This window comes from Catenulispora sp. EB89 (assembly GCF_041261445.1).
Lineage (GTDB): Bacteria > Actinomycetota > Actinomycetes > Streptomycetales > Catenulisporaceae > Catenulispora.
This window is the reverse complement of record NZ_JBGCCU010000020.1, coordinates 1-57,064: the sequence shown is the minus strand read 5'-3', so window position 1 is coordinate 57,064 and position 57,064 is coordinate 1. Positions and strand designations below refer to the sequence as shown.

The window sequence follows — 57,064 nt, the reverse complement described above, 5'->3', positions numbered from 1 at the left end:
CGGGTCTCGTCCGCCAGGTGAGGTCCCGTATGTCTTGGGGGAGTTCGAGGCATGTCATAGGCCTCGGTCGAACTCGGACAAGTCCACCGACAGTACTCGAAGTCCAGAGGTGAACAGGCGTGGCTCTTCCGCCCCTCACTCCAGAACAGCGTGCGGCCGCACTTCAGAAGGCAGCCGAAGCGCGGCGTGAGCGCGCCGCCCTGAAGCTCCGTCTCAAGGCGGGCGGCGTGACGTTGTCCGATGTCGTGCGCGAAGGCCAGAAGAACGAGATCATCGGCAAGATGAAGGTCTCGGCTCTTCTGGAATCGATGCCCGGCATCGGAAAGGTCCGGGCCAAGCAGATCATGGAGCGTCTCGATATTTCCGAGACGCGCCGTATCCGTGGGCTCGGCGCCAATCAGATCGCATCGCTGGAGCGTGAATTCGGCGCGTGACGTCAACCGAACCCCGGCGCTTCTCTGAGACGCCGAGGTGAGGTGACGCGGTACAACCGTCGGAATCGCGGCCCTGCGGCCCGGTACGATCTTCTCTCATGAGCGATCGCGCCGGAACGGACGGCCACGGTTCCGACACCACCGCCCCCGCACTGTTGACAGTGCTGTCGGGCCCGTCGGGCGTCGGCAAGACAACCCTTGCCAAGCACGTCCGCGAGGTTCACCCCGAGGTGTGGCTGTCAGTCTCGGCCACCACCCGCGCGCCCCGGCCCGGAGAGGTCGACGGGGTGCACTATTTCTTCTACGACCGGCCTACTTTCGAGGACCTGATCGCCAAGGGCGAGTTCCTGGAGTACGCCGAGTACGCCGGCAACATGTACGGAACCCCGCGCCACGCCGTCGAGCAGCGCCTGGACGCCGGCCAGCCGGTCCTGCTGGAAATCGAGCTGCAGGGCGCGCGCCAGATCCGGGCCGCGATGCCCGCCGCCCGCCTGGTCTTCCTGGCCCCGCCCACCTGGGAGGTGCTGGAGCAGCGGCTGCGCGGCCGCGGCACCGAGCCGGAGGACGTCATCGAGCGGCGGCTGGCGACCGGCCGCGTGGAGCTGGCCGCGGAGAGCGAGTTCGACGTGACGATCGTGAACACCACGGTCGAGGCCGCCGCCGCTGAGCTGGTCGAGCTGGTCACCACCGGTACGAACGTCTGATCTGTACTTATCGAAAGGCGGATCAGGAGGTCGGGGCTCGGCAAACTGGTATCCTTGGCGGTCTGGGCCGTGCAGACCCAGAAATGATCTTGCTGCGACAGGAGTCCTCACGCGTGTCCGCCACTGAGCCCGAAGGCATCATCAACCCGCCGATCGACGAGCTGCTCGACGCCGCCGGCTCCAAGTACAGCCTGGTGATCTACGCGGCCAAGCGCGCTCGGCAGATCAACGCCTACTACTCCCAGCTCTCCGAGGGCCTGCTGGAGTACGTCGGCCCGCTGGTGGACACCCACGTCCACGAGAAGCCGCTGTCGATCGCGCTGCGCGAGATCAACGCCGGCCTGCTGACCGCCGAGCCGATCGAGGCCGGCGCGCCCGGCTCGGTCATCCAGTAGCGGCTTCATTCCGGCGCCGACCCCAGGTCGGCCGTCGCGCACTGATCCCATTAGGGTCGAAGCGTGACTGAAGAATCTTCGATGCCGTCGCCCACCGTCGTTCTCGGCGTGGGCGGCGGCATCGCCGCGTACAAGGCCTGCGAGCTCCTGCGGCTGTTCACCGAGTCCGGGCACGCGGTCACCGTGGTCCCGACCGCCGCCGCGCTGCACTTCGTCGGCGAGCCGACCTGGGCCGCGCTGTCCGGGCGGCCGGTGGCCACCGAGGTGTGGGAGCACGTGCACGAGGTGCCGCACGTGCGCATCGGCCGGCACGCGGATTTGGTCGTCGTCGCCCCGGCCACCGCCGACCTGCTGGCCAAGGCGGCCCACGGTCTGGCCGACGACCTGCTCACCAACACCCTGCTGACCGCCACCTGCCCGGTGGTCTTCGCGCCGGCCATGCACACCGAGATGTGGGAGAACGCCGCCACCGTCGAGAACGTCGCGACCCTGCGCCGCCGCGGTCTGCACGTCATCGAGCCCGCCGTCGGCCGGCTCACCGGCGCCGACGCCGGCAAGGGCCGGCTGCCGGACCCCTCGGCGATCTTCGAGTACTGCCGCTCGCTGCTGGCCCGCGGCACCGCCGAGGCCGATCTGACCGGGCTGCACGTCGTGGTCTCGGCCGGCGGCACGCGCGAGCCGGTCGACCCGGTGCGCTACCTCGGCAACCGCTCCTCGGGCAAGCAGGGCTACGCGCTGGCGAGCACGGCGGCCGCGCGGGGCGCGCGCGTCACCCTCGTCGCGGCCAACACCGCGCTGCCGGACCCCGCCGGGGTCGATGTGGTGCGGGTGTCGACGACTTCGGAATTGCGCAATGCGGTGCGCGCCGCGGCCCGGGACGCGGACATCGTGGTGATGGCCGCGGCCGTCGCGGACTTCCGGCCCGCCGAGCCGGCCGATTCGAAGATCAAGAAGGCCGACGACCTCTCAGCCCCTGAGATTCGCCTGGTCCAGAACCCGCACGTGCTCCGTGAGCTCGGTCACGAGCGGATACGGACGGGGCAGACGGTGGTCGGGTTCGCTGCCGAGACCGGTGATGCGCACGGGACGTGGCTCGAACACGGCCGCGCCAAACTCGCGAAATACGGCGTCGACCTGCTGGTCGTCAACGAGGTCGGGGTGGACCTGACCTTCGGCGCGGACCACAGCGCGGCGGTCGTGATCGGCGCGGACGGCTCGGAGGACCCGATTCCGGACGGTCCGAAGGAACGGCTCGCGGACGTCATCTGGGACCGGGTACTTAAGCTGCGGACCCCTACCGACTAAACTGGTGCCGCGGTCGTTTCGATCTTCGTGACAAAGCACGCGCCGACCAGGCGCGTGCGTGTCGTTCCGGGACCGGGGCGTCGCGTCGACCTGTAGTCAGCAGCCGCTGCGAACTGAGGAGTACCCATGTCCGGTACCGTCCGCCGCCTGTTCACCTCCGAATCGGTGACCGAGGGGCACCCCGACAAGATCGCCGACCAGATCAGCGACGCGATCCTCGACTCGCTGCTCAAGGACGACCCGAAGTCCCGGGTCGCCGTCGAGACCATGCTCACCACCGGCCAGGTGCACATCGCCGGCGAGGTCACCACCACCGCGTACGCCGACATCGCGCACCTGGTCCGCGAGACGATCCTGGCCATCGGCTACGACTCGTCCAAGAAGGGCTTCGACGGCGCCTCCTGCGGCGTGTCGGTGTCCATCGGCTCGCAGTCCCCGGACATCGCCCAGGGCGTCGACGACGCCTATGAGGCGCGGGTCGAGGGTGACACCGACGAGCTCGACCGCCAGGGCGCCGGCGACCAGGGCCTGATGTTCGGCTACGCCTGCACCGACACCCCGGAGCTGATGCCGCTACCGATCGCGCTGGCGCACCGCCTGTCGAGCCGGCTGGCCGCGGTCCGCAAGGACGGTACCGTGCCGTACCTGCGCCCGGACGGCAAGACCCAGGTGACCATCGAGTACGACGGGCACAAGGCGGTCCGGCTGGACACCGTGGTCCTGTCGACCCAGCACGCCTCCGACATCGACCTGGACAACCTGCTCACCCCGGACATCCGCGAGCAGGTGGTGGCGCCGGAGATCGCCGCCCTGGAGCTGGACACGTCGGACTACCGGCTGCTGGTGAACCCGACCGGGCGGTTCGAGATCGGCGGCCCGATGGGCGACGCGGGCCTGACCGGCCGGAAGATCATCGTGGACACCTACGGCGGGATGGCCCGGCACGGCGGCGGGGCGTTCTCCGGCAAGGACCCGTCGAAGGTGGACCGCTCGGCGGCCTACGCGATGCGGTGGGTGGCGAAGAACGTGGTCGCCGCCGGGCTGGCGGAGCGGTGCGAGGTGCAGGTCGCTTACGCGATCGGCAAGGCGGAGCCGGTGGGGCTGTTCGTGGAGACGTTCGGTACCGGGCTGGTCGAGGACGTGAAGATCCAGGAGGCGGTGCTGCAGGTGTTCGACCTGCGGCCGGCCGCGATCATCCGGGACCTGGACCTGCTGCGGCCGATCTACCAGCAGACCGCGGCTTACGGGCACTTCGGCCGGGATCTGCCGGACTTCACGTGGGAGCGGACCGACCGTGCCGAGGCGCTGAAGAAGGCTGTCGCGTAGCGGGTTTGGTTTCTTGGGCCCCGGCTTCCCGTTTTGGGGGGCCGGGGCTTTTGCGTGGGCTGACGCCGGGGGCGCCGGGCGGTGTGCGATCGGCACCGATCGGTACCGTCTGATGTCAACGCATTGCGTTCAATACGGTACCGTTCGATTCCGTTCCACACTTCAGCGCTGGCGCTCCCGCGGAACCGATCGATACCATTGACGGTCATGGCGGTACAGGCGCGCGAGCGATTGCTGACGGCGGCCGAGGACCTGTTCTACGCAGAGGGAATCCGCGCCGTGGGGGTGGAGCGGATCCTGACGGTGTCGCGGGTGGGGCGGGCTTCGTTCTACCGGCACTTCGCGAGCAAGGACGAGCTGGTGATCGCCGTCCTGACCCGGACCGACGAACGCTGGCGCGCGTGGCTGCGGGAGACCATCACCGGCTACGGGCTGCCGGCCGTCGAGCGTCCCATCGCCGTCTTCGACGCGCTGGGGGAGTGGCTCGACGGCGCGGGCTACCGCGGCTGCGCGTTCATCAACGCCATGGTCGAGGCCGCGGACCGCAGCAGCCCCGTCCACGAGGTCGCGGTCGCGCACAAGGACGCCGTCACGGACTACCTGGACCGCCTGCTGGCCGAAGCGGGCCGCGACGACCACGAGAGCCTCGCCCCGGAACTGATGCTGCTGGTCGAGGGCGCGCTGGTGACCTCGCTGCGCGAGGGGACGTCGGAGGGCGCGGCGCGTGCCGGACGGATCGCCCGGGTGCTGCTGGCGCGGCAGCCGGACCCGCGGGACGCGGTGCGGCGGCGGTTGCGGGTAGTGACGGGCGGGATTCGGTAGGCGGGCCGGGTTTTGCCGGGCGGCTGCGCTGGCATTTTGTGGCGCCCTTGCTTGGTGTGTGGGTGTGGGTGTGGGTGTGGGTGGCTGGGGTGTGGTGGGTGCGTCGGGTGCGGTTTGGTGGTGGGTTTTAGGAGCTTTTTACGGCTTCGCAGGGTTTTAAGAAGGATCCGCTGGGTGGCGCAGTTCGGTGGTGCCCCGCAGGTTGCGTTGGCGGCCGGCGGTTGTGCGTGTGCACGACCGCGCACCGGTCCGAGTCACTGCGCATGCGTTGCGTAGGCGGCAATCGTCGAGCGTGGTGGGCACCAACAGTCAAAGACAGGGCCTCCGGCGGCGCCTGCGCGGCGAGCGGCCTCGCTCCGGGGAGGGGGGCCGCGCTGTCTGCCGGCGGACACTGCTTGTGGTTGCCTTTGTCCCGGGTTCCCCGTCGCGTCGTCGCCTGACGGAAGCAGACCGGTCCGGTGGTATCAAGTCGGACCCCTGCTGCTGTGGTGCGGTTTCGTGCGACTTGACACCACCGGCCCGGTCAGCTTGGCTACGCCCGCCGACGCGACGGGGAACCCGGGACAACCCCGGCCTGTGGTGTGGACACGGTCCACTCGGGCGCGCACACCTGCGGGTGGTGACGTGGCGTGCCCGAGACGCGGGAATCCTTCCCACAGGTGGGGTTGTCCCGGATCCCTCGTCGCTGTCGGCGGTGCTTGCACAACCAGCCCGGACTGGCGGTGTCCGGCCGAACGCAGCCCGACCACAGCAGCGTGCGATCCGGCTGGACACCGCCAGGCCGGGATGGTTCCCTTTAGGGCGACGTCAGCGACGAGGGATCCGGGACGCGGCGACCAACACACGGACCGCCGCCGAGGCGGGGGGTTGGGGATCCCTCAGAGTCTCGAGTGCCCCCGCCGGAGGCGCCTGCTTTTGACTGTTGGTGCCCACCACACGCGGCCGCCGCCCGCCCACGTGACGTGTGCGCAGTGACTCGGACCGGTGCGCGGTCGTGCACACGCACAACCGCCGGCCGCCAATGCGTCCCCAGGCACACCACCGAACTGCGCCACCCAGCGGATCCTTCTTAAAGCCGTGCGAAGCCGTCAAAAAAGGCCCTTGACTGTCAACCCGCAAACAAACCGCAGCCGCCACCAGCACCCACACATAGGTCAGCAGCGCCCATTTTGTTAGGGCATAATCGCCCCTTATGTGCATGTATACCGGATGCTGCCGACAACTCGGCGGGCTGGGAGCATGCGCATGGTCCCGACCAACCCGACCGACAACGACCACGCGCCGCCATCGCATGAAGCGAGGCGGCGCGCGTCGAGCCCACGCTCCTAGAGCGTCGCCTCCAGCGGGTCCCAGCCCTCCGGCAGCGTCTCCAGCTTCTCCGTCCAGGCCGGCACGTCCTCGAACGCCGCGCTCTGCGTCGAGGCCGCGATCGCCGCCATCACGTCCAGCACGTGCAGTGCCAGCTCGCCGGATGCCCGGTGGGCGGCGCCGGTGCGCAGGGCTCGGGCCATGTCCAGGACGCCGATGCCGCGGCCGATCGAGGTGCCGGTGGCCGGGATCTCCTCGGTGTCCTTGGAGCCTCGGCGGCGGAGGTGCAGGGTGCCGTCGAAGTTGTTCGGGTCCGGGACCAGGAGGGTGGCTTCGGTGCCGGTGATCTCGATGCTCTGGCGGGGCAGTGGTGAGTCGAAGCTCAGTGTGGTGGTGGCGCCCGCGCCGTCGCGGAACTCCAGGAGGGCCGTGACGTGCGTCGGGACCTCGACCGGGAACTCCGTCCCGGCCTTGGGTCCGGAGCCGATCACGCGGGTCTCGCGCGCCTTGTGCCCGCTGGCGGCCACGGTGCGGACCGGGCCGAGCAGCGCCACCAGCGCCGTCAGGTAGTACGGGCCCATGTCGAACAGCGGGCCCGCGCCGTGGGCGAACAGGAACTCCGGGCTCGGGTGCCAGCTCTCCGGCCCCGGACTCTGGAACGCCGCCGCGCCCGCGACCGGTGTTCCGATCAGGCCGGAGCCGACCGCGCGCAGTGCCGACTGCAGGCCCGCGCCGAGGAAGGTGTCCGGTGCGTTGCCGACGCGGACGCCGTGCGCCGCCGCCTCCGTCAGCACCTGGCGCGCCGCCGCCGGGTCCAGCGCCAGCGGCTTCTCGCCGTAGACGTGCTTGCCGGCGGCGACCGCGGCCAGGGCCACCTCGGCGTGGGCCGCCGGGATGGTCAGGTTCACGGCCAGTTCGACCTCGGGCAGGGCCAGGACGTCCGGGACCGGGCCCGAGATCGGGACGCCGAACTCCTCGGCGGCTGCTGCGGCCCGTGCGACGTCGATGTCGGCGATCGCCACGACCTTCAGGTCCGGGAAGCGGGTCAGGTTGCGCAGATACTGCGAGCTGATGTTGCCGGCGCCGATGACCGCGACGCTGACCGGGCCCGACCGCGCCCCGGCGCCCCCGCCGGCGCTGACCCCGTTCGCGCCGCCCCCGCTGACCTCGCTCACGCCGCCTCCAGACCGTTCACGTAGGCCAGGCTCGCGGCCAGCGCCTCGAAGATGTCCGTGGCGCACTCGTCGAACTCGATGACGCGCCAGGCGTCGCGCGGCGCGGCGGCCAGCACGGCCGGGACCGGCATCGCGCCGGTGCCGACGGCCACGTTCGGCTCGCCCTTGACGGCCGGGCCGTCCTTGACGTGCAGCGCCACCACGCGCTCGCCGAGGCGCTCCAGGACCGCCGGGGTGTCGGCGCCGCCGACCGTGGACCAGTAGGTGTCGATCTCGAACACCACCGCCGGGTCGACCAGGTCGACCAGGATCTCCAGGGCGTGCCGGCCGTCGAGGACGGGCTCGAACTCCCAGTAGTGGTTGTGGTAGCCGAAGCGCAGGCCGGCCTCGGCGGCCTTGGCCGCCAGCGCGTTCAGCGTGTCGGCGGCGTGCTTGAGGCCGTCGTGGGTCTTGAAGTCGTCCTCCGGGATGCCGGCCGGCAGGATCGCCAGGTCGGTGCCGATGGTCGCCAGCGCCTCGAACACCGGCGCCGGGTCCGGCTCGCGCAGCAGCGCCATGGCGTGCGCGCCGGAGACGCTCAGGCCCAGGTCGTCGGCCAGGGCGCGGAAGCCCGCCGGGTCGTTCGTCGGGTCGTAGGGCTCGACGGCGGTGAAGCCGATGTCGGCGAGGCGCTTCAGGGTGCTCTCGCGCTGCGTCGAGTCGGTCAGGTGGTCGCGGACGGAGTAGAGCTGCACGCTCGGGTTGCGGGTCATGGCCTGGCCTCGGTTAGAAGTGTTCGGCGGTTAAGCGGTTCAGCGATGGACGGCGGCGTACGCCGCGGGCGGTGGCGGCCCGGCTATCCGACGATGAGGGGCGACAGCGTGCGGTGGGCGATCTGCAGGCCCTGCTTGACCTTCTCCTCGGTGCCGCCCCACACCGGGTCCTCGTGCTCCACGCTCAGCACCCCGGTGAACCCGCCCTCGTACAGCGCGTCCACCACGCCGCTCCAGTCCACCTGGCCCAGGCCCGGGACGCGGTAGCGCCACCAGCCCTCGTCCCAGGGGTGCTCGCGGCTCAGGGTCTTGCCGAAGAAGCCGTAGCGGTCGCGCGCCAGCGGGTCCAGCTGGGTGTCCTTGGCCTGCGCGTGCGGGATGCGGTCGACGTAGGGCTTCAGCGCGGTCACCGGGTCGATGCCGATCCACAGCAGGTGCGAGGGGTCGTAGTTCAGGTACAGCCCGAGGGAGAACATCCACTCCCACAGCTCGGGGGAGTACGCCAGGTTGCCCGGGTACCCGTCGGGGTGCCAGCCCTCCATGACGCAGTTCTCGATGATGATCTTCACGCCGCGCTCGCCGGCGTAGTCGACCAGCCGCGGGAAGGTCCGGTCGGCGAGCGCGATGTTCTCCTTCACGCTCAGCCCCGGGTGCCGGCCGACGAACGTGCCGACGGTCTCCACGCCGAGCAGCGCCGCGGCGTCGATCGCGTGCAGCACGTGCGCGGCGATCTCCTGCCGGCGCTCCTCGTCGGGGTGCAGGTTGTTCTCGTAGTACGCCAGCGAGGACAGCGTCAGGCCGTGCTTGGCGAACAGCTCGGTGACCTCGCCGGCCTGACCCTCGTCGAAGTGCGCGACGTCGATGTGGCTGGCCTCGAACTCCCGGCCGCCGACCTTCGGCCAGACCGCGACCTCCAGGGCGGCGTAATCGTTTTCGGCGGCCCAGGCGGCGATGTCCGCGAGCGGGACCTGCGGCAGGCAGGCGGTGAGAAAGCCGAGCTTCATGGTCAGGACACCTCGATCCAGGAGCGGTGCGCGGCCGAGGCCAGGACCGCGTCGGTGATGTGGGCGGTGCGGGCGGCGTCGGCGAAGGTCGGGAACGCCGGGACGGCTCGGGCGGCCGTCTCGGCACTCTCGGCGAAAGCCCGAGGGTCCCGGATCGCGGCGTAGACGTCCGCGGTGAAGGCCGCGAAGCAGTCGCGGTAGCCCCAGGGGTGGCCGGCGGGGACCGCGTTGATCCGGTTCGCCGGCTCCGACAGCGCGTCGCGGCGGACGATCTCGGTGCGGTCCCGGCCGCCGAGCAGCAGGGACTCGGGGTCCTCGCCGTCGTAGGACACGCTGCGCTCGGCCCCGTCGATCTCGAACCAGAGCCGGTTCTTGCGGCCCGGCGAGACCTGGGAGACGACCAGGGCGCCGGTGGCGCCGCGGTCGGTGCGGAACAGGACCTGGACGGCGTCTTCGGTGGTGACCGCGATCCGCTCCGTTTCCGCCGGTTCCGGCGGGCTTTCGCCCCCGGATCCGGTGAAAGTCTCGCGGCCGGCCGCCGAGCGCTGCGGGAGCACCGTCTGGGTGGCGGCCGTCAGCTCGCTGATCCGGTGCCCGCTGATCCATTCGACCAGGTCGCACCAGTGCGAGCCGATGTCGGCGAACGCTCGCGAGGCCCCGCCGACGGCCGGGTCCACGCGCCAGTTGTTGTCCTCCGGCCGGGCCAGCCAGTCCTGGAGGTAGTGGCCGTGGATGAGGCGGATCGGGCCGAGTTCGTCGCGCCGGACCCGCTCGCGGGCCTCCACGGTCATCGGGTGGTAGCGGTAGACCAGCGGGACCGCGTTCACCAGTCCGGTGCTCGCGGCCAGCTCGACCAGCGCCTCGGAGTCCGCGCCGGTCAGCGACAGCGGCTTCTCGCAGACCACGTGCTTGCCGGCCGACAGCGCCGCCCGGACCAGGGGGCCGTGCAGGGCGTTCGGGGTGCAGACGTGCAGCACGTCGATCTCGTCGGACACCGCCAGTTCCTCGGCGGAGTCGAAGGCGCGGCCCGCTCCCACTCTGGGGGCCGCCGCCTTCGACCGCTCCGGCGTCGAGGCGGCGACGCCCACGACCGAGGCCCCGGCGCGGCGGATCGCGTCGGCGTGGACCGCCGCGACCATTCCCGCTCCGGCTATGCCCGCCCGCACCGTCATCTGCCCTCCCGAGCGCCGTTTTCCCGCCACAGGGGCCGACCCTCACCGGCCCCGGGATCGACGATATGGCCGCTCTTTACGACTGACAAGAGTCATCATTAGGCTTAGTTCTGTCATAAAGAAGCGGCCGGGGATCATGCGCCGGCGGCGGTCGGGAGGGGTCTGATGAACAGTGCCGCCAGGCGGCGCATGGCGTCGCTCAGCGAGCTCGCCGGGCTGGTCGCGGACGGTGCGGCCACCACGCGCTCGGCGATCGTCGGAGCCACCGGGCTGTCCCGGGCGGCCATAGCGCAGCGCGTGGATCTGCTCATCGAGCGCGGGCTCCTGGTCGAGACCGAACCGGCGGTCGCCGACCGCGGCCGGCCGCCGCTGGCGCTGGACCTGTCGGACGCGCGGATCGTCGTCGCCGGCTGCGATCTGGGGGCCACCCACAGCCGGCTCGCGGTCGCCACGCTGTCCGGCCGCGTGCTCGCCGAGCGGGCCCGCTCGATCGACATCAACGCCGGGCCCGACGCCGTCCTGGCCGGCGTGCGCGCCGATCTGGAGGAACTGCTCGCCGAGGCGGGCCGCCCGGCCGCGCATCTGCGGGCGGTCGGGATCGGCGTCCCGGGCCCGGTGGAGTTCGCCAGCGGCACCGTGGTGCGGCCGCCGATCATGGCCGGCTGGGACGGCTGCCGCGTGCCGGCGTTCTTCGAAGGCCGCTACGCCGCGCCGGTGCTGGTCGACAACGACGTCAACGCGATGGCCCTCGGCGAGTACACGCACCGCCAGGCCAGCCGCCACCTGCTGTACGTGAAGGTCGGCACCGGGATCGGCTGCGGCATCGTCTCCGACGGCGTCCTGCACCGCGGCGCCTCCGGCGCGGCCGGCGACATCGGCCACATCCAGCTGCCGGGACACGAGGACGTGCTCTGCCACTGCGGCAACACCGGCTGCGTGGAGGCGGTGGCCTCCGGCGCGGCGATCGCGGCGGCGCTGCGCACGCAGGGCGCGGACGCGCCGCGCGCCGCCGACGTGGTCCGGCTGGTCTCCGAGGGGCACGCCGCGGCCCGGCGGCAGGTCCGCCTGGCCGGCCAGCGGATCGGGGAGGTACTGGCCTCGCTGGTGTCGTTCCACAACCCGGACACGATCGTGATCGGCGGCATCCTCGCGCAGCTGCACGAGGACCTGCTCGCCGACGTGCGCGCGGTGATCTACCGGCGCGCGCTGCCGCTGGCGACGCGGAGCCTGGCGATCGAGACCTCGGTGCTGGGGGAGCGCGCCGGGATGCTGGGGGCGGTGCGGCTCGCGGCGCGGCATCTGCTGTCGGCGGAGGGGATGGCCGGGATCATCGGGGAGGTGTGAGCGGCTGGTGCCATCAGCCGGCGTGATCGGCTGGTGTGGTCGGCCGGCGTGAGCGGCTGGCGTGATCAGCCGGTGTGAGCGGCGAAAATGATCGGCCTCGGCGATCACTCGTCGGGCATACTGCGGCCATGGCGAGTGAGGGGATGTCGGAGCCGGCGCGACGGGCGGTGGCACACGTGGCGGCGCGGTCGGCGGGACCGGCGCTCGACCCGGCACTGCGGGTCACACTCAACTTCCACCCGGACCGCGGCGAGCCCCCGATCCTGGCGGCGCTGGCGACGGCCGGGGTCTACCGCTCGCAGTTCGTCACCGGCACGAGCAACGGCGGCCTCACCGCCCACCCCGGCGGCGACCGCTGGCGCTGGGAGAGCCGCATCTTCGGCGGTGCGTATGACTCGGCCCCGGCCGAGGAACGGCCGGTCTACGGCGCGCTGGACTTCCGCGGTAAGCACGTCGGGGCCGCGCCGAGGTTCGGATCGGCGCACTTCGTGCTCACCGCGGAGGCGGTGGAGCGCGCGACGTTCTGCTACCCGGACAGCTACCTGGAACCGGAGAACTTCGGCGTCGCGACCGCCATGGACCTGATCGCGCTGGCGCTCGCCGACACCGAGGCTGACGCCCTCGACGACTACATCGAGGCGCAGGTCCACGGCCCGGTGCGGCTCGACCGGGACATGGAGGCGCTGGTGCTCGACCCCTGCTATCAGGGCACGGAGGTCGAGGTACTGGCGATGAAACTGCCCTGCCGCCTGGAGTGGCATCCGGGATTCCGGCTGACGCTGGAGGAGATGGCCCGCCACCCGGACTACCGCGGCCTCGAATTCATCGAGCTGGCCCGGGAGATCGCGCCGGCCGACGGCCTGCTGACGCCGCGCGTGATCGGCGAGGCCGCCGCGACCGGGAAGTACGATCCGCAGGCGCTCAAGCGCGTGTGGCACTACGTCGCGCGCTTCGGGGCACCGACCTCAGCAGCCTGACAGCGCCCCGCACGCCGATCACGCCGAAGCCCGCACCACCAAAGCGTTCGGCAGCACCACCGACTCCGGCGCGTGCTCCCCGCCGATCTGCGTCAGCAGCGAGGCGACCATCGCGCGCGCCATGTCCGGCAGCGGCTGGTGGATCGTGGTCAGCGGCGGCTCGGTGAGCTCGGCGACGTCCAGGTCGTCGTAGCCGACCAGCGCCACGTCCTCCGGGACCCGCCTGCCGGCCGCGCGCAGCGCCCGCAGCGCGCCGGCGGCCATCAGGTCGCTGGCCGCGAACACGCCGTCGAGGTCCGGTTCGCGGCGCAGCAGCTCGGTCATCGCGGCCTCGCCGGAGGCCATGCTGAAGTCGCCGTGCGCGACGATGCCGGGCGCGCCGTTCAGCGCCTCGACGTAGCCCAGCAGCCGGTCCACGCCCGCGCACATGTCCGCGGGGCCGGCGATGGTGGCGATCTTCGTGCGGCCGAGGGCGCGCAGGTGCGCGGTGGCCTGGCGGGCGCCGTCGACGCTGTCGGAGTCCACGTGCGGGATCGGCAGGGGGCTCATCGGCCGGCCCATCAGGACCACCGGGAGCGCGGCCTTCGCCAGCTCCTTCAGCAGCGGCTCGTCGCCGTGCAGGGACATCAGCAGCACGCCGTCGACGTGGCCGCCGAGCAGGTAGCGGGTCAGGCGGCGGCGCGCCGCGTCGGCCGGGGCCATCATCAGGACCAGGTGCAGGTCGGTCTCGGCCAGCGCCTTGCCGATGGCGCGGGTGATGCCGGCCAGCATCGGGTCGCTGAAGACCCGCGCCTCCGGCTCGCTGACCACCAGCGCCACCGAGCCGGTGCGGCGGGTCACCAGGGAGCGCGCGGCGCGGTTGGGGGAGTAGCCGAGCTCGGCGATGGCCGCCTCCACGGCGGCGCGGATCTCCGGGGAGACCCGGGTGCCGCCGTTGACCACCCGGGACACCGTCGCGCGGGACACCCCGGCGGCGGCCGCGACCGTCTCCAGCGTCGGCGAGGACGTGCCCCCGCCGTCGCCCCGGCTCCCGGCGCCGCCCCGGCCCCCCGCGCTCACATGACGCTCCCGACGCTCCCGTTGTCTCCGACGATCCGGCGATCCTAACGCCCACCGGCCTTCGCAGCGTGCTGCTTAGAGCTACTGGAGCTGCGCGAACAGATCCACCCCGCTGCCGTCCGGATCGATGACCGACGCATAACGCTGACCCCACGGCGCGTCCCACGGCCCGCGCAGCCCGTGGTACCCGGCCTCCATCAGCTCGCCGAACTTGGCGTCCACGTCGTGCGGCGTCTCGAACTGGAAGCACACGGTCGTGCGCGGGCTGCCGAACGGCCGGGTCCACGCGGAGGTGAAGGACTGGATGGACTCCTCGGTGTCGAGCAGCAGGCGCAGGCCCGGGCCGAGCTCGGCCTCGGCGTGGCCGTGCGCGGCGTCGGAGTCGGTGAACGTGAGGCCGAAGTGCTCGTAGAAGGCGACGGACACGGGCAGGTCTGCGACGACGATGCCGATCGCGGCTGCATTCGCGCTCATGAGGCCGACGATAGTCGCGGCACGCGAGGCTGTCGCGGTGGCGGGCGGCATGCGGTGGCACGCGCCGTCGTGCTCGATCGCGGTACCGCCGTCGCGCTCGATCGCGGCACCGCTGTGGCGTGTGTTACGTCGGCGCGCGCCGGGGCGAGCCACGCCGGACATCTGCTGATTCCTCCGCATCGATGGATCACCGCGCGGCCACTATCCTGGCCCTCGTGACACACCACACACATGATCTGACCGACCGCCTCGCCCGCGCCCAAAAGGCAGCCGCCGAGTCCGGTATGGACGCCCTCCTGATCAGCCCTGGTGCCGACCTGCGCTACCTGACCGGGTACGAGGCGCTGCCGCTGGAGCGTCTGACCTGCCTGGTCCTGCCCGCGAGCGGCGACCCCCTGATGGTCGTGCCAGCGCTGGAGAAGCCCGCGGCCGAGGCCTCCCCGCTCGGCGGGCTCGGCCTGGACATCGCGGCCTGGGCCGAGACCGACGACCCCTACGCGCTGGTCGCCTCCCGGCTGCCCACCGGCCTGCGGACCGTGGGCCTGGACAACCACATGTGGGCCGAGAAGGTCCTGAACTTCCGCCGGGTGCTGCCCGGCGCCGAGCAGACGCTGGCCGGCCAGGTGCTCGGCGACCTGCGGATGCGCAAGACCGCGGCGGAGGTGGAGTCGCTGCGTGCGGCGGCGGCCGCCATCGACGCCGTGCACCGCGGCGTGCCCGAGTGGCTGCGCCCCGGGCGGATCGAGCGCGAGGTGGGCCAGGACATCGCCGACGCGATCCTGGCCGCCGGGCACGCGACCGTCGACTTCGTCATCGTCGGCTCCGGCCCGAACGGCGCCTCCCCGCACCACGAGCTGTCCGACCGCGTGATCCAGGCCGGCGACCAGGTGGTCGTGGACATCGGCGGCGCCATGCCCGACGGCTACTGCTCGGACTCCACCCGCAACTACAGCCTCGGCGCGCCCTCGGCGGAGTACGCCGAGTACTTCGCGGTGCTGCTGGCCGCGCAGACCGCGCAGTGCGAGGCGATCCGCCCCGGCATCACCGCCGAGGAGCTGGACGCGGTCGGCCGCGACCTGATCACCGCCGCCGGCTACGGCGAGAAGTTCATCCACCGCACCGGTCACGGCATCGGCCTGGAGACGCACGAGGAGCCGTACATCGTCGCCGGCTCCGCGCGGCCCCTGGAGCCCGGCATGGCCTTCTCCGTCGAGCCCGGCATCTACCTCGCGGGCAAGCACGGCGCGCGCATCGAGGACATCGCGGTGTGCACCGCCGACGGCGGCGAGCGCCTGAACCTGACCACCCGCGAGCTCGTGGTGGTGGACATCTGATGGTCGCCGTGGAGCGGACTCTCCCCACCGATGAGTCGAGTGCCCTATTTGAGCTGGTTCAGGATCTTTGCGCGAAGGAGCTCGCGCCGCGCGCGGCCGAGTACGAGGCCGCCGAGCGCTTCCCGCGCGAGGTGTTCCGGACCCTCGGCCAGGCCGGCCTGCTGAGCCTGCCGTACGACGAGCGGTACGGCGGCGGCGGTCAGCCGTACGAGGTCTACCTGCAGGTGGTCGAGGAGCTGGCGCGGCACTGGCTCACCATCGGCCTCGGCGTCTCGGTGCACTCCCTGGCCTGCTACGGCCTGGCGAACTTCGGGACCCAGGAGCAGAAGGAGAAGTGGCTGCCGGGCATGCTCGGCGGCGACCAGCTCGGCGCGTACTGCCTGTCCGAGCCGCAGTCCGGGTCCGACGCCGCGGCGCTGACCACGCGTGCGGTGCGGGACAAGGACGACAGCGGCGAGGCCTACACCGTCACCGGTACCAAGGCCTGGATCACGCACTCCGGCCGCGCCGACTTCTACACCCTGATGGTGCGCACCTCCGACGACGGAGCCAAGGGTGTCAGCGCCCTGCTGGCCGAGGCCGGCACCCCGGGGATGTCCTTCGGCAAGCCCGAGAACAAGATGGGCATGCGGGGCTCGGTCACCGCGCAGGTCCTGCTGGACGGCGCGCGGGTCCCGGCCGAGCGGCTGATCGGCGTGGAGGGCCAGGGCTTCTCCATCGCGCTGTCGGCGCTGGAGGCCGGCCGGCTGGGGATCGCGGCGTGCGCGGTCGGCCTGGCGCAGGCGGCGCTGGACGCGGCGGTGGAGTACGCCAAGTCGCGGCAGCAGTTCGGGCACCCGATCGCCGAGTTCCAGGGCGTCGGGTTCATGCTCGCCGACATGGCCACCTCGGTGGCCGTCGGGCGCGCGGCCTACCTGAACGCGGCGCGGCGCCGGGACGCGGGGCTGCCGTACGGGACCGAGGCGGCGATGGCGAAGCTGTTCTGCACCGACATGGCGATGAAGGTGACCACTGACGCCGTGCAGGTCTTCGGGGGTTACGGTTACACCGCGGACTTCCCCGTCGAGCGTTATATGCGCGAGGCGAAGGTGTTGCAGATCGTCGAGGGAACCAATCAGGTGCAGCGGCTCGTTATCAGTAGGACGCTGACGCGGGCCTGATGACAGGCACCGTACAAGCGAATACGTAAAAAGGCGGGCCCCGAGGAAAATCCCGGCATTCCCAGACCGGGACGAATCGGGGCCAACTGACATCTGGTCGCGGATCGTCTTATCAGTACATCGGCGGACCATGTACCGTGCTGCCCATGACGCAGCAGCCGAATCAGAACTACCCCCAGCCCGGGGGATGGGGACAGCAGCAGCCCGCGCAACAACCGGGTGGCTGGGGACAGCAGCAGCCGGCCCAGCAGGGCGGGCAATGGGGGGGCGCTCAGCAGCCCCAGTACGGGCAGGCGCAGCCGGCCCAGCAGCAGTACGGCGCCGGCGCCTCGTACGCCGGCGGCACCGCCGCCAGCGGTGGCGGCGCGACCTGGGGCAAGGTCTGGGGCTTCTACGCGGCCGGCGGCCTGTCCGTGGTCGCGGCCATCGGCGTGTTCCTGGCGTGGGCCAGCATCAAGCTCACGCTGCCCGCCGCGATCGGCGGCCAGAGTCAGACCACCACGATCAGCGCGATCGCCAAGGTCTCGACCTCCAAGGGCGGCCAGAGCGGTACCGCGAAGGACATCGTCGCGATCTGGGGCTGGCTCCTGCTCGTCACCGCCGTGGTGGCGATCGTCGGCGTGGTGCTGGTGGTCGTGATGAAGACGGCGATCGCCGGCTGGGTGACCGTCGGCGGCTCCGGTGGCGCGCTGCTGTTCGCCGTCATCGCCGCGATCTACTTCAACGGCAAGGCCAGCGACGCCAAGAAGGCGTTCACCGGCCCGGACGCCGGCCTGCCGGCGGGCACCAAGTACTCGATCGGCCTGGGCATCGGCGCCTACCTGGCGCTGGCCGCCGCACTGATCGCCGTGGTGCTGGCGGTGCTGGCGCAGCTGTCGATCAACTCCGGCGGCGCCGCGGCCTCCGCCACGCCGGCCTACAACCAGCCGGGGTACCAGCAGCAGGGCTACCAGCAGCCGGCCGGCTACGCGCAGCCGGGTCAGCCGGGCCAGCAGGCCCAGCAGGGTTACCAGGCGCCGCAGCAGGGTCAGCAGCCCCCGCAGGGCGGCTGGGGTCAGCCGCAGCCGCAGCAGGGCCAGCCGGCGCCCCAGCAGGGGCAGCAGGGGCAGCAGGGGCAGCAGGGGCAGCAGCAGTGGGGCAACCCGCAGCCGCCGCAGCAGGGCCAGCAGCAGTGGGGCGGTTACGACCCGGCGGCCAACCAGCCGACGCAGGCTGTGCAGCCCGGCTACATGCCCGGCCAGCAGCCGCCTCAGCAGCAGTAACCACGCCAGCGCACGGGGTACCTTCAGCAGCGGCTGCTGAATCCTGCGTTTAGCACATAGGGGAGCGGCGGTCCGTGGATTCTTCCACGGGCCGCCGCAGTTTTTGTCTTCAGCTTTCGACGGTCGCGTCGAGGTCGACGTCATCCTCGCGCCGCTGGCGCTCGGTGACGGCCCGCCGCAGCTGCTCGAAGCGCACCGGCAGCGGGATCCACCCCGGGGAGCCGGCCAGGTTCATGTTCGCCTCCACGACCGCGCGGGTGTAGGCGCGCTGCATGCCGCGCGGCATCAGCGGCATGCCCGGGGGCCGGCGGATGGCCTCGCCCTCGACGTTGAGGCGGCCGGCGTGGTTGGGCATGACCGAGACCCACAGCGCCTTCGGGCTGCCGTGCAGCGGCTGGACCAGCGTCTCGCGTACCTCGAGCCAGGCTCTGAGGGCGGCGCGGGTGCCGTCGGAGAGCTTCACCGTGTCGTGGACCGCCTCGCTGACCGTGCGGGCCTGGGGGCGGCGGACCACTCGCAGGGTGCTGAGGTCGTCGGCGAGGTCGGCGAGGGTCAGGGCCGCGAGCTCCCCGACCCGGGCGCCGGTGTCGAGCTCCACGCCGATCAGCGCGAACAGCCGGACCCGCCCGGCCGGCGCCCCGGCGGTCTCCGCGCGGCGCGCGAGGTAGTCGCGCAGCTGGGAGCGGGAGGGGCCGTCCACGGTCTCGCGCAGTTCCGGCAGGCCCGGGCGGTCCGCGACCGCGACCAGGATTCCGCCGTGCTCGCCGAGGATCTTCAGGCAGTCGGCGCGGATGCGCATGGAGGCGGTGGTGGCGTGCGCGTCGCCGGCCTTGGCACGGCGCCGGAGCTCGCCGCGGGCGGCCAGGTCGAGGTAGGCCGTTATCGGGCCGGGCTGGAGCAGGTCGGCGGCGTTGTCGGCGGCGCGGAACGGGAAGTCCTCGTGGTTGCGGACCAGCGCCAGCTCCCCGGCCACCCAGCGGAGCTGGCGGGCGCGGGACTTGCTGACCTCGCGCTCGGTGATGACGCGCTCGGTCCAGGCCTCGATCGAGGCGGCGGCCGCCGGGCTCGCTTGCGGCTTCTGCGGCACGGCAGTGGTCCTCTCGGGGGTTCGGCGATCCGGTGATTGGATGACTTGGTGACTCGGTGATTGGACAGATAACTGGCCCTAGTCCCCAAGCCTGCCACATCGTGCCGCCCGGCGGACCGTGACCCACCGTAGAGCAGGGGTCTGACAGGAACCGGACACACTCGAGTGACTGCCGGGGCGTACGTGGCCTCCGCCGCCTGGCGCACCCGGGCGGACGGTGGCGTGATCCGCCGCTTCGGCTGGCATTCTGAGGACACTGACATACCGTGGTCAGTATGAGCGCGCCGCTGCTGTTCCTGGACGTCGACGGGGTCGTGCTGCCCTTCGGCGCGGAACTTGACGATATCGGGGTCGATCTCGGGGTGCGGCTGGCCGCGCTCCCCGGGGAGCTGGTCTGGGCCACCGCGTGGGAACACGGAGCGAACGACGAGATCGCGCCGCGCCTGGGGCTGCCGCGGCTGCCGGTGGTGGAGTGGCAGGCCACGACGCTGGCCGAGGACGCCGTGGACATGCACTTCAACCTGCACTGGAAGACGCGGCAGATCGTGCAGTGGGCCGGCGGGCGGGATTTCGCGTGGGCCGACGACGAGGTCACGGCCGCCGACCGGGAGTGGGTCGCGGACAACCATCCGGGGCGCGCGCTGGTGCACCACGTGCGGTCGCTGCTCGGGCTGACCGGGGTGGACTTCGACGTGCTGGGGCGGTGGCTGCGGACGGTGCGGGACGGGGACGCGGAGCAGAGCGGTGAGCCGGAGCGGGGCGGTGATCCCGACGACCGCCGCCCCGCCGCGTCCTGAAAACCTGCCGCTTCTGAAAGCTGCCGCTCCTGAAAGTCTGAAAGGAGCGACTACTCCCCGAAGCGCCCCATCCGCGCCCGCAGAGCCCGCAGGAACCAGTCGAACACCGGCCCCAGCGCCTCCGGCTCCGGCCACCGGTTGACGGCCGCCAGCAGCCTCCAGTACCGCTCAACACGCGGGTCGGCGGCGACCTCCAGCCGGCGCCACAACCACTCGCGCAGCGCCGGGTCGTCGGGTTTGCCGAAGGTGGCGGCGTACTGCGCGGCGAGCTCGGCGATGACCGGATCCGCGGCCGGCGACTCCGGCCCGATCCCGTCGGCCACGGCCCGGCCGATGCGCTCGCGCACCAGCGCCGTCAGCCCCTCGTGCAGGCCGGTGGTGTCGCCCGCGGCGCGCTCAGCGGCCTGATACTCGGCCATCCGCCGCACGCTCGCCCGGAAATCCGGGTCCTGCGTCAGCTCGGCCAGCTCGATCCACGCCTCGACCTGCTCCGGCGTGGCGTCGTCGGGCAGGTCCGGAGTGGCCGCGCGCACCAGCTCGACCAGCTCGGGATTGGCGTCGACGCCGCCGAAGCAGCTGTCGACGAAGTCCTCGATCATGCGCTTGCGGTCGGCGTCGGACATGCGGGCGATTCTGTGCATCAGATCCATCTCCTGGTGTGAAGCACCCCGCGCTGCCACCGCGCCCAGCACCGCACGTCGCAGCCGCAGCGTCCGGATCTGCACGTCCAACGCCTCGGCGTGCGCGGCGGCGACCTCGGCCAAGGTCGCCTCCCGCGCCAGCACGCGCCGCACGGTCGGCAGGTCGACGCCGAGCTCGCGCAGCGTCCGCACCAGATCCAGGCGAGCGACGGCGCCGACGTCGTAGACGCGGTAGCCGGCCGGGGTGCGGCCGGTCTCCGGGACGACGCCCGCATCGGCGTAGAACCGGATCGTCTTCACCGGGAGTCCGGTGCGCCGGGCCAGGTCGCCGATGGTGTAGAGGGTGTCGTCCGCGCTCATGCGCCTACCTTCGGGGCTCCAGTAGATGGAGACTCAAGTTGCTGGGGGCTCAAGCGTCTTTCAGCAACGCGTCGATGTCGTGCCAGGAGTCTGCGACGATCCGCGGGTTGGTGCCCAGCCGCGTGTAGTACGGCAGCGCCACGAGCGCGATCGACAGGGCCCAGCCGCGCCCGCGCTCCCAGGTGTCGTCGTCCACGCCGAGCGCCGCACGGAACGCGGCCCGCGCCTCGCCCTCGAACAGGTTCCACGCCGGCAGCAGGTCCACGGCCGGGTCGCCGAGCTCCCCGACCGCGAGCGCCACCGGCACGGCCAGCGGCACCCGCGCCGCGAGCCGCGGCAGCCACCGTTGCTCGCGCCGCAGCGAGTCCACGGCGCCGTCGATGCGCGGCAGCCGCACGCACAGCTCTCCTCCGAGGCGGAACATCGCGTTGTCCGTGCCGGTGGACTCCACGCGCCGGATCGCCAGATCGGCCCACTGCGGGAACTGTTCCGCCAGCAGACGCCCCACCAGGCCGGTATCGGTGTCGGTTTCGGTCAAGGCTGGGGGCGCGCAGCGCCTCCGTGGGGGCGGTGGTCGGGAGACGGGTGGGGGCATCTTCGGATCGGCCACGATCCGCAGGGTATGCCGTGTAGGCGGCCGGGTGCCGCAGGATTTACGGTAAGCGCGTGGACGATATCGACAAGCACATCGTGGCGGCCCTGGTCGCCGACGGCCGGATGAGTTACACCGACCTCGGCAAACTGATCGGGCTGTCGACCTCGGCGGTGCACCAGCGGGTGCAGAAGCTGGAGGAGCGCGGGGTGCTGCGGGGGTTCCGGGCCGTGGTGGACCCCGAGGCGCTGGGGCTGAGCCTGACGGCGTTCATCTCCGTGAAGCCGATCGATCCGGCGGCGCCGGACGACGTGCCGGACCGGCTCAAGGGCCTGGAAGAGGTCGAGGACTGCTACAGCGTGGCCGGGGACGAGAACTACATCCTGAAGGTGCGGGTCGGGACGCCCGGGCAGCTGGAGTCGCTGCTGTCCCGGATCCGGACCGCCGCCGAGGTCTCCACGCGGACCACGGTCGTGCTCTCGACGCCGTTCGAGGCGCGGACGCGCGGGACGACGCCGGCCTGAGCCCGGGGCGGTCCGTCAGCGTGAGCTGATCGTTCAGCGTGAGCTGATCGCCAGGGCGAGGGCTGGTCCGGGCCCCGCCCGGGCATACGAGACACTGTTCCGCATGACGAACACCGCCCTGCCCGACCCCGACCGTCCGCTCCCGGCGCGCGTGCTGCTGCGCGGCGGCGTCATCCACTCGCCGGAGGAGCCCTTCGCGACGGCGATGCTGGTCGAGGACGGCGCGGTGGCCTGGCTCGGCTCGGACAGCGCCGCCGACGTCGCGCACGCCAGCTCCGTCGACGAGATCGTCGAGCTGCGCGGCGCGCTGGTGACCCCGGCGTTCGTGGACGCCCACGTGCACCTGACCTCCACCGGCCTGAACCTGCTCAGCCTCGACCTGCACGGCGCGGAGTCGCTGGCCGACGCGCTGGACCGCATCGCCGCCTTCGCCCGAAGCCTCCCGGCCGGCGCGATGCTGCGCGGCCAGGGCTGGGACGACTCGAAATGGCCCGAGCGGCGCGCGCCGACGCTGGAGGAACTGGATCGTGCGGTCGACGGCCGGCCGGCCTACCTCTCGCGCGTCGACGTGCACAGCGCACTGGCGTCCTCGGCCCTGCTCGCCGCGGTGCCGCAGGCGCGCGGCGCGGTCGGTTTCGACGGGTCGGCGCAGCTGCGGCAGCAGGCGCACCATCTGGTGCGCAAGGCCGCGTTCGACCTGATGGACGCCGCGGAGCGCGGCGCGTACCAGTCGGCGGCGCTGCGGCGGGCCGCGGAGCTGGGCATCGGCGCGGTGCACGAGTGCGGCGGCCCGGACATCAGCGGCGAGGCGGACTTCCTGCAGGCGCTGGCAGCGGGGCTGGAGCTGCGCGGCCCCGAGGTGTTCGGGTACTGGGGCGAGTTCGGCGCGGTGCAGAAGGCCTCGTTCCTCGGCGCGGTCGGGGCCGGCGGCGACCTGTTCCTGGACGGCGCGATCGGCTCGCACACCGCGTGCCTGAGCCACGCCTACGCGGACAAGGACACGCTCGGCGCCTCGTATGCGAGCGCTGAGCAGGTGGCCGCGCACGTGGTGGAGTGCACGCAGGCCGGGACGCAGGCCGGTTTCCACGTGATCGGCGACGCGGCGATGGCGACCCTGCTGGACGGCTTCGACGCGGCGGCGGCGAAGGTCGGGCGCGACGCGCTCTACCGGATCGGGCACCGCGTGGAGCACGCCGAGATGATCCCGGCCGGCGGCATCCAGCGGCTGCTGGACTTCGGAATCGTGGCCAGCGTGCAGCCGGCGTTCGACGCGGCCTGGGGCGGCGCCGACGGTATGTATGTGGAGCGGCTGGGCGCCGAGCGCGCCCGCGCGATGAACCCCTTTGCGGAGCTGCAGAAGGCCGGCGTGCCCCTGGCGTTCGGCTCCGACGCGCCGGTGACGCCGCTGGACCCGTGGGGCACGGTGCGCGCGGCGGCGTTCCACCAGACCCCGGAACAGCGCATCTCGGTGCGCGCGGCGTTCGCGGCGCACACCCGCGGCGGCTGGCGCGCGCTGGGCTCGCGCGCCACGGCGACCGGCGTGCTGCGGGTCGGCGAGCCGGCGACGTACGCGGTATGGGACGTGGCGCCGGAGGACGTGGTCGTGCAGGCCGCGGACGAGCGCCTGTCGGCCTGGTCCACGGACCCGCGCTCGGGCGTGCCGGGGCTGCCGGACCTGACGCCGGGACGGCCGCTGCCGACCGCGGCACGGACGGTGGTGCGGGGACGGACGGTGTTCGACTCGGGGCGGCTGGGGGAGGAGTAGAGGGGTAGAGGGGTAGAGGGGGCTGGGGGGTGCGGGGGCGGGTGCGGCGGGGGTGAGCTGCGGTTGGCTGGGCGGCCTGGTTGCGGTTTGGGTGTGGGTTTACAGGCTTTTTTACGGCTTCGCGTGGGTGTGGCTGGTTCGGGGTGCGGTGGTGGCGGGTCGGGTGGTTGGGTGGCGGTGGTGGTGTTCACGCCCCCGGCACCGGTGGGGCCTCGTTGGCTGCGGTCGGTGACGGGGGAAGGTCGCAACCCACAACCAAAACCACAGGCCACGGGCCACAGGCCACAGGCCACAAGCGTGGTGAAGGGCCGGCGCCTCCGGCGGGGGCCTCGGCTCCCTCGGGGAACTGGCGCGGGTCCCTGGGTGGCCGGGTCGGGCGGGGCGGTGGCGGCTGGTGGGGTGGTGCGGTTCGTTCCCCTCGGTCGCGTCGTCAGCCCTACGGGTACAGCGCCGAACCCCGGGAGTAAAGTCCACGCGCTGCGGTCTGGTGGGCCGGGGGCGGTCGGGTACGGCGCGGACTTGACTCCCGGGAACCGGCACTGTAGGACAAGCCCTGCCGACGCGACCGAGGGGAACGAACCGAAAACCAGCCAGGGCTTTGACAGGTTCGGGGTAGCGCGAGCACAGGTCCCTGAGGCTGGCCGCCGGTCGAGCGATCTCCTGTGCTGTGGCCCCCGGTCAGCGCTCCCGCCTGCGGCCTCGATCACGGCAACGCGGCCGCCGCAGGGCAGCAAGTCAGCCCCGCACCGGCAGGGGCCGCAGATCGGCGGGCACAGATCGGCGGGCACAGATCGGCGGGCACAGATCGGCCGGCACAGTTCGCCGGCCCTCGGTCACCACACGGGCCTGGCCAGCTTGCCGCAGCCAGGAACGAGCCTGCCAACCGCCGCCCGCCCATCGATGGACCACCGACCGACCAACCGGCGGCGATCAGCGAACCCGAGCCCGGTATCTTCGGCGACCGCAGCGGCTCCAGCGCCCGGCCCGCGCCGTCGTGCCCCGAGACCATCCACACCTGTGGCTGGTTTTCGGTTCGTTCCCCTCGGTCGCGTCGGCAGGGCTTGTCCTACAGTGCCGGTTCCCGGGAGTCAAGTCCGCGCCGTACCCGACCGCCACCGGCCCACCAGACCGCAGCGCGTGGACTTTACTCCCGGGGTTCGGCGCTGTACCCGTAGGGCTGACGACGCGACCGAGGGGAACGAACCGCACCACCCCACCAGCCGCCACCGCCCCGCCCGACCCGGCCACCCCAGGGACCCGCGCCAGTTCCCCGAGGGAGCCGAGGCCCCCGCCGGAGGCGCCGGCCCTTCACCACGCCTGTGGCCTGTGGCCCGTGGCCTGTGGTTTTGGTTGTGGGTTGCGACCTTCCCCCGTCACCGACCGCAGCCAACGAGGCCCCACCGGTGCCGGGGGCGTGAACACCACCACCGCCACCCAACCACCCGACCCGCCACCACCGCACCCCGAACCAGCCACACCCACGCGAAGCCGTAAAAAAGCCTGTAAACCCACACCCAAACCGCAACCCGCTTACGAGAATCCCCCAAGCTCACACCCGGAATCACCCTGTCGTCTCGCCCCGCCCCCCGCCGCGTTGAGGTCGTGAGCCGCCGCCCCGGCGACCCCGATCCACCACGCCCCGCCCCGCCGCACCACGCCCGGCGCTTTCGACACGGTTCGATCACAAAAATCCCCCGCGCCCTTCCGAGTGATCGTCACCGGCCCCACCGGCTTTCGCCGTCCCCTGCCTGACCTGCGCCTTTGTTGCGTTCGCGCAGGCCACGACTGGTCGGATCACTGGTTGACAGGAGTCCCTGGAGTCCGGGTAGCGTCGGTGACCACGTCCACCGGCCGCACGCGTCGCACGGTGGTCCTGTCTCGTCGCGGTGCGATCCGGCGCCGGGGCGACTCGACGGGGGCACGGCGGCGGATGCGGCGAAAGATGGTGGGTCTTCACCGGGAACCCGGCGGATCCAGTAGACAACGGCGCGCGGGACTCGCAACCAACGGGTCCGCGGCCGGTCCGAAGGGTGCCGCCGGGTTTTCGCGTGCTCGGGCACCCGCCGGCTGCTGTTTCCGCAGCTGCGCTGGACGCTTCTTGATGCTCACCGCCGAAGATGTCCTCCAGCTTTCAAGCAGGTTACGACTGTTTCCCGAACCCCCCAACCTTGAGACCCTGGACTCAGACACCGCTCGTATAGGGTGCGCACAAGGTGTGTCCGCAGATCTTTTCTAGGGTGGGTCCCGGGTGGCGAACGTGGATGAGGCCGGTGCCCGCCGGCGGCGGTGGTTGCGGCGGCCCGGCCGGCCGAGCGCCGAGGCGGTGCGCCTGGCGGCGCTGGCGCTGTTCGCCGGGGCCGCGCTGAACCTGGCCTTCGCTCCGGTCGGCTGGTGGCCGGTCGCCCCGCTGGCGGTGGCCGCGTTCTCGGCGATGGTGTCCGGGCGTACCGGCCGGCGCGGGATGCTCATCGGCTTCTGGTTCGGGACCGGCTTCTGCTGGGTGATGTTCCAGTGGCTGCGGGTCTTCGGCCCCGGCGCGCAGGAAGCCGTCGGCGTCATCGAGTCGCTCTACTTCATCCCGTTCGGGTGGGGCATGGCGCGGGTGTCGGTGATGCGCTTCGCGCCGCTGTGGCAGGCCTGCCTGTGGGTCACCGAGGAGTTCGGCCGCTCGCGCTGGCCCTTCGGCGGCTTCTCCTGGGGCCGGCTGGCGTTCTCCCAGCCGGACTCGCCGTTCACCCCGCTCGCGGCGGTCGGCGGGGCGCCGCTGGTGACCTTCCTGGTGGCGCTGTCCGGCACGCTGCTGTGGCGCGCCGTGGTGATCCTGCGCCGGGACCGGCAGGCCGCCGCGATCAGATGGGCCGCGCTGATGGTCGTCGGGGCCCTGGCGATCCCCGCCGCGGGCTTCGCGGTGCCGTTGCAGTCCCCGGACACCGGGACGCCGGTGCGCATCGCGCTGATCCAGGGCAACGTGCCGCGCGTCGGCTTCGGCCGCGACCAGCAGGAGGCCGCGGTCCTGGACAACCACGTCAAGGAGACCGAGGTCCTGGCCGCCGACATCCGCTCGGGCAAGGCCGTGAAGCCGGACCTGGTGGTCTGGCCGGAGAACGGCTCGGACATGGACCCCTACTCCGACCCCGGCGTGGCCGCCGAGATCCAGCAGGCGGTCGACGACGTCGGGGTCCCGGTGCTGGTCGGCGCGGTGATCAACGCCAACGCCGCGGGCACCAACGTGCTGAACCGGCTGATCGTCTGGACCCCGGACCCCGGCGGCGGCATGGGTGCCACCTACGACAAGACGCACCTGGTGCCCTTCGGCGAGTACCTGCCCTTCCGCGGCATCCTGACCAAGATGATCACGCGGTTCAACATGATCCCGCGCGACTTCGTGCCCGGCCACGGCAAGGGCGTGCTGACCCTCGGCGGGGTCACCGTGGCCGCCGTGATCTGCTTCGAGGTCGCCTACGACGACGTGGTCCGCAACGCCGTCAACGGCGGCGGCCAGGTCCTGCTGGTCCCCAGCAACAACGCCTCCTACATGGGCACCGGCCAGACCTACCAGCAGCTGGCGATCGCCCGCTTCCGCGCCGTCGAGCACGGCCGCTGGACCATGGAGGCCGCCACCTCCGGCGTCTCGGCGGTCATCGACCCGCACGGCAGGATCCTGGCCCAGACCGGCGAGTACCAGGCCCGCTACCTGGACATGCAGGTCCGCCGCAACACCTCGATCACCCTGGCCGACCGGGTCGGCGCCTGGCCGGAGTACGTGTTCGCGCTGCTCGGGCTGCTCGCCGCGATCGGACTCGGCGGCGCCGCCACGACACTCCGGCGTACTCGTGCCCTGATTCCGGCTTTCAGAACTCCAGCCGATACCCTGCCCGGTACCCCGGACGGCGAGGGGGCCCCGAGCGGACCCGCCAGCGACGCCGACCTCCAGACCGCTGTGAAAGGCCGAGCACGTTGACGAACCTGCGCGTCCTGGTGATCATCCCGACGTACAACGAGGCGGAGAATCTGGCCAAGATCGTCGCCCGCGTGCACGCGTCGAACCCGGACGTGCACGTGCTGGTCGCCGACGACAACTCCCCGGACGGCACCGGCAAGCTCGCCGACGAACTCGCCGAGGGCGACGAGCGGGTCAAGGTCCTGCACCGGGCCGGCAAGGAGGGCCTGGGCAAGGCCTACCTGGCCGGGTTCGCCTGGGGGATCGAGCACGAGTACGACGTCATCTGCGAGATGGACGCCGACGGTTCGCACCGTCCCGAGGACTTCCCGGTGATGCTCAAGGCCCTGGTCGAGCAGAACGCCGACCTGGTCCTGGGCTCGCGCTACGTCCCCGGCGGCAAGACCGTGGGCTGGCCGAAGCACCGCGAGATCCTGTCCAAGGGCGGTAACACCTGGGTCCGGCTGGTCACCGGCATGAAGCTGGCCGACGCCACCGGCGGCTACCGGCTCTTCCGCCGCGAGACGCTGGAGCGCATAGAGCTTTCCACGGTCGCCAGCGCCGGCTACACCTTCCAGGTGGACCTGGCGTGGCGCACGGTGCGGGCCGGGATGAAGGTGGTCGAGGTCCCGATCACCTTCGTCGAACGCGAACTCGGCGCGTCGAAGATGAGCACGAACATCGTCGCCGAGGCGCTGTGGCGCACCACGGTCTGGGGGATGCAGTACCGCCTGCGCCGGCTGCTGGGGCGTCGCTGAAAGCTGAGCTGTGCGGCCGGAGCCGATACCGGAACCGATACCGGAGCCGACACCGGAGCCGGATCCAACACCGAATCCGGCCGCGAATTCAACCGGGGTTGGCCCGCGGTTCAGCTGTGAGTTTGTCAGGCTCGGACTATACTCGCCACAGGCCCGGACCGGTGCCGCGGTGCGAGCTGGGCACAAAAAGGCCCGAGCCGCACTGTCGGGGGGATGCAGTGCGGCTCGGGGATCGTGGGCGAGTCACACCCAAGGGGTGACTGCGCTGTTCCTACTGTAGACGTAACGATGGGTTCTGTGCGCGGATGACGCTCTCGCGCCCTCGCACAGAGCCTCCCGCCCGGTCGGATCAGTCGGACGTGTGCGCGGCGGCCTTGCGCGCGCCGGAGCGCGCGGCGGTGGTCTTCGGCTTGCCGGCCGGGGCGGCCGGGGTCTTGACCGAGGACGCCTTGGCGGCGGCCGCCGACTTCTTGGCCCGGCCGGCGATGGTGCGCGCCGGGGCGGGGCGGATGACCTCGTGGTTGGCGATGCCGCCGTCACGCAGCACGGCCAGCCGCTCGGCCAGCACTTCCTCCAGGTCGGCCACCGTGCGCCGCTCCAGAAGCATGTCCCAGTGGGTCCGCGCCGGCTTGCCGGCCTTTTCCTCCGGCGGGGTGCCGTCCACGATCAGGGCCACGGCCCCGCAGACCTTGCACTCCCACGTCGGCGGCACGTCGGCCTCCACCGAGAACGGCATCACGAAGTGGTGCTCGTTCGGGCACACGTACTCGATGTCCTGGCGGGGGGCGAAGTCGATCCCCGCGTCGCTTTCATAGCTGGTCGCGCCGAGGCGCGTCCCGCGCAGTGCCCGCTCGCTCATTGGTGTTCCCTCCAGATCGTCTCACCCGCTCACAACGCGTCGCGGCGCACGTTTTGTTCCGGGGCCGTGGCCGGTCGGCGCGGGCGGGTGTGCTCCCCGAGCCTCCCACGGAACGGTTCCACCGGGCAAAAACGGGCAAACGTCTTGAGTCAGCTCATAGGAGTAGTGCGACGTGGGGTTTATCACACAGCGTGATGACGACCTGGGGAAAGCCCCGAAAGGGCCGTGCGGCACGGACCGTCCCGGGCGGTCCCGTTCGGCCCGCGGCGGCTACAGACGCTCGGGCACCGGATTTCCGGCGGTGCGGATCGCCGTGCGCAGATCGGTCCGCGCCAGCAGCACCAGCCCCAGCACGAAGAACGCCACCAGCGAGATGATCGCCAGCCGGTAGGACCCGGTGAACTGGATCGCCAGCGCCACGGTCAGCGACCCGATCCAGGCCACGCCGTTCTGGCTGACCTCGTAGAGCCCGAAGTACTCGCTCTCCTGCCCGGCCGGGATGATCTGCGCGAACAGCGAGCGCGACAGCGCCTGCGTGCCGCCGAGCACCAGCCCGATCGCGCAGCCCAGGACGTAGAACTGCCAGGCGGCGTGCTTGGTCATCGCGAACGCCGAGGCCAGCAGCACGATCCAGACCAGCAGCGAGCCGCTGATGGTGCGGCGCGTGCCGTGCCGCGCGGCCAGCCGCCCCATCCACAGCGCCCCGCCGAAGGCCACGAACTGCACCACCAGGATCGCGCTGGCCAGCACCGACTGGCCGAGGTCGAGCTCCTTGGTGCCGTAGGTCGAGGCGAAGGAGATGACCGTCTGCACGCCCTCGTTGTAGGCCATGTACGCCAGCAGGAACAGCAGCGCGTTGCGGTTGCGGGACAGCGCGGCCAGCGTCCGGCCGAGCTGCCGGTAGCCGGTCCCCGACTCCGGCCGCTGCGCCTGCGGCAGCCGGGAGGTGCCGGCGGTCAGCCGCCGCACGCCGGCCGTGCCGAACACCAGCCACCACAGGCCCGCCGAGGCCAGCGCGACCCGCGCGGCGTGCGACTGGCTCAGGCCCAGGGGGCTGTGCGCGGTGTAGATGACCAGGTTGACGGCGAGCAGCACGGCGCCACCGAGGTAGCCGACGGCCCAGCCCTTGGAACTGATCGCGTCGCGCTCGTCGGGGGCGGCCAGCGTCGGCAGGTAGCCGTTGGCCAGCACGTTGGCGGTGGAGTACCCGAGCGAGGCCGCGAGGAACAGCGCGCCGCCCCACAGATACGCGCCGCCGGTCACGGTGTAGAACAGCAGCGTGGCCACCACCCCGAGGCCCATCGCGGCGGCCAGCAGGCCGCGGGTGCGTCCGGAGCGGTCGGCGGCGGCCCCGACCAGCGGCAGGACCGCGGCCTGCAGGAGCGCGGCGGCGGTGACGGCGAAGGGGTAGAAGGACTCGGCGCGCACGCTCAGGCCGGCCAGGTGCAGGTAGTGGTTCTCCCCGCCGGCCGCGTTGCGCGCGATGTCGGTGAGGTAGGGGCCGAGGAAGACCGCGGTGACGGTGGTGGGGAAGGCGTGGGCGCCCCAGGCGTAGCGGTACCAGCCTTTGCGGCGGGAGATCTGGGCCGGGTCGGGGGCCGGGTCGGGAGCGGCGGCCGGGTCGACCGTGCGCTCGGCGGCAGGGTTGGTGAGCGTCGGGACGGTGCCGGCGACGGCCGGCCCGGCGGCGAGCGCCTGGGCACCGCCCGCGGCGGCGCCGTCGGCGGTGAACGCGTCGGCGGTGTCGTCGATCGGCATCAGGGCCAGGTCCCTCGTTTCGTCAGCACGGTTTTGAGCGTGTCCAGCCGGTCGGTCATGATGCCGTCCGCGCCCAGGTCGAGCAACCGTTCCATGTCAGCGGCCTCGTTCACGGTCCAGACGTGCACCGGCAGCCCGGCCGCGTGCGCCGCCGCCAGCAGCCGCTCGTCGACCACCACGATCCGGCCCAGCGCCGGCGGCAGTTGGAGGCACGCGGCGGCCAGGTGCGGCAGTGTAGCGGCGTCAGGTGTCTCCCCGGTTCTCAGCTTGCGGGAGGCGCGCCAGATCCGGAACGCCTCGCGCGGTCCGGCGCTGGTGCACAGCTCGGGCCCGAACGCCTCGCGCATCGCGCCCAGCCGGGTGTCGGAGAAGGAGCTGACGCAGACGCGGTCGACGGCGTCGGCGTCCCGCAGCAGCGCGGTCAGCGGGGCGATCGCGTTGGGCTCCTTGACGTCGATGTTGAACCGCGCCTCCGGGAACGCCTCCAGCAGCTCCGCCATCGTCGGGATCGGCTCGTCGCCGATCCGCGCGGTGGCGACCTCGGCGGCGGTGAGCATGCTGATCCGGCCCCGGGTGTCGGTGACGCGCTGCAGCCGCCGGTCGTGGAAGGCCAGCAGGACGCCGTCGGCCGTGGCGTGCACGTCGGTCTCCAGGTACCGGTAGCCGCTCTCGACAGCGATCTTGAAGGCGGACATCGTGTTCTCGCCGGCCGGACCGTCCGCGCCGCCCCGGTGGGCGAACGGGATGGGCCCGGGGTGGTCGAGGAAGGCGTGGCGGGGATGAGCGGCGGACATGGCGGCAAGTATCCCAATCCGCGGGTCACAACTTCATCAAACTGCGCGTGGCGGGCTGCACAGTCGGCCGGTAGTCCATACTCTGATGCGATCGCAGTCCGGGGGGAGCGCGGTTCATGATCTGCTTCAGGGCGCGAGGGCGCGAGCGAGCGTGGGGAGTGCGGGTTGAAGGCGGCGGGCCGGGCGGCGGACGGTGCTGGGTCGGCCGGAGGTGACGACGCCGAGCCGGGAGCCGGTGAGCCCGAGGGCAACGAGCCGGAGACCGGCGAGACCCGGTCGGGCGAGGCCGGCCGGTTACGCCGCGCTTCCGACATCCTCGGCGAGGTCCTGTTCGGCGGCGGTGCGCGGGCCAGGGCGGAGGAGACGACCCCCGACTCCGGCGTCGAGACTACGGAGCCGGTGACCAGCCCCGTACCCAACGCCCCGACCACCCCCACCCCGCCCCCCGCCCCCACCTGGTCCGCCCCCGCCCCCGGCGACGAAGCCACCCGCTACCTCTGCGCGGCCGTCCACCTCGACGCCGCCCTGACTCGCCGCGCCCTGAAGGAGTTCGTCTTCGACGAAGGCCGCGCCCCGGCCCCCTCCACCGGCGTCGACGAGGTCCTGGTGCTCCGGCACGCGCTGGCCGCGCGGACCCGGCGCCTGCACCGCGACCTGGCGCTCGTGGCGCTGATCGTCGTCGCCCTGCTGGTGTCGGTCTGGACGGTCGGCGCCTGGCTGGTCTGGGGCGCCGGTCTGCGCCTGCTGCTCTCCGGTGCCGGCGGCAGCGCGCGCGGCGGCAGCGGGACCGACGGCACCGGCCCGGAGAGCATCGAGGCGCGGCCCCAGTCGCTGTCCCCGTCCCCTGCCGTCACGCCCGCGTTCGCCCCGCTGGCCCGCTTCGTGGCGCTGGTGTGGGGCGTCGCCGGCGCCGGTGCGATCGCCTCCGCCGCCGGCCTGGCTCGGCCCTTCGGCCTCGCCGTCCCGGCGCGCTTCCACGACGCCGGGCCCGGGAGCCCGTTCGTGGCGTGGATCTTCGCGCCGCTGGCCGGGATCCTCACGGCCTGGCTGATCGTCGTCGCCGAACGCCTGGCGACCCGCCACGTGCTGGTCGACAAGCTGCGCCGGGACCGCTTCGGCACGCACCGCTGGGTCACCACCGAGACCGTCTGGGCCCGCCGCGCGCTGGCCGAACTCGCGGCGCGCGCCGCCTCCGACCGCCAGGTCCTCGCCGACCCCGCGCGCCCCTTCGCCGGCTCCGGACGCCAGGTCCTGCGCCGCCGCTGGCTGCTGGAGACCGGCCCGATCCGCTACGACGTCGAGGACCTGATCGAGCGCGTCACCGAGGCGCTGGCCGCCGGCGTGCCGGGCCTGGGTCCGGAGGGCCTGCTGGACAAGGTGGCCTGGGACGACTTCGTGGTCGCCACCGGCCCGGTGCTGGCCGTCGGCCAGACCACCGACGCCTCCCTGCGCCTGCTGCCCTCCCCGCGCGGCACCGCCAACCCCCGCGTCTTCCGCCGCTTCCGCATCATGGCGAACCCGGCCGAGACCGTGGTCACCGTCTACCTGTCGGCCTCCGCAGCCCCGGGCCTGGCCCTGGTCGAGATCCACGGCCTGGTCCTGGAGCCGGTGGCGGCCGGCTACCGGGGCGTGGACCGCCTGCCGGGCCTCGGCGTCTCCGCGGCCCTCGTCGAGGGCTGGCACGCCGCCGCGGCCGTCCCGCGCCTGCTGTTCGCCGCCCCGCGCGGCGCCGCCGGAGCCACCGCGGACCCCTGGCGCTGGCGCCACCGCCGGGCCACCCTGGACCGCGCCGCGGCCGGCGGTCTCCCGGCCGCCAACGGCGCCCGCACGTCGCTGCGCGAACTCGGCGTTGCCGGCGGCTGGCCCGGCACCCGCGGCCCGCTCGTGGACCGCGAGGGCGCCCCGTTCGCCCGCGAGGACGCGAACCTCGCGCTCGCGGTGGTCGAGCGCCGGGTGCGCGAGGAACTTCGGCCCTTGCTGTAGGCGAGCGTGTAGCCTGCGGGCCATGGAGTTCTTCAAGCGGCTTCGCAGGGCCTTCCGCGCGGCCAAGGCGCCGATCTACACCGACCTCGGCACGACGGTGGCGCAGGCCGCCTCGACCACGTCCATCGCGGCCGGGATCAGCGGCGGGGCGCCGTTGGCGAAGGAGAAGAAGGCCAAGCAGAAGCAGGGCGAGTAGAAGCAGGAAACAGACCGGGGCTGAGCTTCGGACTTCGGCGCGGCGCGGCCCGGCCCGGCTGAAACAGTCTTCTCAGCTTGACGCGTGACCGTGACGCGTAACGCGTAACGAAGCGCGCTACTCCGCCTCGCCCCCGCTCATCTCGGCCCACACGATCTTCCCGCGCTCCGTCGGCCGCACCCCCCACCGCTGCGACAGCTGCGCGACTATCAGCAGCCCCCGGTGCCGCTCGTCCATCGCCTGCGTCACCGCCGGCCGCGGGATCCGGCCGTCGCAGTCGGCGACCTCCACCATCAGCCGCCCCGGATGCGAGCGCAGCGCCAGCTGGCTGGTCGTCGCGGCGTGCTGGGTGGCGTTCGTGACCAGCTCGGTCACCACCGACAGCACGTCGTCGGTCAGGTGCGCCAGGTCCCACTCGGCCAGCGTGGACGTCACGAACCGCCGTGCCGCCCGCGCCGCCATCGGGTCCGGGTCCAGGTCCAGCGCCGCCTTGCGGATGCGCGTGGGCCGGGTCCGGACCATCAGCAGCGCCACGTCGTCGTGCTCGTCGCCGGACAGCATCGCGTGCAGCAGCCGGTCGCAGGTGCGCTGCACCGTCTCGGACCCCAGCGGCGCCGAGGAGAGCGCCAGCGGTCCGTCGTCGGCGCGGACGAGCTCTGTCGAGAGCCGGTTCAGGCGCTCCGTCAGCGGCGCGTTGTGGCACTCCACCAGGCCGTCGGTGTACAGCAGCAGCCTGCTGCCGCCGGCCAGCGGCTGGATCTTCTCGTCGAACACCGCCTCCTCGATGCCCAGCGGCATCCCGAGGTCGTCCTCCAGCAGGCTCGCCGTGCCCTGCGGGGTGATCAGCGCCGGCGGCATGTGCCCGGCGCTGGCCCAGGTCAGCACCTCCTCGGCCGGGTCGTAGACGGCGTAGACGCAGGTCGCGATCTGCTCGGCCACCCCGTCGTCGGCCGGCCCCAGCGCCCCGATCCCGGCCGGGTGCGTCCCGGTCGCGCTCAGCGCGTTCAGCGCCGCCGAACTGCTCGCCGCCGAGGCCGGCATCGTGCAGACCAGCCGGTTCAGCAGGTGCATGATCTGCCCCGGCGGCAGGTCCATCACCGCGTACGCGCGCACCGCCGTCCGCAGCTGCCCCATGATCGCCGCGGCCCGGATCCCGCGCCCCATCACGTCCCCGATGACCAGCGCCACCCGGCCGCCGGACAGCGGGATCACGTCGAACCAGTCGCCGCCGACCTGCGTGCCCTGCGCCCCGGGCAGGTACGTGAACGCGATCTCCAGCTCCGCCAGCTGCGGCGGATAGGCCGGCAGCAGCGAGTTCTGCAGCTCCACCGCGGTCTCGCGCTCCAGCCGGTACAGCCGCGCGTTGTCCATCGCCGAGGCCGCCTGGCCGGCGATGCCCTTCACGATCTGCTCGTCGCGCTCGGTGAACCGGTTCGGCTCGGAGTGCCCGAAGTACATCGAGCCCAGCACCGTGCCGCCGATCGTGGTGATCGGCAGCGCCAGGAACGACTTCACCGGCGGATGCCCCGGCGGCAGGCCGTGGAACGGCGCGCGCTGCCCGTAGCGCGGGTCGGCGGTGACGTCGCCGGAGCGGATCGGCGCCGTCCCCGGGAACGCCGCGCCCACCAGCGAGGTCGGCCGCGGCATCGGCAGGTTCTCGAAGCGCTCGGCCGGGATCGTGCCGGCCAGCGCGAACCGGGTCTGGGCCTGGCCGTTGGTCGAGGTCAGGGTGTAGAAGCAGGTCCCGAACTCGGCGTCGATCGCGGTGGTGGCGGCGTCCGTGGCGAGCTTGGCGATCTTGCGGGTGTCCAGCTCCCGGTGCAGAGACTGCCCGATCATGTAGAGCGTCTCGACGATCCGGGTCTCCTGCGTCAGCCGCCGCTGCGAGGCCCGCAGCTCGGCCTCGGCGGCCAGCGCCGCGGCGCCGCCGTCGCCGGGGGAGGCGGGCACCGAGGAGGACGACGGAGGCGGCGCGGAGGCCTGCTGCGGCACCAGCGTCACCGACGGCCGGTGCCCATTGCCGTTCCCGTTCCCGTTCCCATTGCCGTTCCCCGACGGCCCTGGCCCCGGCCCCGGGACGCCGTTCCCGGCCGGCCCGGCGCTCACGCCGCCCCCGGTGCCGCTCGCGCCGCCGAGGCCGGTACCCGTCCCGTTCCCGTTGCGCGCCCCGAACACCTGGTGTCCGGCCGCCGGGGAAGAGGGCGCGAACAAGGGCACTGCCAGCAGCGGCGTCAGCGCCAGCCGGATCGCCGCGGCCAGCGTCCGGAAAAGCGCCGCGGTCTCGGCCGGGATCCGCACCCGCGAATACAGCAGCGCCGTGTAGAGGGACGTGTTCCGCACCCCCGGCAGATCCGGATGGTCCGGCCCGCCGGAGTCCAGCACCGCGCCCAGTGCGATCGCCGAGCGGATCTGGTAGTCGCGCACGAACTCCGGCGTCGGCACATAAGGGCTGCCCAACGCCTCGGGCACATGGAAGACGTCGAACCGGTCCCGCAGTCGCGCCGAGAGCCCCGAGGCCTCGCCGCCGGCCCCGCCGCCGACGCCGTGCGGCCGCGCCGGCACCGGCTCGGCCGTCGGCTGCAGGCCCAGCAGCCGGTCCAGCAGCGCCAGCGCCAGCGGTGCGCGCCGCACCACGTCCGAGGCGGACAGCGGGATCGCCTGGTGGTCGCGGCTGTTGCGGCGGTCGCCCCAGTGCGGGTGGTCCCCGGAGGTGGCCAGCAGCGTCAGGTAGGGCAGGCCGTCGTCGTTGGCGGCCGCCGCCGGGTCCCGGGTGTTGACGTAGGAGCGCAGGTCGGGGGTGAGGCGGTCCCAGGTGACGGTGTGGAACATGCGGGCCAGGGCGAACGCCGGCCGGCCGGTCGCGGGGTCGGTGAAGGCGTGCCGCAGCCAGTCCACGATGGCCGCGGAGCCCTCCTCCATGGTGGCGGCCCCGGCGGTGGCGGCTCGCAGTTCGCCGGAGGCGACGACCATGTCGGTGACCGAGAAACCGGAGAGGTCGAACGCCGACGCCATTCCCGCCGTCCTGTGGGTGGTCCGTGCGGACCCCGGCGGGGGCCCAGACACAATCATGCCGACACATCCTCACCGTGCGCGGTCGTTTGCCCCATCCGGCGCGGCGCTTCCGCCCGGTCGGGTGGCCGTCCGACCAGCGGCCCAGCCTTGGACGTCATGCCCCGGAGCGGTCGCGGCGATAGCTGGTGCCCCCGATCGTGGCACCGGGACCTGAAGATCAGGGAAATGTCATTCCCGGCGGGGCCGGGGACGGACGACGCCGGGCCGGGCGGGGCAGCACAGCAGCGCCACACCACCGGCTTCACCCGCCGCGTCATCCTCCGCTCCCGTCTCAGCCTCCGCACTCGTGCAGTTCAAGGTAGCCAGTCAACAGCGCGACGGCTATCGCGCCGAGGTGCGGAAACCGAACGTGGTACCAGAACCATGATTCCGCAGCCGGCACGAATGTCAAACCACTGACAAAGATGGGGCTGCGGAGGTTGGCGGGGTTTGACAGGGGCTTATCCGGCCGGATCAGTGCTTTCCGAGTCCGCCGAGCAGCGTGTTGGTCACCGTTCCGAGCGTGCCCAGCACCTCGCCGAGCAGACCGCCCAGACCGCCGTCGCCCCCGCCGCCGGTTCCGTTTCCGCCGTTCCCGCCGCCGGGCTGCGAGGGCGAGGACGTCGGCGTCGAGGTCGGGCCGCCGGGGGTGGTGACCGGACCGCTCGGACCGCTCGGGGTCTGCGTCGGCTGGCTGGGCTGGCCGGGCTGGCTCGGCTCCCCGGTCGGCGGCGTCCAGGGCCGCGAACGGGTCACCGGGGGCGGCGTGGTCGTGCCCTGCGAGGTCGGCAGCGGGTCGTTCGTCCCGTAGGTGCGCGAGGCCGAGGGAGCCGCGTGGGTGGGCTCGTACTGTATGCGCGGATCCGTGCCGCCGGCGTCCGAGGGTGTCACCGAACCGTTCGCGCTGGGCACCGGATCTCCGGGCGCCGCCGTGTCCGCGACCGGCGTGTCGCCGGTCACCGCCACCGCGGGATCGGCGCCCGCGCCGGACGTCGACGCCCCGGGCCGCGCCGGAGCGGAGTGCGCGGACGTGCCGGCCGCGGCGGGGGCGCCCGCGCCGGTGTGCAGCACGGTGGCCACCGCGGTCACCGCCCCGATGCCCGCGGCACCGCCCAGCAGCGTCTCAGCGGTCTTGCGTATCGGACCGGGTTTTCTGTGCCGGGTCGCCACGCGCCCCCCACCTCCCCATCTCGCCGCGCCCCGCTGGGCTGCGGACCTGACGGTCAGTGTGCTGCCAGCAGCGGGGAGTACACGCCGAGCCAACCCCTTGTTCCCTCGAAAGAGCGATCAAAAGACCTCGGAAAGTCCGGCTCCGGCTCTCGCATGCGCCGCAGCGAGGGCCGGAGCCGGGGAGGGGGAGCGCGATGCGCTCAGTTCGAGGTCGGCGTGAGGCCGACGTGAGGCCGGCGTGAGCTCCGATCAAGCTCAACCGGACCTCAGCCGGACCTCAGATCGAGCTCAGTTCGGACTCGGACTCGGACTTGGAGTTGGACTCGGCCGCGGTTCGAGCCCGGTTCGGTGCGAGCTCGGTTCAACCTCGGTTCGGTTCGAGCCCGGTTCGAGCCCGGTTCGAGCCCGGTCCCGGTCGTGGCTCGGAGCCACGTTCCGAGCTCGGCTCAGCCGTTCACGCAGTGGTTGTCCTCGGCACCGGTGCCGAAGCTGCCCACCGACACCGCGTCGCCGCACAGCTGCACCGGCGCGTTCACCGACGCCTGCACCACGTCGCCGGACACCGCGCCGGGGTCGTTGGACGTCGCGGCGACGGCCTTCGAGGAGGTGTCCAGGTCGTCGCAGGAGTTCCCGGCGACCTCGGAGTCCACGCCGGCCGCCGTCCCGGTCAGGCCGCAGCCCTGCACCGGGGTGTTCAGCGCGCCGCCGACGACGTCGCCGGACACCGCGCCCGGGTCGTTCGCGGCCTCGCCGCGGACCGAGGAGCGGTTGTACCAGGTGGTGCAGCGGTTCTCCAGGGCGTTGTCCACGGCCCCGGCCAGGCTCCCGGCGTCCCCGCACACCTGCACCGGCACGTCGCCCGCGGCCTGCGCGACGTTGCCGGCGGCCAGCCCGGGGCTGTCGGCGGCGGCGCCCTCGGTGGTGGCCGAGTCGGCCGCCGCGGCCGCGCCGGCGCTGCCGACCATCAGCGAGCCCGCGGCCAGCGAGAGCAGCAGACCCTTCTTCACGAACCCGTGCATGGATGTCCTTGAGGAGTCGACGAAATCACGAATCGGGGTGAACACAGCACCCCTTTGGTGATCGTCAACGACCGTCCGCGCTCCGGGTTGCGGCACAGCGCGGGCCGACCGTCCGGATGTCAGCCATCCGGGCCAGTCGGCCCACCATCACACCATCCGAACAGCGCCTACCGGGTCAGCTTCGGCAGCACCTCGCGCCCGAAGACCTCGATCCACTCGGCCTGGTTGCGGCCCACGTTGTGCAGGTAGATCCGGTCCACGCCGAGGTCCAGGAAGGCCTGGATGGAGGCGCGGTGCACGTCGGGGTCGGAGGAGATGACCATGCGGCCCTCGAAGTCCTCCGGCCGCACCAGCTTGGCCATCTGCTCGAAGTCGAACGGCGAGCGGATGTCCTGCTTGGGGAACTTCATCCCGCCGTTGGGCCACTCGGTCACGGCGTTGGCCAGCGCCTCCTCGTCGGTCGTCGCCCACGACAGGTGCAGCTGCAGGATCTTCGGCATGGTGTCCGGGTCCTTGCCGGCCTTGCGCGCGCCCTCGGCGAAGTTCCGGAACACGCCCTCCACCTTGGAGTGCGCCGCGCCCGGGGTGATGATGCCGTCGCACAGCTCACCGGTCTTGCGCGAGGTGTAGGGGCCGGCGGCGGCGATGTAGATCGGCGGCGGCGCGGCCGGCAGCGTCCACAGCCGGGTGGTCTCCAGCGTGTAGTACTTGCCGGAGTGCTTCACGTCCTTGCCGGTGAACAGCTTGTTGATCACTTCGATGGCCTCGAACATCATCGCGACCCGGGTCGGCGCCTCGGGCCAGTACCCGCCGATGATGTGCTCGTTCAGGGCCTCCCCGGACCCCAGCCCGAGCCAGTGCCGCCCCGGGTACATCGCCTCCAGCGTCGCCGACGCCTGCGCCACCATCGCCGGATGCATGCGGAAGGAGGGGCACGTCACGCCGGGGCCCATGTCGGTGGTGGTGCGCTCGCCGATGGCGGTCAGCACGTTCCACACGAAGGGGGCGTTCCCCTGCTGCGGCACCCAGGGCTGGAAGTGGTCGGCGGCCATGGTCCCGGTGAAGCCGTGCTGCTCGGCCAGCGCCGAGTACTCCGTGACCTCGATCGGACCGAACTGCTCCAACATGGCGGCGTAACCGATATGCGGTGCACTCACGACTATGGCTCCCTACGAAACTCCGAACATGTTCACTGCTACGTCATAGCCGACCTTAGAGCAGGACCCTGCACCTGTCGTGCGGGGCGGCTGTGGTGTACGGCACCATGGCCGGAACGTTCAAGACGCCCCGGGCGCCCCGGCGTAGCTTCGGCTGCATGACCGCGAACCAGACCGCCCAGATCACCGAGCGCGCCGAGACCTTCCTGTGGACCTCGGGCCGCGTGCTCGAACAACGCCGCTTCGAAGTCCTTTTCGGCCGGGCTCCGGACGGTTCCGGCTTGGCGGCGGCGCTCGCCGCGTACCGGACCGCCGACGGTGCCTACGCGTACGGACTCGAACCGGACATCCGCGGGCCCGAGCCCCAGCCGCTGACCGCAGCCACGGCCCTGATGATCCTGGAGGACGCCGGCCGGCTCGACCCGGCGTCGGTGACGCCGGTGCTGGACTGGCTGAGCACGGTCACCACCGCCGAGGGCGGCGTGCCGGCGGTGCTGCCGACGCTGGGCGCGTACCCGCGTCCGCCGTGGCTCCCGGTCGCCGCCGAGCCCGCCGCCGACGTCCTGTCCACCGGCCAGATCCTCGGCCCGGTCCTGCGCAGCGGGGTCACGCACCCCTGGATCCCCGGCGCGGTGGAGTTCGCGCGCCGGGGAGTGGAGGCGATGGAGCAGACGCACCCTTACGGAGTGGAGTCGGCGCTGATGTTCCTGGCGTCGGCGCCGGACCGGGCCTGGGCCCGCGAGCAGGCCGACCGGCTCGGCAAGCTGCTGCGCGAGCAGCGCATGGTGCTGCTGGACCCCGCGCACCCGGAGGACACGCCGGTCGCCCCGGGCTACGCGCCGGGGGAGTACCACCTGCCGTACGACTACGCGCCGAGCCCTGACAGCCTCGCCCGGGCCTGGTTCAGCGACGAGGAGATGCAGCGGAGCCTGGACCACCTGGCGGCGTCGCAGGACTCGGACGGCGGGTGGCCGATCTCCTGGGCGAAGTGGTCGGCGACCACGGAGGTGGAGGCGCGGCCGGGGGTCACGGTGAAGGCGCTGCGGGTGCTGCGGGCTTACGGGCGGTTGTAGGGCGCAGGCGCAGACCCGCGAGGCGTTTCTCTGCTCGCGGGCTGCTTTGTGTCGCCTCTACCTCTACCTCTACCTCTACTTCGCCGGCGTCAGGACCGCTTCGATCAGGCGCTGGCTGAGCGGGCTCGGCGCGGAGAAGTCCACGCTGAGGTTCGACACCGAGTACACCGCGCGGATCGACAGGTCCCTGGTGGCGAACATGCCGTTGGCGTAGCCGTCGTCGTGCCCGGTCTTGCCCCACAGGACCACGCCGTTGGGCAGCTTCGTGGACATCAGCCCGGCGCCGAAGCAGGCCACCTTCGGGCAGGAGCTGCCGTTGACGAACGGCAGCGGCTGGCCGGTGCTGTCGGTGGGGATCGCGAACAGCTCGTTCTGCTGCGCCGGCGGCAGCAGGCGGCCCTGCATCAGCGCGGTGATGAAGTGGTCCAGGTCGGCGGGGGTGGAGATCAGGTTCGAGGGGTCGCCGCCCTGCTCGCTGACGTCGATCGGCCGGCCTTCGTCGTCGGTCATGTAGCCGTGCAGGTAGGGGCGCGGCATGACCGGGTCGTCCTCGGGGACGGAGGTCTGCGTCAGGTGCAGGGGCCGCAGGACGCGCGCGGTGAGCTCCTGCTTGTAGGAGTGGCCGGTGACGTGCTCGATGAGCGCGCCGCCGATCCGGAAGCCGAGCGAGTTGTACTCCTGCTCGGTGCCGGGCGCGAAGTGCGGCCCGGGCCCCGGCCGGCCGGCGGGGCGCAGCGTCTCCTGGATGATCTGGTCGAACGTCCGGTAGGTGTAGCGCGTGGCGATGACCTGGTCGGTGCTCACCGGAGGCGCGCCCTCGTCGACGTCCGGCAGTCCGCTGGTGAAGTTGATGAGCTGGCGGACGGTGATCGGCGCGAATTTGTGGGGCAGCAGGCCGGGCATGTAGTGCTGAATGGTCTGGTCGAGGTCGATACGGCCCTCCGCGGCGAGCTGCAGGATCACGACGGTCTCGAACGTCTTGGCGATGCTCCCGGCGTGGAAGTGCGCGTCCGGCGGGATCTGCCGACCGGTCTCGGCGTCGACGGTGGATCCCGTCCACAGCACGCCCGGCTCCCCGACGCGGACGATGTCGCCGGCGGCGTCGTCGCCGGGCCGGGTCTGGATCGCGGCTTGGAGCGCGGCGGGGTTCAGCGGCGGGAAGGCGGGCGCCGCGCTCGCTGCCGAGGCGGCTGCGCCGGACACGGCGGTGAGGCCGGCGAGCGTCGAGCAGGCGATGGCGAGGACCGCGGCGCGGCGGACGAGAGGGTTCACGATGGCTCCCCGTAGAAGATCGGTTGGGTGACGCAGAACGCAGAGCAGCAGGGCTTTGCGACGTGATCAATTCTGCGGAGCCACCGCGGTGCGGGAAATGGGGCTAGCCCTACTCGCCCGACCCGAGCAATTCGGTCGGCGTCATCCCAGCCAGCCGCCGCACCTCACGGGTGAAGTGCGCTTGAACAGCCTGACCACCTGCTCGACCGCCGCGTCGGGCTCATAACGCGCCGCGAGCGCACCCACGTACCTCTCCAGCACCCCCGCCACGGCCTCCGGCGAATCGGCCGCAGCCGCCAACTCCTTCAACGCCGCGACATCCGAGGCCACCAACTCCAACGGCACCTGCACATCCCGCACCTCGTCAACCGGCATCCGCCCCACCACCAGCCGCGCCGCCCCAGGCCGCAACCGCACCCCCGCGAACGCCGACCCCGCCGCCAACTCCTCGACCCACGGCCCCCGATCCGGCCCGACGAGCCGCAACGTCCCCTCATGCCAGATCAGGTCAGTGCAGCCGTCAGGCACGACCACCTGCCGATGCGCACCGGCCCCGACAGCCACCTGCGTCCACGTGCACGCCACAAAACGGCCCGGCGCAAACCGTGCCCGCTGCTCCGCATACACCGAGGTCATCACCCCCGACGCTACCCCCGCGCACCGACATGCGCGCCGGTGCGGGAGGCAGCTGGATGGCCGCCGAACCGCCGTGCCCGCGCCGCCTACCCCACAACCGGGAAAGCCACCGGACTCCGCAACCCGCCCGCCCCCACCGCCCGCACCCCGAACTGCACGTTGTCCTTCGCGATCGGCAGCGTCACCGTCGTCACGTCCCCGACCGCCAGCGCCTCGGTCCACACCGCCGCCGTGGTCTCCCGCAGCACCACCTCGTAGCCCGTCAGCCCCGCGTCGTCGCCGCGGGTCCAGGTCAGCGTCGTGGCGTTGGTCCCGCTGAAGTTCGGCGGGGGCGTGGTCAGGATCGTCACGCCCTTCGGCGTGCCGGGCCCGGCGGCCAGGGACCACAGCGTCGCCGCGTTCACCCGCGTCACGCGCGCCAGGTAGTCGAAGTCGCAGAACTCCGCCAGGTCGCCGTACTGCACGCCGTCGGCGACGCGGGTGTCCTGGTGTTCGTGGTTGAAGTTCTCGCGCGGCTCGGTGAACCGCCCCGCCGGGTACGCCTGCTGCAGGAACGAGATGTGGTCGCTCCCGCGCAGGTAGCGGTCTCGGCGCCAGACCACGCGGATGTCCATGTCCGTCGCCTCGTTCACCGCCACGTCCTGCGCGAAGCGCGCCAGCTGCCGCGAGGGCCCGTCGTTCTCGCCGCCGACCTCCTGGAGCACCGCGGCCTGCGCCGGGGTCTCCGACGTCGGCACGCCCTCGACGAACAGCCGCACCGTGTGCGGCTCCGGCGCCGTGCCGTCCCAGGCGCTGCTGGCACCGACGATGTCGTTGCTGAACATCCCCTGCACGTCCGCCCCGGACGCCTTCATCTGCGCCGCCATGTACGCCGAGCCGTAAAGTCCCTGCTCCTCCCCGGCGACCGTGGCGAACACCAGCGTCCCGGCGAAGCTGCGGGTGGCGAACAGCCGCGCCATCTCCAGCACCGCCGCCACGCCCGAGGCGTCGTCGTCGGCCCCGGGCGCGTCGCTGGTGAAGTTCATGACGTCGGTGACCCGCGAGTCCAGGTGCCCGGTGACCACGTACACCCGCTCCGTCGCAGCGGTGCCCTGCAACGTCGCGATCACGTTCGTGATCGTCGTCGGCACCGGGATCCGCGAGGACACCGGCTGCACGAAGCTCTGCCGCGCCACGGTCATCCGCCCGCCGGACGTCGCCGCGATCGCCTCCAGCTGCGCCGCGACCCAGTCGGTGGCCGCGCCGATCCCGCGCGCCGGATCCGTCTGGCTGGACAGCGTGTGCCGGGTCCCGAACGTCGTCAGCTTCAGCACCGTCGCCTTCAGCCGCGCCGGATCGACCTGCGCCAGCAGCTCGCGCAGCTCCCGGCTCGGCTTCTGACGCCCGATGCCGATCGGCGTCGTCCCGATGCCGTGCGCTGAGGCGGCATCCGCGGACGCCGCCGCGGACGCCGGGGCGGCAGCGAACGTGGCGGCGGCCCCCACGACCGCCGCGCCGGAAAGGGCCTGCCGCCGGGTCGGGCCCGAACGAGGAGATCCATGCTCTGTCACGATGCGCCTCCGGAGAACAGGGGGAGTGGCCGTCGCTGCGGAACCTACTCGCGACCGGGCCCCGCGCAATGGGATAAACCTTCTTTACTCGATTCCTACACGCCCCATGTCAGCCTGCTGCGGTGAATCGTCGAGCTCTGCGCACCCTCAGCGCCCTGCCTGTCGTCCTGCTGGCCGCCACCGCCTGCCAACCGGGCCGGAACGCCGCAGCCGACACCTCGTCGCGGGTCACGGTCCAGCCCGCGGCCGCCGCGTCCACCTCCGCCGCCGCGCCGTCCACTTCGGCCCCGGCCGAGGCCGCGGCCAACTCGGCCTCCACCGCCTGGATCACCTTCGCCGGCAACCACCTGACCTACGGCTCCGACTCCCAGGGCAACCGCATCCCGGACTTCTCCTACGCCGGCTACGCCAACGGCAAGTCCCCGCTCCCCACCGCCCCGGTCGCCGTCACCCTCCAACCCGACCCCACCGGCGACGACACCGCCCGCATCCAAGCCGCCCTCGCCAAGGTCGGCGCCCTGCCCCTGGCCCCCGACGGCCTGCGCGGCGCCGTCCTCCTGGCCCCCGGCACCTTCCGCCTCGCCGGCGCCCTCACCATCAGCGCCTCCGGCGTCGTCCTGCGCGGCTCCGGCTCGGGCCCCTCCGGCACCCGCCTCGTCGCCACCGGCGCCCCGCGCGCCGTCGTCACCCTCGCCGGCACCGGCCAGCGCCAGGCCGCAGGTCCCAAGGTCGCCGTCACCGACGCCTATGTCCCGATCGGTGCCACCACCTTCCACGTCGCCAGTACCGCCGGCCTGAAGGTCGGCCAAAACGTGGTCGTGCAGCGCCCGCAGGAGCAGAACTGGATCCATGCCATCGGCATGGACAAGATCCCGCAGCGCTCCAGCGGCGGCACTGTCCAGTGGAAGCCCGACACCGGCCTGCAGTTCGAGCGCACCATCACCGCCATCTCCGCCAGTACGAACACGGTCACGATCGACATCCCGCTGACGAACGCCCTGGAGAAGCAGTACACGCACGCCGTGCTCTGGCCCTACACCTTCCCGGGCCGCATCACGAACGTCGGCGTCGAACACCTCTCCGCCGACGGCCTCGCCTTCACCACCGCCCCGAACTACGCGACCCAGGGCTACTTCCAGTCCGCCTTCGCCTCCTTCGGCGCGGTCGACGGCGGCTGGGCCCGCGACATCGTCGCCGACGACTTCGGCTCCGGCATGGGTGACGTCGGTGAGAGCGCCAAGCGCGTCACCATCGAGGACACCTCCGCGCTCGGCATGGAGAAGGCGATCCCGCAGGACATCCACGCCCAGCCGGTCGCCTACACACTCGCCGGCCAGCAGTCCCTGGTCCTGCGCTGCCAGGTCTCCGGCAGCAACCTGCACGCCTGGGCCACGCAGGCGCTGACCGCCGGCCCGAACGTCTTCAGCGACTGCACCGCGACCGACGTCGGCGGCAAGCGCTTCGACGCCGGCCCGCACCAGCGCTGGGCCTCCGGGACGCTCTACGACCACCTGGTGATGCGCGACGGCAACGGCGGCACGTCGCCGACCGAGCTGTCGCTGATCGACCGTAACAACGAGGGCAGCGGCCAGGGCTGGGCCGGCGCGACGCAGGTCGCGTGGAACACCGACACCGGGACCTACGCCTTCCAGAGCCCGCCGACGTCGTACAACTGGGACTTCGGCGCGCTCGGCAAGGCCTCGGCGCCGCTGGTGCCCGGGTTCCCGGCGGTGACAGTGTCGGCCGGGACACCGGTCGCGCCGGTGTCCCTGTACGCCGAGCAGCTGGCCGAGCGCCAGTAAGTACAGTAAGCACGCTGTGTCGGGCTGGCCGCCTACGCCTCGCGCAGCAGGATCCCGCGCACGTAGGCCGCCTGCCCGGCATGCTGCAGCGTGTCGGACACGACGCTGATCAGCCGCACGCCCAGCGTCACCGGCGGGTCCCACCGGGTGTCGACGACCCGGTCGAAGTCGTCGTCCGCCAGGCCGCTGACATAGGCGACGGTCGCGGCGTGCACGGCGTCGTGGTACTCGGTGAGCACCTCCACCGACGGCACGTTCAGCTTGCCGACCTCGCGCGAGGACTGCCCGTAGCCGACGGCCGCCACCGGGTACGGGGTGCCGAACTTCGCGTCGAAACCCTGCGCCGTCCACACCTGCTCGAACCCGGCGACGTCGGCGACGTGGTCGTCCTGCACCCGCGTCAGGTGCCAGACCAGCCAGCCGACCGGATTCGCGTCGTCGTCCAGGCGCCGGTGCAGCTGGTCCAGGCTCAGGCCGTCGACGGCGGCGTGGACGCATTCGTTGACCCGCCCGAAGGCGTCGACGAGGAGATCGTGACCTTTCATGGGAGCACGGTATCGAAATCCGGTGGTCTGGACGGCGGCGGCGAGCGACACTCGGCGCGATGACAGCTGACGAACAAACCGAAACCGCAGACGACGACTGGTCCTACGCCAGACCGGGATCGCTGGAAGGAATGCTCCAGCGCGGCCGGGGCCAAGGTGCCTATCGGGCGATGACCGATCCGGAGGCGCCGGCGCTGATCTATGCGTGCCTGGCGCGCGACCACCGCTACATGACCACGATCGACGAGCGCGAGATCTACCTCGCCCGGCTCGTGCGCGACCTCCGCCTGCCGCTGGACCCCGTCGCCGACTGCGGGTCCGACCTCGCGGCCCAGGTGCTCCGTCTGCTGGGCGACGCCGACGCCGACGCCGTATCGGGCGAATCAGAGGCCGAGGACGCCGATGAAGTCGTCAAGCGCATTCAGATGAAGCGCGAACGCCCCTACCGCGACACGCCCCACGACGAGCTGTTCGCCCTCCTGCGCGCCCCCGCCGCCCCTGGCACCGCCAACGACGCCAAACGCCCGGTCCTGTTCGAACTGGCGCGGCGCGACCCGGACCCGGCGCTGCTCGACCTGGCCGAGGAGCTGGTCCACGGCGACCCGCCGCGTCCCATGTCCGGGCTTCCCCGAGCGGTGCGTCTGCTCGGCGCCGCGGCCCTCGACCACGCCCGACGCTGGGTCGTCGACATGGACCACCACCCGCTGGCCTTCATCGGGACCTCCGTGCTGAGCCACCACGGCGACGAGACGGATCTCCCCGTTCTGCTGGCCCGCTTCGACCAGCGGGTCCGCCGGCACGACTGGTGCGGCCTGTCGGTGTTCACCGACGCCTTCGCCCGCATCGGGCTGCCCGCGGCCGCCGTCGGCGACCGGCGTGTCAGCTGGCTGTGGCGGAACTCGCCGCACTCCTCCGAACGCATCGACTACCTGAAGGCCATCGTGGCCCTGAACCCCTACGACTCGGGCTGGTTCCTCGGCGACGCCCTGCTCGACTGCGAGTCGCAGGTGCGGCTGCACGGCGTGGAACACGCGCCGCTCACCAAGCGTAATCGGGTCCTGATCGGGCGGCTGTCGACGGATCCGCTGGAGTCCGAGGAGCTGCGGGCCGCCGCGGTCGCGCGGCTGGGGTCGGCACCGCCTGGCTGAGCTCGGCGTCGCCACGCCGCGCGCGTCCCGCGGCCCTTGTCCTCTGCCGCGCCTGTTGGTAGAACGTGTTTCAGTTTCGTGCTACGCACCGAGCACACTGAGCACGCTGAGCACACCGAGCACCCGGCGACGAGGGGACACGGACACCATGGCCGGCACCGAGCACTGCACCGTCGAGCGCGACGGCCACACCCTGGTCGTCACCATGAACCGGCCCGAGGCCAAGAACGCGCTCTCGCTCCCGATGCTGGTCGGCATGGCCGACGCGTGGGTGGAGGCGGACGCCGACGACGACGTCCGCTCCATCGTGCTCACCGGCGCCGGGGGAGCGTTCTGCGCCGGGATGGACCTGAAGGCGATGAACATGGCGCAGGGCTCCGTCTACGCCGACCGCCTCAAAGCCGACCCCGACCTGCACTGGAAGGCCCTGCTGCGGCACTACAGCCCGCGCAAGCCGCTGATCGGCGCGGTCGAGGGCTACGCGGTGGCCGGCGGGACCGAGCTGATCCAGGCCTGCGACATCCGGGTCGCGGCGTCCTCGGCCACCTTCGGGCTGTTCGAGGTGCGGCGCGGCCTGTTCCCGGTCGCCGGCTCCACAGTGCGGCTGCCGCGGCAGATCCCCTACAGCCACGCCATGGAGATGCTGCTGACCGGCCGCCCGTACACCGCCGCCGAGGCGCGGGACATCGGGCTGGTCGGGCACGTCGTGGACGACGGCAAGGCGCTGGACAAGGCGCTGGAGATCGCCGCGCTGGTCAACGCCGCCGCGCCGCTGTCGGTGGAGGCGGTGAAGCGCTCGGTGAAGGAGACCTCCGGGATGAGCGAGGCCGACGGGCTGGCCCGGGAGTTCGAGATCGGCTGGCCGGTGTTCGCCACCGAGGACGCCAAGGAGGGGCCGCGCGCGTTCGCCGAGAAGCGCGAGGCGGTCTGGAAGCGGCGATGAGGCGGCGGTCAGGCGGCGATCAGGCGGCCATCAGGCGGCGACGAGACCGCGCGGACGTGCCAATTAAGCCGTCCGAAAACGCCAATAGTGTGACCATTCGTCGCCACCGGTGATGACGCGTGCGCGGAACGTACCGGAATCCCGGGTAAGGGGCACCCGGACGGCCCCGATTGGGTTATTGGGGCATCCGCAGGGCAGAGTATGAACCGTGCGTCTCGATCACGTTTCTTATGCTGTGTCCAACTCCGAGCTCGGCTCCACGGTGAACCGGCTCGGAACGCTGCTCGGCGCGACGTTCCGCGACGGCGGCGTCCACCCGCGCTTCGGCACCCGCAACTTCGTGCTGCCCCTGGCAGGCGGCTCCTACGTGGAGGTCGTGGCCCCGCTGGACCACCCCGCCACCGACTCCGCACCGTTCGGCAAGGCCGTCAAGGCCCGCGCCGACGAGGGCGGCGGCTGGCTCGGCTGGGTGGTGGGCGTCGACGACATCACCCCGTGGGAGCAGCGCCTGGGCCGTCCGGCCGCCGAAGGCCACCGGGTCCGCCCCGACGGCTTCGACCTGCGCTGGAAGCAGCTCGGCGTCCTCGACCTGATGGCCGACCCGCAGCTGCCCTACTTCCTGGCCTGGGAGATCGCCGCCGACCAGCGCCCCGGCGCCGGCGCGGTGAACGGCATCCCGGCCTTCGAACGCCTGGAGATCAGCGGCGACCGCACCCAGGTCCTGTCCTGGATCGGCGGCTCCCCGGACCACGACCCCCTCGAGGAAGTGAAGGTCGACTGGATCGACGCCGAGGAGCCCGGCGTGCTCGCGGTGCACTTCCGCTGCGCGGCCGGGAGCGTGCGGATCGACTGAGGGGTTTCCCCGGTCTGCGGGGCTGCTCGGTCTGAGGAGTCCGCGAGGATTTTCAAGCGCGGGTGCTGTCGGCGGTGGCCGGCGGCGCCCGCGCTTTGTTGTGGGGGCCCGCCGCTCAGCCGCCGAACCCGAAGCACACGAACCCGCCGATCCCCGTCGCCGCTGACGCCTCGGCCAGTGCTGCCGCCGGTGGGCGGCCGGATGCCAGGGCGGCGTGCAGGGCGAGCATGAGGGTGCGGGTGTCGGAGTCGTCGACCGGGGTGACGCTGGCGATCAGGGTGCGGGTGCCGAGGGCGAAGACCGCGGAGGCCAGGCCCATCAGTTCGTCGCCGGGGCGGACGCCGGACAGGGCCGATTCGCACGCTGACAGGACCAGTGTCTGCGGGGTCGAGCCGAGGCGTTCGAGGTCGTAGACGTACAGCGGGCCGTCGTGGGCGTCCAGGCTGGAGAAGAGCGGGTGGTCGGCGCGGAACCGGCCGTGGGTGGCGACGTGCGCCAGCGAGGCGCCGTCCAGGGCGCGGGCGGCGGCGGTGGCGGTGGCCGCGGCTCCGGACAGGACGACCGCGTCCGGGTAGCGGGCCGCGAGCGCGGCGATCTCCGGTTCGGCGTGGTCCAGGCCCGGGCCGGCCATCAGGACGGTGCCCAGGCCGGTCGCCGAGGTCGCGATGGTGCCGGAGCCGGCGGGGCCGACCGTGGCGACGGGACCGGCGGCAGCACCGGCTACGGCACCCGCAGCGGCCCCGGCGGCGGCTCCGGCTCCGGCACCCGCAGCAGCACCGGCTCCGGCGCCCGCACCGGCGGCGCCACCCGCCCCCGCCCCCGCAGCATTCGCCGCGGCCAGCCACAGTCGCGCCGAAGGCGTCACACTCACCGCCCGCCCCGCACACGTCGGCAGCGCCGTCCACGGCAGCGCGTGCAGCGACCCGGTCGGCACCACGATCAGCGGCCGGTCCGCGACCAGCCCCGGCCCGTCCAGCGCCCGCCGCACCGGCCCGAACAGCAGGCCGTCCAGCACCTGCCGGCTGTGGTCGTAGGCCTGCACCGCGGCCACCTGCATCGCCGCCGACCCGAACCGCCGCGACATCCGGTTCATCGTGAACCGCACCACGTCCAGCTGCTTCAGCACCGCCGCGTACGACCCCAGCCGGTGCCGCCGCACGATCCCGTCCCGCACCGTCACCGCGTGCAGGTCGTCGTCCAGCCGCACGAACTCCACCAGCACCCGCTCCCCGAGCGCGCCGGCCAGCGCGGCGGGGGAGAACGGCGGTTCCGGCGCGTAGGTGCCGCGCGCGTACCGCGACCGGTCGCGGATCGCCGCCTCCAGCCGCAGCCGCTCGGCGTTCAGCCGCGACACCTCAGAGCGCGAAGACCCCAGGGTCGTCGGCGCCTCCACCGTCGCCAGGTCCGCCACCACCCGCCGCAGCTCCGCCAGGTCGGCGGCCAACTGCTCGTCGTCCGGCGGCCGCACCGGACGGCGCCGCAGCGACGCCGCGCGCCAGGTCTCGGCCCAGCGCAGCACCGCCCGCGCGTCCCCGCGCTTCAAAGCCAGTTGCAAGCCCAGTTTCGCCAGTTCTTCACCACGCGCCGCCGCGTGCGCCCGAAGGTCGGTGGCGCCCAGGACGGCGTTGTTCTCGGCGTGGACGCGCAGCCCCGCGTGCAGGGCGCGTTCGGCGGCCGAGGCGCGGTTCGCGGTGAGCGCGTGCAGCGCCTGCGCGTGCCAGGCCAGAACCCTGACCTCGGCCACTCCGCGGTTCCGGTGTCCGGCGACCTGTTCGAACAGTGACAGGGCCTGCTCGCGCTGCCCGATCCCGACCGCGATCCGCCCGGCCAGCAGCCGCGCCTCCAGCGGCGGGACCGACCACTTGGCGGCGGCCATCCTGTCGCCCACTTCGACCGCCACCCGCAACAGGGCCGGGCCGCGCTCGCCGCTGGCGAACCGGGCCGCCACCTCGACGTGCCGGGCCAGGTCCGCCCACGTTCCGCGACGCTGCCGCCCGAACATGCTGCGGGCCCGGCGCGCCGCGGCCGCGGCGGCCGGGGGATCGTTGTCGGCCAGGGCGGCCCGGGCGGCGTAGAGGTGGAACTCGGCGAGGTTGTAGCGGTATCCGGTGGCCTCCTGCTCCGCGATGGAACCGGCGATGATGGCGCGGGCCTCCGCGGCCAAGCCCGCCGCCAGCAGGATGTCGGCGCGGTCGACCGCCAGATTGGTCCCGCCCTTGCCGTGCTCGGCGTACAGCGCGGCGGCCCGGTCCAGGCGGGTCAGCGCCCCCGGGACGTCGCCGGTGAGCCGGGCGACCCAGCCGAGGTTCAGCTGGATGATCGCGTGCAGCAGGTGGTAGCCGTTGTCGGTGGTGAGCTCCTCGCCGCGCAGCAGGTCCGCGGCGGCCTCGCGGTAGCGGCCCTGCATGGCGTGGATGATGCCGCGCATGTTGACCAGCAGCGCCTCCCACTGCGTGTCACCGTCGGCCCGCAGCACCGGCTGGCTGCTGTCGAAGGCGGCCAGCGCCTCGGCGGTGCGGCCGGTCCGGCCCAGCACCAGGCCCAGGTTGACCCGCAGCCGCGCGCGGTCGACGCCGGTCAGCACGCTGTCCGCCAGCGCCGCCTCGGCCAGGGCGCCGTCGGTGTTCCCCCGGTCGGCGAGGATGACCACCAGCGTCATGCGGGCCTGCGCGGCCCGGTAGGGCACCCCGGCCTTCTCAGCCACCGAGATGGCGCGTCTCGTGGTCCGTGCCGCGCGCGCGAGATCGCCGCTCTCCCGGCTCGCCAGGCCGACCGCGCGCCAGGCTATGGCGGCGGCCTCGTCGTCGTCGTCCTCGTCCAGGACGGCCTGAGCGGCCTCGCGGGCCGTCGCCGGCTGGGCGAACACCGAGTCCAGAGCTTCCAGAGCACGCGTCAGCCGGTCGGCGGCGGAAGATGGCATGCGGACACTGTCTCAAATGTGGGCCGATTTCTCACACCCGACAGGCTTTATCGCCGCCGCGCCCGGCGCGGCGGCGATCACGGCGGCGGCCGCGGGGGAAGCGCGGTCGCGCACCGGGTCTTTAGACGGTCACCCAACTGGTGACCACTGCGCCCCCGCCGGGCACGCTCAGCGCGACCCGCGCCGGTCCCGCCGGCAGGGACTCGGCACTGAACAGGCCTTGCTCGTCGACCGCGACGGTCGTGGCCCCCGCCGGGTGCTCGATCCGCAGCGTCGCCGAACACGCCGGGATCAACTGCCCGACGAGTTTGCGCCGGTCCCCGATCTCGGTGACCTCCACGACCACCGAGACGCTGGGCGCCTCGAAGGTCAGCAGCCTGGTGTCGGTGCCGCGGGTGGTGCCGGCTCCGGCCAGCATCGAGTCCTCGGCGAGTTCGGCCAGTTCGGCGTCGATGGTGCGCCAGGTGAAGGCGGCGTAGCCGGCCCGTACCACTTCCTGCGGCACCGGATCGACCTCGTCGAACATCTCACCGAGGGCGGACAGGAGTCCGATGTCCTCCGCTGAGGCCCCGTTCGTCAACTTCGGCATCGTTCCCCCTGGATCAGGTCCTTCATAGCGTGCTCGACTACTGATGGATCGGACGGTGTCGCGGTGGTGCTGCTGCTCATGGCCCGGTCGTCCCCGGCACGGTGCTCAGAGCCTTCAAGGCCCGTTTGAGGTGCTCCAGGCAGCGCGAGCGGGTCGGCCCGATCGACCCCACCCGCATGCCCAAGGCCTCGGCGACGGCCGTGTAGCTCTCCAGCGGCGTCACCGCGACCACCCGCAGCAGGTTCCGGCAGCGCTCGGAGAGCGTGGCGAAGGCCTGCCACAGATCACTGCGATCCTGCTCGGCGACCAGGGCGGTCTCCGGGTCGCCGTCGTCCTCGGAGTCGCCGAAGAAGGAGACGTTCGCCTCGGCCTCCTCCGAGTCGGGGACCTCGCGCTGCGCCTTGCGGAGCAGGCGCAGCGCCTCCCGGCGCGTCGTCGTGGCCAGCCACCCCGCGAGCTGGTCCGGGTTCTGGATCCGCTCGAGGTTCTCCACCAGGCGCAGCCAGGTGGTCTGGCTGACGTCGGCGGCGTCGGCCGCCGAGAGCCGGAAGCCTCTGGCCACCGACCACACCAGCCGGCTGTAGTCGTCGACGATCTGGTTCCACGCCTCGGTGTCGCCGGCCGCCGCCGCTTTCAGCAGCAGCGCGGGGGAGCGGTCCATGTGTGCCTTCTCACTCGTCTGGGGCGGACGTCACGGGCGGACCCGTCAGCGGCCCGCCGACGAAACCACTGCCCCGAGGTCGGGGATCCGGGTACCGGCCGAGGCGAGCAACTCGTTGATGGCGTCGCGCGCGGTCATGTCCTTGGCGGACATCAAAGCGGCGATCTTACCGGCGACGAAGGGTGCGGCGAAGCTGGTGCCGCTCCACTTCGCGTAGCCGTGGAATTCGTCCCCGTTCTCCCAGCCGTGGGTCAGGAAGCTGCTGGCGATCTTCTCGCCGGGCGCCGCGGCGTCCACCCACCAGCCGTAGTTGGAGAAGCCGGCGCGTTCGTAGTCCCCCGCGGCGTCCGCCTCGCCGAGCGCGGCGACGGCGACGACGTCCTTCAGCGCGGCCGGCCAGTACGGACGGTCCGACGAGTGGTTCCCCGCGGCGGCCACCACGACCGAGTGCCGGGCGATGCGTGCGAAGGCGTCGGCGAGCACCGGCGAGGGCCGGTCGTCGAAGGTGAAGCAGCCCAGCGACAGGTTCAGGACGTCCAGGCGGTCGGCGTCGGCGGCGGCCCGGGCGTGGATCCGCGCCAGTCCGCGGAGCACCTCCAGCTCGTCGGTGACGCCGTCGGCGCCCAGGACCCGCTCCACCCGCAGATAGGTGCCCGGGGCGTGCTGCAGGATGACGCCGGCGATGAAGGTGCCGTGGCCGGAGTCGGACTCCATGTCGTGCTCCGCCGCCGGGTTCAGGGCCTCGTGGTCCGCGGCCGTGCAGGCCTGGTACCAGCCGGTCTCGGCGAACCACGGATGCGGGTCGATGCCGGTGTCCAGGATGCCGACGGTGACGCGCCGGGTGCCGTCCTCGCCGACCGGGGCGGCCAGGTCGTCCGTCGGGGTCGGGTCGTCGAACGGGCCGCCGGACCAGTCCGGGCTGCCCTGCATCACATGGTTGGGCGTCACACTCGTCCGACGGTGCGCGCCGGCCCCGCCCCGCAGCGTGTGGGTCAGGTCGGCGGCGTCCACCCCGGCGCCGGACCGCAGCCGCAGCCGGGTGACACCCAGCTCGGCGAAGTCCTCGCGGGTGTCGACCCACTGCCGCGCCTGCTCGTGGACGGCGTCCGCGTGCGCGCCGAGCATGAGCAGCTCGTCGCGCTTGATCAACGCCTCAGTGGTGCCGCCGACGTGGACGACATCCGGGTGCGTCTCCAGTATCCGAGCCATCCGCGCTGCGTGGTCCGTCATTGTGCCCTCCCTGTAAACAGCGTAATCAGCACCTATGCTGCCCTGCCAATAGCCGCAGGCGGAACTGGACCCCCGTCCCAGTCCCGCCTCCGGTCCCCCCTGGCGGTGGCGTTCCCCCACGGACTGCCACCGCCGGTCTTGCTGTCCCCCCTCCGGCGGTGGCATTCCCCCACAGACTGCCGCCGCCGGCCTTACTATCCCCCTGGTGTTCCCCCCCAGGTCCCCGGATTTCCCCGCGGCCCCGTGTTTCCCCCCAGCAGTGCGACCCCGGAATCCCCCGTGGGGTCCCCCTCTTTCTTCTTCCCTGACGTGCTCCCACCTGGCCGGCGGTGGTGTGCCGCACCCACCCCCCGGCGTCACGGCACACCACCCTTTCCACCCGGCCTGGCCGGCGGCGCGTCCCCCCTAGAGACACACACCGACTGGACCACGCCCGCGGGCCCCCCGACCCGCTCACTTACAAGAGCACCCTGCGCGGCCCCTGATACATCCCGGGCGAAGTTTTTTCGGAGAAGTTTTTCGCCGCCGCTCAGACGTGTCACAGCCTGCGGATAGGTTCTTCTCATGCGTGAACTCATCCCCGCCTCCTGGGCGCCGGTGCTGGCTGCCGAGACCGAGCAGCCGTACTTCGCCGACCTGGAGGCTTTCCTTAAAAACGAGCGTGCCGAGCACCAGGTGTTCCCGCCCGAGGACGAGGTCTTCGCGGCGCTGGAGGCGACGCCGTATCAGGACGTGAAGGTGGTGCTGATCGGCCAGGACCCGTACCACGACGACGGCCAGGCCCACGGCATGTGCTTCTCGGTACGCCCCGGCGTCCGCATCCCGCCCTCGCTCCGGAACATGTACAAGGAGCTGGACACCGACCTGGGCATCCCGCCGGTCAAGCACGGCTACCTGAAGGCCTGGGCCGACCAGGGCGTCCTGCTGCTCAACACGGTGCTCACCGTGCGCGCGCACGAGCCGGCCTCCCACAAGGACCGCGGCTGGGAGAAGTTCACCGACGCCGTCATCAAGGACGTCTCCGCGCGCGAGAAGCCGGTGGTGTTCGTCCTGTGGGGCGCCCACGCCAAGAAGAAGGCGAAGCTGATCGACTCCTCGCGGCACGCGATCGTCCAGGGCGCGCATCCCTCGCCGCTGTCCGCGAAGCTGTTCTTCGGCTCCAAGCCGTTCTCCGCGGTGAACGAGGCCCTGGCCGGCTTCGGGCAGGAGCCGATCGACTGGCGGCTGCCCGAGAGCGTGTGAGTCTGAGTACGCATTCCGAGTACGTATAAAGAGTCGGGGGGGGGGGGGGGGGCCCCGCGGCCGGGGGGGGGGGGGGGGGGGGGCCCCCCGCCCCCCCCCGGCCGCGCCCCCCCCCCGCCGCCGCGCGCGCGCGCCCCCACGC

47 protein-coding genes and 1 pseudogene are annotated in these 57,064 nt (G+C 72.4%); 24 read left to right on the top strand and 24 right to left on the bottom strand.

All coding sequences use genetic code 11. The features are described 5' to 3' along the window. The first annotated feature begins 119 nt into the window (after positions 1–119). The 6 genes from mihF (at position 120) to ABH920_RS33905 (ending at position 4,986) form a co-directional block, all read left to right on the top strand. Positions 120–434, top strand: a complete 315-nt coding sequence (mihF, locus tag ABH920_RS33930; RefSeq protein WP_015793934.1) for an integration host factor, actinobacterial type — start codon at positions 120–122, stop codon at positions 432–434. A 98-nt stretch (positions 435–532) separates the two neighbouring features. Beyond that, positions 533–1,138 carry a guanylate kinase gene (gene gmk / locus ABH920_RS33925; RefSeq protein ID WP_370353332.1) on the top strand — a complete coding sequence of 202 codons (606 nt, stop codon included), beginning with the start codon at positions 533–535 and terminating at the stop codon, positions 1,136–1,138. A gap of 113 nt (positions 1,139–1,251) precedes the next feature. Next, positions 1,252–1,533, top strand: a complete 282-nt coding sequence (gene rpoZ, locus ABH920_RS33920; RefSeq protein WP_015793932.1) for a DNA-directed RNA polymerase subunit omega — start codon at positions 1,252–1,254, stop codon at positions 1,531–1,533. A gap of 81 nt (positions 1,534–1,614) precedes the next feature. Further along, entirely contained in the window at positions 1,615–2,838 is a 1,224-nt protein-coding gene (gene coaBC, locus ABH920_RS33915; RefSeq protein WP_370353475.1) for a bifunctional phosphopantothenoylcysteine decarboxylase/phosphopantothenate--cysteine ligase CoaBC, read from the top strand. Between the two features lie 126 nt (positions 2,839–2,964). Then, positions 2,965–4,164: a methionine adenosyltransferase gene (metK, locus tag ABH920_RS33910; RefSeq protein WP_370353331.1), complete on the top strand. Its 1,200-nt coding sequence runs from the start codon at positions 2,965–2,967 to the stop codon at positions 4,162–4,164. A gap of 207 nt (positions 4,165–4,371) precedes the next feature. Further along, positions 4,372–4,986, top strand: a complete 615-nt coding sequence (locus ABH920_RS33905; RefSeq protein WP_370353330.1) for a TetR/AcrR family transcriptional regulator — start codon at positions 4,372–4,374, stop codon at positions 4,984–4,986. A 1,325-nt stretch (positions 4,987–6,311) separates the two neighbouring features. On the opposite strand, the gene ABH920_RS33900 is transcribed toward ABH920_RS33905, so the two are convergent. The 4 genes from ABH920_RS33900 to ABH920_RS33885 form a co-directional block, all read right to left on the bottom strand. Then, complete coding sequence (locus ABH920_RS33900) at positions 6,312–7,469, bottom strand: Gfo/Idh/MocA family protein (protein ID WP_370353329.1); 1,158 nt, start codon at positions 7,467–7,469, stop codon at positions 6,312–6,314. Then, positions 7,466–8,221: a sugar phosphate isomerase/epimerase family protein gene (locus ABH920_RS33895; RefSeq protein WP_370353328.1), complete on the bottom strand. Its 756-nt coding sequence runs from the start codon at positions 8,219–8,221 to the stop codon at positions 7,466–7,468. The genes ABH920_RS33900 and ABH920_RS33895 overlap by 4 nt, the downstream gene beginning before the upstream one ends. An 83-nt stretch (positions 8,222–8,304) precedes the next feature. Then, positions 8,305–9,225 carry a sugar phosphate isomerase/epimerase family protein gene (locus tag ABH920_RS33890; protein WP_370353327.1) on the bottom strand — a complete coding sequence of 307 codons (921 nt, stop codon included), beginning with the start codon at positions 9,223–9,225 and terminating at the stop codon, positions 8,305–8,307. A 2-nt stretch (positions 9,226–9,227) separates the two neighbouring features. Beyond that, on the bottom strand, positions 9,228–10,397 hold the full coding sequence (locus ABH920_RS33885; RefSeq protein WP_370353326.1) for a Gfo/Idh/MocA family protein: 1,170 nt from the start codon (positions 10,395–10,397) through the stop codon (positions 9,228–9,230). A 165-nt stretch (positions 10,398–10,562) separates the two neighbouring features. On the opposite strand from ABH920_RS33885, the gene ABH920_RS33880 reads away from it, so the two are divergent. Next, entirely contained in the window at positions 10,563–11,741 is a 1,179-nt protein-coding gene (locus tag ABH920_RS33880; RefSeq protein ID WP_370353325.1) for an ROK family protein, read from the top strand. Positions 11,742–11,869: 128 nt separating this feature from the next. Beyond that, positions 11,870–12,718, top strand: a complete 849-nt coding sequence (locus ABH920_RS33875) for a DUF3626 domain-containing protein (protein ID WP_370353324.1) — start codon at positions 11,870–11,872, stop codon at positions 12,716–12,718. 18 nt (positions 12,719–12,736) lie between these two features. Here the strand turns inward: ABH920_RS33875 and ABH920_RS33870 are convergent, their stop codons facing one another. Together ABH920_RS33870 and ABH920_RS33865 are read right to left on the bottom strand one after the other, a co-directional pair. Then, positions 12,737–13,777 carry a LacI family DNA-binding transcriptional regulator gene (locus ABH920_RS33870; protein WP_370353323.1) on the bottom strand — a complete coding sequence of 347 codons (1,041 nt, stop codon included), beginning with the start codon at positions 13,775–13,777 and terminating at the stop codon, positions 12,737–12,739. A gap of 81 nt (positions 13,778–13,858) precedes the next feature. Next, positions 13,859–14,251: a VOC family protein gene (locus ABH920_RS33865; protein ID WP_370353322.1), complete on the bottom strand. Its 393-nt coding sequence runs from the start codon at positions 14,249–14,251 to the stop codon at positions 13,859–13,861. 182 nt (positions 14,252–14,433) lie between these two features. Between ABH920_RS33865 and ABH920_RS33860 the strand changes: the two genes are divergently transcribed. The 3 genes from ABH920_RS33860 (at position 14,434) to ABH920_RS33850 (ending at position 18,007) form a co-directional block, all read left to right on the top strand. Further along, positions 14,434–15,585 (top strand): M24 family metallopeptidase, encoded by a 1,152-nt coding sequence (locus ABH920_RS33860; protein ID WP_370353321.1) that lies wholly within the window; start codon positions 14,434–14,436, stop codon positions 15,583–15,585. Next, positions 15,585–16,745, top strand: a complete 1,161-nt coding sequence (locus ABH920_RS33855; RefSeq protein ID WP_370353320.1) for an acyl-CoA dehydrogenase family protein — start codon at positions 15,585–15,587, stop codon at positions 16,743–16,745. Before ABH920_RS33860 ends, ABH920_RS33855 begins: the two co-directional genes overlap by 1 nt. 146 nt (positions 16,746–16,891) lie before the next feature. Beyond that, positions 16,892–18,007 carry a hypothetical protein gene (locus ABH920_RS33850; protein WP_370353319.1) on the top strand — a complete coding sequence of 372 codons (1,116 nt, stop codon included), beginning with the start codon at positions 16,892–16,894 and terminating at the stop codon, positions 18,005–18,007. Between the two features lie 109 nt (positions 18,008–18,116). Here the strand turns inward: ABH920_RS33850 and ABH920_RS33845 are convergent, their stop codons facing one another. Beyond that, positions 18,117–19,094, bottom strand: coding sequence for a tyrosine-type recombinase/integrase (locus ABH920_RS33845; RefSeq protein WP_370353318.1), 978 nt, complete (start codon positions 19,092–19,094; stop codon positions 18,117–18,119). 275 nt (positions 19,095–19,369) lie between these two features. Between ABH920_RS33845 and ABH920_RS33840 the strand changes: the two genes are divergently transcribed. Further along, positions 19,370–19,891 carry a hypothetical protein gene (locus ABH920_RS33840; RefSeq protein ID WP_370353316.1) on the top strand — a complete coding sequence of 174 codons (522 nt, stop codon included), beginning with the start codon at positions 19,370–19,372 and terminating at the stop codon, positions 19,889–19,891. A 50-nt stretch (positions 19,892–19,941) separates the two neighbouring features. Here the strand turns inward: ABH920_RS33840 and ABH920_RS33835 are convergent, their stop codons facing one another. Together ABH920_RS33835 and ABH920_RS33830 are read right to left on the bottom strand one after the other, a co-directional pair. Beyond that, the gene (locus ABH920_RS33835; RefSeq protein ID WP_370353315.1) at positions 19,942–20,892 is read right to left on the bottom strand and encodes a MerR family transcriptional regulator; all 951 of its coding nucleotides are present in this window, start codon (positions 20,890–20,892) and stop codon (positions 19,942–19,944) included. A gap of 49 nt (positions 20,893–20,941) precedes the next feature. Beyond that, the gene (locus ABH920_RS33830) at positions 20,942–21,430 is read right to left on the bottom strand and encodes a phosphotransferase (protein ID WP_370353314.1); all 489 of its coding nucleotides are present in this window, start codon (positions 21,428–21,430) and stop codon (positions 20,942–20,944) included. Between the two features lie 128 nt (positions 21,431–21,558). Here ABH920_RS33830 and ABH920_RS33825 point away from each other — a divergent pair, with 128 nt between their 5' ends. The 4 genes from ABH920_RS33825 to ABH920_RS33810 all read left to right on the top strand — a co-directional run bounded on the left by ABH920_RS33825 (position 21,559) and on the right by ABH920_RS33810 (position 28,471). Beyond that, the gene (locus ABH920_RS33825; RefSeq protein WP_370353313.1) at positions 21,559–22,008 is read left to right on the top strand and encodes an Lrp/AsnC family transcriptional regulator; all 450 of its coding nucleotides are present in this window, start codon (positions 21,559–21,561) and stop codon (positions 22,006–22,008) included. 103 nt (positions 22,009–22,111) lie between these two features. After that, positions 22,112–23,773 carry an amidohydrolase gene (locus ABH920_RS33820; RefSeq protein WP_370353312.1) on the top strand — a complete coding sequence of 554 codons (1,662 nt, stop codon included), beginning with the start codon at positions 22,112–22,114 and terminating at the stop codon, positions 23,771–23,773. 2,248 nt (positions 23,774–26,021) lie between these two features. After that, positions 26,022–27,734, top strand: a complete 1,713-nt coding sequence (lnt, locus tag ABH920_RS33815; RefSeq protein ID WP_370353311.1) for an apolipoprotein N-acyltransferase — start codon at positions 26,022–26,024, stop codon at positions 27,732–27,734. After that, positions 27,731–28,471 carry a polyprenol monophosphomannose synthase gene (locus ABH920_RS33810; protein ID WP_370353310.1) on the top strand — a complete coding sequence of 247 codons (741 nt, stop codon included), beginning with the start codon at positions 27,731–27,733 and terminating at the stop codon, positions 28,469–28,471. The genes lnt and ABH920_RS33810 overlap by 4 nt, the downstream gene beginning before the upstream one ends. 481 nt (positions 28,472–28,952) lie before the next feature. Here ABH920_RS33810 and ABH920_RS33805 read toward each other — a convergent pair. From ABH920_RS33805 to ABH920_RS33795, 3 genes and pseudogenes are all read right to left on the bottom strand, one after another. Continuing rightward, a pseudogene (locus tag ABH920_RS33805) lies at positions 28,953–29,330 on the bottom strand (RNA polymerase-binding protein RbpA); the annotation flags it as partial. Between the two features lie 270 nt (positions 29,331–29,600). Continuing rightward, positions 29,601–31,088 (bottom strand): MFS transporter, encoded by a 1,488-nt coding sequence (locus ABH920_RS33800; RefSeq protein WP_370353309.1) that lies wholly within the window; start codon positions 31,086–31,088, stop codon positions 29,601–29,603. Then, positions 31,088–31,882: a glycerophosphodiester phosphodiesterase family protein gene (locus ABH920_RS33795; RefSeq protein WP_370353308.1), complete on the bottom strand. Its 795-nt coding sequence runs from the start codon at positions 31,880–31,882 to the stop codon at positions 31,088–31,090. Before ABH920_RS33795 ends, ABH920_RS33800 begins: the two co-directional genes overlap by 1 nt. Before the next feature lie 165 nt (positions 31,883–32,047). On the opposite strand from ABH920_RS33795, the gene ABH920_RS33790 reads away from it, so the two are divergent. Together ABH920_RS33790 and ABH920_RS33785 are read left to right on the top strand one after the other, a co-directional pair. After that, positions 32,048–33,865, top strand: a complete 1,818-nt coding sequence (locus ABH920_RS33790; RefSeq protein WP_370353307.1) for a hypothetical protein — start codon at positions 32,048–32,050, stop codon at positions 33,863–33,865. A 22-nt stretch (positions 33,866–33,887) separates the two neighbouring features. After that, positions 33,888–34,061 (top strand): hypothetical protein, encoded by a 174-nt coding sequence (locus ABH920_RS33785; RefSeq protein WP_370353305.1) that lies wholly within the window; start codon positions 33,888–33,890, stop codon positions 34,059–34,061. A gap of 117 nt (positions 34,062–34,178) precedes the next feature. On the opposite strand, the gene ABH920_RS33780 is transcribed toward ABH920_RS33785, so the two are convergent. The 4 genes from ABH920_RS33780 to ABH920_RS33765 form a co-directional block, all read right to left on the bottom strand. After that, positions 34,179–37,073, bottom strand: coding sequence for a SpoIIE family protein phosphatase (locus ABH920_RS33780; protein WP_370353303.1), 2,895 nt, complete (start codon positions 37,071–37,073; stop codon positions 34,179–34,181). 513 nt (positions 37,074–37,586) lie between these two features. After that, positions 37,587–38,282, bottom strand: coding sequence for a hypothetical protein (locus ABH920_RS33775; RefSeq protein ID WP_370353301.1), 696 nt, complete (start codon positions 38,280–38,282; stop codon positions 37,587–37,589). A gap of 446 nt (positions 38,283–38,728) precedes the next feature. Next, on the bottom strand, positions 38,729–39,301 hold the full coding sequence (locus tag ABH920_RS33770; RefSeq protein WP_370353300.1) for a chaplin: 573 nt from the start codon (positions 39,299–39,301) through the stop codon (positions 38,729–38,731). A 167-nt stretch (positions 39,302–39,468) separates the two neighbouring features. Beyond that, complete coding sequence (locus ABH920_RS33765; RefSeq protein WP_370353299.1) at positions 39,469–40,458, bottom strand: TIGR03557 family F420-dependent LLM class oxidoreductase; 990 nt, start codon at positions 40,456–40,458, stop codon at positions 39,469–39,471. A gap of 158 nt (positions 40,459–40,616) precedes the next feature. On the opposite strand from ABH920_RS33765, the gene ABH920_RS33760 reads away from it, so the two are divergent. Beyond that, the gene (locus ABH920_RS33760; protein WP_370353298.1) at positions 40,617–41,531 is read left to right on the top strand and encodes a hypothetical protein; all 915 of its coding nucleotides are present in this window, start codon (positions 40,617–40,619) and stop codon (positions 41,529–41,531) included. A gap of 75 nt (positions 41,532–41,606) precedes the next feature. On the opposite strand, the gene ABH920_RS33755 is transcribed toward ABH920_RS33760, so the two are convergent. The 3 genes from ABH920_RS33755 to ABH920_RS33745 form a co-directional block, all read right to left on the bottom strand. After that, entirely contained in the window at positions 41,607–42,803 is a 1,197-nt protein-coding gene (locus ABH920_RS33755; protein ID WP_370353297.1) for a serine hydrolase domain-containing protein, read from the bottom strand. 141 nt (positions 42,804–42,944) lie between these two features. Continuing rightward, positions 42,945–43,439: a DUF6597 domain-containing transcriptional factor gene (locus tag ABH920_RS33750; protein WP_370353296.1), complete on the bottom strand. Its 495-nt coding sequence runs from the start codon at positions 43,437–43,439 to the stop codon at positions 42,945–42,947. A gap of 86 nt (positions 43,440–43,525) precedes the next feature. After that, a complete protein-coding gene (locus ABH920_RS33745; RefSeq protein ID WP_370353294.1) occupies positions 43,526–44,989 on the bottom strand; it encodes a M20/M25/M40 family metallo-hydrolase in 1,464 nt (487 codons plus the stop codon). Positions 44,990–45,111: 122 nt separating this feature from the next. On the opposite strand from ABH920_RS33745, the gene ABH920_RS33740 reads away from it, so the two are divergent. Then, complete coding sequence (locus ABH920_RS33740) at positions 45,112–46,791, top strand: hypothetical protein (RefSeq protein WP_370353293.1); 1,680 nt, start codon at positions 45,112–45,114, stop codon at positions 46,789–46,791. Between the two features lie 32 nt (positions 46,792–46,823). On the opposite strand, the gene ABH920_RS33735 is transcribed toward ABH920_RS33740, so the two are convergent. Further along, on the bottom strand, positions 46,824–47,336 hold the full coding sequence (locus tag ABH920_RS33735) for a DUF664 domain-containing protein (RefSeq protein WP_370353292.1): 513 nt from the start codon (positions 47,334–47,336) through the stop codon (positions 46,824–46,826). Between the two features lie 59 nt (positions 47,337–47,395). On the opposite strand from ABH920_RS33735, the gene ABH920_RS33730 reads away from it, so the two are divergent. The 3 genes from ABH920_RS33730 to ABH920_RS33720 all read left to right on the top strand — a co-directional run bounded on the left by ABH920_RS33730 (position 47,396) and on the right by ABH920_RS33720 (position 50,280). Continuing rightward, positions 47,396–48,484, top strand: coding sequence for a hypothetical protein (locus tag ABH920_RS33730; RefSeq protein WP_370353291.1), 1,089 nt, complete (start codon positions 47,396–47,398; stop codon positions 48,482–48,484). A 148-nt stretch (positions 48,485–48,632) separates the two neighbouring features. Further along, positions 48,633–49,427 (top strand): crotonase/enoyl-CoA hydratase family protein, encoded by a 795-nt coding sequence (locus tag ABH920_RS33725; RefSeq protein ID WP_370353290.1) that lies wholly within the window; start codon positions 48,633–48,635, stop codon positions 49,425–49,427. 208 nt (positions 49,428–49,635) lie between these two features. Further along, complete coding sequence (locus ABH920_RS33720; protein WP_370353289.1) at positions 49,636–50,280, top strand: VOC family protein; 645 nt, start codon at positions 49,636–49,638, stop codon at positions 50,278–50,280. 115 nt (positions 50,281–50,395) lie between these two features. Here the strand turns inward: ABH920_RS33720 and ABH920_RS33715 are convergent, their stop codons facing one another. The 4 genes from ABH920_RS33715 to ABH920_RS33700 all read right to left on the bottom strand — a co-directional run bounded on the left by ABH920_RS33715 (position 50,396) and on the right by ABH920_RS33700 (position 55,680). Further along, a complete protein-coding gene (locus tag ABH920_RS33715; protein ID WP_370353288.1) occupies positions 50,396–53,200 on the bottom strand; it encodes a CHAT domain-containing protein in 2,805 nt (934 codons plus the stop codon). 121 nt (positions 53,201–53,321) lie between these two features. Beyond that, positions 53,322–53,789 (bottom strand): hypothetical protein, encoded by a 468-nt coding sequence (locus ABH920_RS33710; RefSeq protein ID WP_370353287.1) that lies wholly within the window; start codon positions 53,787–53,789, stop codon positions 53,322–53,324. A gap of 76 nt (positions 53,790–53,865) precedes the next feature. Beyond that, complete coding sequence (locus ABH920_RS33705; RefSeq protein ID WP_370353286.1) at positions 53,866–54,450, bottom strand: RNA polymerase sigma factor; 585 nt, start codon at positions 54,448–54,450, stop codon at positions 53,866–53,868. 45 nt (positions 54,451–54,495) lie between these two features. Continuing rightward, positions 54,496–55,680: a S8 family serine peptidase gene (locus ABH920_RS33700; RefSeq protein ID WP_370353285.1), complete on the bottom strand. Its 1,185-nt coding sequence runs from the start codon at positions 55,678–55,680 to the stop codon at positions 54,496–54,498. A 564-nt stretch (positions 55,681–56,244) separates the two neighbouring features. On the opposite strand from ABH920_RS33700, the gene ABH920_RS33695 reads away from it, so the two are divergent. Continuing rightward, entirely contained in the window at positions 56,245–56,922 is a 678-nt protein-coding gene (locus ABH920_RS33695; protein WP_370353284.1) for a uracil-DNA glycosylase, read from the top strand. The last annotated feature ends 142 nt before the right edge of the window (positions 56,923–57,064 follow it).

Excerpts from the sequence above, each read along its gene's own strand:
- gmk (WP_370353332.1), top strand. The coding sequence starts at position 533 with ATGAGCGATCGCGCCGGAACGGACGGCCACGGTTCCGACACCACCGCC.
- coaBC (WP_370353475.1), top strand. The coding sequence starts at position 1,615 with ATGCCGTCGCCCACCGTCGTTCTCGGCGTGGGCGGCGGCATCGCCGCG.
- metK (WP_370353331.1), top strand. The coding sequence starts at position 2,965 with ATGTCCGGTACCGTCCGCCGCCTGTTCACCTCCGAATCGGTGACCGAG.
- ABH920_RS33905 (WP_370353330.1), top strand. The coding sequence starts at position 4,372 with ATGGCGGTACAGGCGCGCGAGCGATTGCTGACGGCGGCCGAGGACCTG.
- ABH920_RS33895 (WP_370353328.1), bottom strand. The coding sequence starts at position 8,221 with ATGACCCGCAACCCGAGCGTGCAGCTCTACTCCGTCCGCGACCACCTG.
- ABH920_RS33890 (WP_370353327.1), bottom strand. The coding sequence starts at position 9,225 with ATGAAGCTCGGCTTTCTCACCGCCTGCCTGCCGCAGGTCCCGCTCGCG.
- ABH920_RS33885 (WP_370353326.1), bottom strand. The coding sequence starts at position 10,397 with ATGACGGTGCGGGCGGGCATAGCCGGAGCGGGAATGGTCGCGGCGGTC.
- ABH920_RS33880 (WP_370353325.1), top strand. The coding sequence starts at position 10,563 with ATGAACAGTGCCGCCAGGCGGCGCATGGCGTCGCTCAGCGAGCTCGCC.
- ABH920_RS33875 (WP_370353324.1), top strand. The coding sequence starts at position 11,870 with ATGGCGAGTGAGGGGATGTCGGAGCCGGCGCGACGGGCGGTGGCACAC.
- ABH920_RS33865 (WP_370353322.1), bottom strand. The coding sequence starts at position 14,251 with ATGAGCGCGAATGCAGCCGCGATCGGCATCGTCGTCGCAGACCTGCCC.
- ABH920_RS33860 (WP_370353321.1), top strand. The coding sequence starts at position 14,434 with ATGGATCACCGCGCGGCCACTATCCTGGCCCTCGTGACACACCACACA.
- ABH920_RS33855 (WP_370353320.1), top strand. The coding sequence starts at position 15,585 with ATGGTCGCCGTGGAGCGGACTCTCCCCACCGATGAGTCGAGTGCCCTA.
- ABH920_RS33850 (WP_370353319.1), top strand. The coding sequence starts at position 16,892 with ATGACGCAGCAGCCGAATCAGAACTACCCCCAGCCCGGGGGATGGGGA.
- ABH920_RS33840 (WP_370353316.1), top strand. The coding sequence starts at position 19,370 with ATGAGCGCGCCGCTGCTGTTCCTGGACGTCGACGGGGTCGTGCTGCCC.
- ABH920_RS33835 (WP_370353315.1), bottom strand. The coding sequence starts at position 20,892 with ATGAGCGCGGACGACACCCTCTACACCATCGGCGACCTGGCCCGGCGC.
- ABH920_RS33820 (WP_370353312.1), top strand. The coding sequence starts at position 22,112 with ATGACGAACACCGCCCTGCCCGACCCCGACCGTCCGCTCCCGGCGCGC.
- ABH920_RS33800 (WP_370353309.1), bottom strand. The coding sequence starts at position 31,088 with ATGCCGATCGACGACACCGCCGACGCGTTCACCGCCGACGGCGCCGCC.
- ABH920_RS33795 (WP_370353308.1), bottom strand. The coding sequence starts at position 31,882 with ATGTCCGCCGCTCATCCCCGCCACGCCTTCCTCGACCACCCCGGGCCC.
- ABH920_RS33785 (WP_370353305.1), top strand. The coding sequence starts at position 33,888 with ATGGAGTTCTTCAAGCGGCTTCGCAGGGCCTTCCGCGCGGCCAAGGCG.
- ABH920_RS33780 (WP_370353303.1), bottom strand. The coding sequence starts at position 37,073 with ATGGCGTCGGCGTTCGACCTCTCCGGTTTCTCGGTCACCGACATGGTC.
- ABH920_RS33770 (WP_370353300.1), bottom strand. The coding sequence starts at position 39,301 with ATGCACGGGTTCGTGAAGAAGGGTCTGCTGCTCTCGCTGGCCGCGGGC.
- ABH920_RS33760 (WP_370353298.1), top strand. The coding sequence starts at position 40,617 with ATGACCGCGAACCAGACCGCCCAGATCACCGAGCGCGCCGAGACCTTC.
- ABH920_RS33750 (WP_370353296.1), bottom strand. The coding sequence starts at position 43,439 with ATGACCTCGGTGTATGCGGAGCAGCGGGCACGGTTTGCGCCGGGCCGT.
- ABH920_RS33735 (WP_370353292.1), bottom strand. The coding sequence starts at position 47,336 with ATGAAAGGTCACGATCTCCTCGTCGACGCCTTCGGGCGGGTCAACGAA.
- ABH920_RS33730 (WP_370353291.1), top strand. The coding sequence starts at position 47,396 with ATGACAGCTGACGAACAAACCGAAACCGCAGACGACGACTGGTCCTAC.
- ABH920_RS33725 (WP_370353290.1), top strand. The coding sequence starts at position 48,633 with ATGGCCGGCACCGAGCACTGCACCGTCGAGCGCGACGGCCACACCCTG.
- ABH920_RS33715 (WP_370353288.1), bottom strand. The coding sequence starts at position 53,200 with ATGCCATCTTCCGCCGCCGACCGGCTGACGCGTGCTCTGGAAGCTCTG.
- ABH920_RS33710 (WP_370353287.1), bottom strand. The coding sequence starts at position 53,789 with ATGCCGAAGTTGACGAACGGGGCCTCAGCGGAGGACATCGGACTCCTG.
- ABH920_RS33705 (WP_370353286.1), bottom strand. The coding sequence starts at position 54,450 with ATGGACCGCTCCCCCGCGCTGCTGCTGAAAGCGGCGGCGGCCGGCGAC.
- ABH920_RS33700 (WP_370353285.1), bottom strand. The coding sequence starts at position 55,680 with ATGACGGACCACGCAGCGCGGATGGCTCGGATACTGGAGACGCACCCG.
- ABH920_RS33695 (WP_370353284.1), top strand. The coding sequence starts at position 56,245 with ATGCGTGAACTCATCCCCGCCTCCTGGGCGCCGGTGCTGGCTGCCGAG.